At 31.6% G+C, this 57,671-nt stretch carries 63 protein-coding genes and 1 tRNA gene (2 of these 64 cut by a window edge); 17 read left to right on the top strand and 47 right to left on the bottom strand.

The window, feature by feature from the left end; genetic code table 11:
* The 5 genes from ACJBCC_RS09830 to hemA form a co-directional block, all read right to left on the bottom strand.
* Positions 1-114: the beginning of an EI24 domain-containing protein gene (locus tag ACJBCC_RS09830; RefSeq protein ID WP_299098030.1), read on the bottom strand. The gene continues 654 nt to the left of window position 1, outside the view; the window shows 114 of its 768 coding nt (coding positions 1-114); it begins with the start codon at positions 112-114; the stop codon falls past the left edge of the window.
* A 198-nt stretch (positions 115-312) separates the two neighbouring features.
* On the bottom strand, positions 313-1,338 hold the full coding sequence (gene hemE / locus ACJBCC_RS09825) for a uroporphyrinogen decarboxylase (RefSeq protein WP_299098028.1): 1,026 nt from the start codon (positions 1,336-1,338) through the stop codon (positions 313-315).
* A 50-nt stretch (positions 1,339-1,388) separates the two neighbouring features.
* Positions 1,389-1,745 (bottom strand): four helix bundle protein, encoded by a 357-nt coding sequence (locus tag ACJBCC_RS09820; RefSeq protein ID WP_299098026.1) that lies wholly within the window; start codon positions 1,743-1,745, stop codon positions 1,389-1,391.
* A 64-nt stretch (positions 1,746-1,809) separates the two neighbouring features.
* Positions 1,810-3,390, bottom strand: coding sequence for a hydroxymethylbilane synthase (gene hemC, locus ACJBCC_RS09815; protein WP_299098024.1), 1,581 nt, complete (start codon positions 3,388-3,390; stop codon positions 1,810-1,812).
* Positions 3,383-4,630 (bottom strand): glutamyl-tRNA reductase, encoded by a 1,248-nt coding sequence (gene hemA / locus ACJBCC_RS09810; RefSeq protein ID WP_299098022.1) that lies wholly within the window; start codon positions 4,628-4,630, stop codon positions 3,383-3,385. Before hemA ends, hemC begins: the two co-directional genes overlap by 8 nt.
* Before the next feature lie 209 nt (positions 4,631-4,839).
* Here hemA and ACJBCC_RS09805 point away from each other — a divergent pair, with 209 nt between their 5' ends.
* Positions 4,840-5,739 (top strand): helix-turn-helix transcriptional regulator, encoded by a 900-nt coding sequence (locus tag ACJBCC_RS09805; protein WP_299098020.1) that lies wholly within the window; start codon positions 4,840-4,842, stop codon positions 5,737-5,739.
* Here the strand turns inward: ACJBCC_RS09805 and ACJBCC_RS09800 are convergent.
* A complete protein-coding gene (locus ACJBCC_RS09800) occupies positions 5,736-9,257 on the bottom strand; it encodes a TraB/GumN family protein (RefSeq protein WP_299098018.1) in 3,522 nt (1,173 codons plus the stop codon). The genes ACJBCC_RS09805 and ACJBCC_RS09800 overlap by 4 nt on opposite strands.
* 221 nt (positions 9,258-9,478) lie before the next feature.
* Here ACJBCC_RS09800 and hemH point away from each other — a divergent pair, with 221 nt between their 5' ends.
* From hemH to ACJBCC_RS09775, 5 genes are all read left to right on the top strand, one after another.
* Positions 9,479-10,516, top strand: a complete 1,038-nt coding sequence (gene hemH / locus ACJBCC_RS09795) for a ferrochelatase (protein WP_299098016.1) — start codon at positions 9,479-9,481, stop codon at positions 10,514-10,516.
* Entirely contained in the window at positions 10,516-11,871 is a 1,356-nt protein-coding gene (locus ACJBCC_RS09790; RefSeq protein WP_299098014.1) for an MATE family efflux transporter, read from the top strand. Before hemH ends, ACJBCC_RS09790 begins: the two co-directional genes overlap by 1 nt.
* Positions 11,872-11,929: 58 nt before the next feature.
* Positions 11,930-12,478 carry a CopD family protein gene (locus ACJBCC_RS09785; RefSeq protein WP_299098012.1) on the top strand — a complete coding sequence of 183 codons (549 nt, stop codon included), beginning with the start codon at positions 11,930-11,932 and terminating at the stop codon, positions 12,476-12,478.
* 122 nt (positions 12,479-12,600) lie between these two features.
* Positions 12,601-14,055, top strand: coding sequence for an ATP-binding protein (locus tag ACJBCC_RS09780; RefSeq protein WP_299098010.1), 1,455 nt, complete (start codon positions 12,601-12,603; stop codon positions 14,053-14,055).
* Between the two features lie 14 nt (positions 14,056-14,069).
* Positions 14,070-14,852: an enoyl-CoA hydratase/isomerase family protein gene (locus ACJBCC_RS09775; RefSeq protein ID WP_299098008.1), complete on the top strand. Its 783-nt coding sequence runs from the start codon at positions 14,070-14,072 to the stop codon at positions 14,850-14,852.
* A 178-nt stretch (positions 14,853-15,030) separates the two neighbouring features.
* Here ACJBCC_RS09775 and ACJBCC_RS09770 read toward each other — a convergent pair whose 3' ends face one another.
* From ACJBCC_RS09770 to ACJBCC_RS09760, 3 genes are all read right to left on the bottom strand, one after another.
* Entirely contained in the window at positions 15,031-15,588 is a 558-nt protein-coding gene (locus tag ACJBCC_RS09770) for a hypothetical protein (RefSeq protein ID WP_299098006.1), read from the bottom strand.
* Positions 15,589-16,030: 442 nt separating this feature from the next.
* Complete coding sequence (locus ACJBCC_RS09765) at positions 16,031-16,588, bottom strand: hypothetical protein (protein WP_299098004.1); 558 nt, start codon at positions 16,586-16,588, stop codon at positions 16,031-16,033.
* 394 nt (positions 16,589-16,982) lie between these two features.
* Entirely contained in the window at positions 16,983-17,540 is a 558-nt protein-coding gene (locus tag ACJBCC_RS09760) for a hypothetical protein (protein ID WP_407557089.1), read from the bottom strand.
* Positions 17,541-17,807: 267 nt separating this feature from the next.
* On the opposite strand from ACJBCC_RS09760, the gene ACJBCC_RS09755 reads away from it, so the two are divergent.
* Positions 17,808-18,686, top strand: coding sequence for an AraC family transcriptional regulator (locus ACJBCC_RS09755; RefSeq protein WP_299098000.1), 879 nt, complete (start codon positions 17,808-17,810; stop codon positions 18,684-18,686).
* Positions 18,687-18,703: 17 nt separating this feature from the next.
* The gene (locus ACJBCC_RS09750; RefSeq protein WP_299097998.1) at positions 18,704-18,877 is read left to right on the top strand and encodes a hypothetical protein; all 174 of its coding nucleotides are present in this window, start codon (positions 18,704-18,706) and stop codon (positions 18,875-18,877) included.
* 5 nt (positions 18,878-18,882) lie between these two features.
* Here ACJBCC_RS09750 and ACJBCC_RS09745 read toward each other — a convergent pair whose 3' ends face one another.
* The 4 genes from ACJBCC_RS09745 to ACJBCC_RS09730 form a co-directional block, all read right to left on the bottom strand.
* Positions 18,883-19,545 carry an HD domain-containing protein gene (locus ACJBCC_RS09745; RefSeq protein WP_407557088.1) on the bottom strand — a complete coding sequence of 221 codons (663 nt, stop codon included), beginning with the start codon at positions 19,543-19,545 and terminating at the stop codon, positions 18,883-18,885.
* Between the two features lie 9 nt (positions 19,546-19,554).
* Positions 19,555-20,535, bottom strand: coding sequence for an acyl-ACP desaturase (locus ACJBCC_RS09740; RefSeq protein WP_407557087.1), 981 nt, complete (start codon positions 20,533-20,535; stop codon positions 19,555-19,557).
* A gap of 21 nt (positions 20,536-20,556) precedes the next feature.
* The gene (locus tag ACJBCC_RS09735; protein ID WP_299097992.1) at positions 20,557-21,294 is read right to left on the bottom strand and encodes a 1-acyl-sn-glycerol-3-phosphate acyltransferase; all 738 of its coding nucleotides are present in this window, start codon (positions 21,292-21,294) and stop codon (positions 20,557-20,559) included.
* A gap of 96 nt (positions 21,295-21,390) precedes the next feature.
* The gene (locus ACJBCC_RS09730; RefSeq protein WP_299097990.1) at positions 21,391-21,801 is read right to left on the bottom strand and encodes a BrxA/BrxB family bacilliredoxin; all 411 of its coding nucleotides are present in this window, start codon (positions 21,799-21,801) and stop codon (positions 21,391-21,393) included.
* A gap of 174 nt (positions 21,802-21,975) precedes the next feature.
* Here ACJBCC_RS09730 and ACJBCC_RS09725 point away from each other — a divergent pair, with 174 nt between their 5' ends.
* On the top strand, positions 21,976-22,767 hold the full coding sequence (locus ACJBCC_RS09725) for a TerB family tellurite resistance protein (protein WP_407557086.1): 792 nt from the start codon (positions 21,976-21,978) through the stop codon (positions 22,765-22,767).
* Between the two features lie 242 nt (positions 22,768-23,009).
* Here the strand turns inward: ACJBCC_RS09725 and ACJBCC_RS09720 are convergent, their stop codons facing one another.
* The 6 genes from ACJBCC_RS09720 to ACJBCC_RS09695 form a co-directional block, all read right to left on the bottom strand.
* Positions 23,010-24,170 (bottom strand): metal ABC transporter permease, encoded by a 1,161-nt coding sequence (locus tag ACJBCC_RS09720; RefSeq protein WP_407557085.1) that lies wholly within the window; start codon positions 24,168-24,170, stop codon positions 23,010-23,012.
* Positions 24,163-25,290 (bottom strand): metal ABC transporter permease, encoded by a 1,128-nt coding sequence (locus ACJBCC_RS09715; protein WP_299097984.1) that lies wholly within the window; start codon positions 25,288-25,290, stop codon positions 24,163-24,165. Before ACJBCC_RS09715 ends, ACJBCC_RS09720 begins: the two co-directional genes overlap by 8 nt.
* Positions 25,291-25,337: 47 nt before the next feature.
* Entirely contained in the window at positions 25,338-25,730 is a 393-nt protein-coding gene (locus tag ACJBCC_RS09710; RefSeq protein WP_299097982.1) for a VOC family protein, read from the bottom strand.
* A 141-nt stretch (positions 25,731-25,871) separates the two neighbouring features.
* On the bottom strand, positions 25,872-26,606 hold the full coding sequence (locus ACJBCC_RS09705; RefSeq protein ID WP_299097981.1) for a metal ABC transporter ATP-binding protein: 735 nt from the start codon (positions 26,604-26,606) through the stop codon (positions 25,872-25,874).
* A 76-nt stretch (positions 26,607-26,682) separates the two neighbouring features.
* Complete coding sequence (locus ACJBCC_RS09700; RefSeq protein WP_299097979.1) at positions 26,683-27,597, bottom strand: metal ABC transporter solute-binding protein, Zn/Mn family; 915 nt, start codon at positions 27,595-27,597, stop codon at positions 26,683-26,685.
* Between the two features lie 39 nt (positions 27,598-27,636).
* Complete coding sequence (locus ACJBCC_RS09695; RefSeq protein ID WP_299097977.1) at positions 27,637-29,946, bottom strand: TonB-dependent receptor; 2,310 nt, start codon at positions 29,944-29,946, stop codon at positions 27,637-27,639.
* 99 nt (positions 29,947-30,045) lie between these two features.
* Between ACJBCC_RS09695 and ACJBCC_RS09690 the strand changes: the two genes are divergently transcribed.
* A complete protein-coding gene (locus ACJBCC_RS09690) occupies positions 30,046-30,702 on the top strand; it encodes a metal-dependent transcriptional regulator (protein ID WP_299097975.1) in 657 nt (218 codons plus the stop codon).
* A 122-nt stretch (positions 30,703-30,824) separates the two neighbouring features.
* Positions 30,825-31,637: a DUF6503 family protein gene (locus ACJBCC_RS09685; RefSeq protein ID WP_407557084.1), complete on the top strand. Its 813-nt coding sequence runs from the start codon at positions 30,825-30,827 to the stop codon at positions 31,635-31,637.
* Positions 31,638-31,920: 283 nt separating this feature from the next.
* Here the strand turns inward: ACJBCC_RS09685 and ACJBCC_RS09680 are convergent, their stop codons facing one another.
* From ACJBCC_RS09680 to ACJBCC_RS09665, 4 genes are all read right to left on the bottom strand, one after another.
* Positions 31,921-32,061: a FeoB-associated Cys-rich membrane protein gene (locus ACJBCC_RS09680; protein ID WP_299097970.1), complete on the bottom strand. Its 141-nt coding sequence runs from the start codon at positions 32,059-32,061 to the stop codon at positions 31,921-31,923.
* A gap of 2 nt (positions 32,062-32,063) precedes the next feature.
* Positions 32,064-34,166: a ferrous iron transport protein B gene (gene feoB, locus ACJBCC_RS09675; RefSeq protein WP_407557083.1), complete on the bottom strand. Its 2,103-nt coding sequence runs from the start codon at positions 34,164-34,166 to the stop codon at positions 32,064-32,066.
* Positions 34,159-34,386 carry a FeoA family protein gene (locus tag ACJBCC_RS09670; RefSeq protein ID WP_299097966.1) on the bottom strand — a complete coding sequence of 76 codons (228 nt, stop codon included), beginning with the start codon at positions 34,384-34,386 and terminating at the stop codon, positions 34,159-34,161. The genes feoB and ACJBCC_RS09670 overlap by 8 nt, the downstream gene beginning before the upstream one ends.
* A 97-nt stretch (positions 34,387-34,483) precedes the next feature.
* Positions 34,484-35,164 (bottom strand): SCO family protein, encoded by a 681-nt coding sequence (locus ACJBCC_RS09665; protein ID WP_407557081.1) that lies wholly within the window; start codon positions 35,162-35,164, stop codon positions 34,484-34,486.
* A gap of 86 nt (positions 35,165-35,250) precedes the next feature.
* Here ACJBCC_RS09665 and ACJBCC_RS09660 point away from each other — a divergent pair, with 86 nt between their 5' ends.
* From ACJBCC_RS09660 to ACJBCC_RS09650, 3 genes are all read left to right on the top strand, one after another.
* Positions 35,251-37,185, top strand: a complete 1,935-nt coding sequence (locus tag ACJBCC_RS09660) for a M1 family aminopeptidase (RefSeq protein WP_407557080.1) — start codon at positions 35,251-35,253, stop codon at positions 37,183-37,185.
* A gap of 92 nt (positions 37,186-37,277) precedes the next feature.
* Positions 37,278-38,621 carry an RIP metalloprotease RseP gene (rseP, locus tag ACJBCC_RS09655; protein WP_299097960.1) on the top strand — a complete coding sequence of 448 codons (1,344 nt, stop codon included), beginning with the start codon at positions 37,278-37,280 and terminating at the stop codon, positions 38,619-38,621.
* 95 nt (positions 38,622-38,716) lie between these two features.
* Positions 38,717-38,790: transfer RNA gene (locus ACJBCC_RS09650), tRNA-Asn, on the top strand.
* Positions 38,791-39,059: 269 nt separating this feature from the next.
* On the opposite strand, the gene ACJBCC_RS09645 is transcribed toward ACJBCC_RS09650, so the two are convergent.
* A complete protein-coding gene (locus ACJBCC_RS09645; protein ID WP_407557079.1) occupies positions 39,060-40,013 on the bottom strand; it encodes an NAD-dependent epimerase/dehydratase family protein in 954 nt (317 codons plus the stop codon).
* 175 nt (positions 40,014-40,188) lie between these two features.
* Here ACJBCC_RS09645 and ACJBCC_RS09640 point away from each other — a divergent pair, with 175 nt between their 5' ends.
* The gene (locus ACJBCC_RS09640) at positions 40,189-40,716 is read left to right on the top strand and encodes a hypothetical protein (protein WP_407557077.1); all 528 of its coding nucleotides are present in this window, start codon (positions 40,189-40,191) and stop codon (positions 40,714-40,716) included.
* Positions 40,717-40,772: 56 nt separating this feature from the next.
* Here ACJBCC_RS09640 and ACJBCC_RS09635 read toward each other — a convergent pair whose 3' ends face one another.
* Together ACJBCC_RS09635 and ACJBCC_RS09630 are read right to left on the bottom strand one after the other, a co-directional pair.
* Complete coding sequence (locus ACJBCC_RS09635; RefSeq protein WP_407557076.1) at positions 40,773-41,480, bottom strand: hypothetical protein; 708 nt, start codon at positions 41,478-41,480, stop codon at positions 40,773-40,775.
* 74 nt (positions 41,481-41,554) lie between these two features.
* Positions 41,555-42,364 carry a hypothetical protein gene (locus ACJBCC_RS09630; protein WP_407557075.1) on the bottom strand — a complete coding sequence of 270 codons (810 nt, stop codon included), beginning with the start codon at positions 42,362-42,364 and terminating at the stop codon, positions 41,555-41,557.
* Between the two features lie 135 nt (positions 42,365-42,499).
* Between ACJBCC_RS09630 and ACJBCC_RS09625 the strand changes: the two genes are divergently transcribed.
* Positions 42,500-42,979 (top strand): CBS domain-containing protein, encoded by a 480-nt coding sequence (locus ACJBCC_RS09625; protein WP_299097920.1) that lies wholly within the window; start codon positions 42,500-42,502, stop codon positions 42,977-42,979.
* On the opposite strand, the gene ACJBCC_RS09620 is transcribed toward ACJBCC_RS09625, so the two are convergent.
* The 6 genes from ACJBCC_RS09620 to ACJBCC_RS09595 form a co-directional block, all read right to left on the bottom strand.
* Positions 42,976-43,674, bottom strand: coding sequence for a hypothetical protein (locus ACJBCC_RS09620; RefSeq protein WP_407557074.1), 699 nt, complete (start codon positions 43,672-43,674; stop codon positions 42,976-42,978). The two genes, ACJBCC_RS09625 and ACJBCC_RS09620, sit on opposite strands and share 4 nt — an antisense overlap.
* The gene (locus ACJBCC_RS09615; RefSeq protein WP_178991074.1) at positions 43,675-44,025 is read right to left on the bottom strand and encodes a hypothetical protein; all 351 of its coding nucleotides are present in this window, start codon (positions 44,023-44,025) and stop codon (positions 43,675-43,677) included. It lies immediately after the preceding gene.
* An 87-nt stretch (positions 44,026-44,112) separates the two neighbouring features.
* The gene (locus ACJBCC_RS09610; RefSeq protein ID WP_407557073.1) at positions 44,113-44,571 is read right to left on the bottom strand and encodes a 2-dehydro-3-deoxyphosphooctonate aldolase; all 459 of its coding nucleotides are present in this window, start codon (positions 44,569-44,571) and stop codon (positions 44,113-44,115) included.
* Positions 44,572-44,648: 77 nt separating this feature from the next.
* Positions 44,649-45,179: a hypothetical protein gene (locus ACJBCC_RS09605; RefSeq protein ID WP_407557072.1), complete on the bottom strand. Its 531-nt coding sequence runs from the start codon at positions 45,177-45,179 to the stop codon at positions 44,649-44,651.
* Complete coding sequence (locus ACJBCC_RS09600) at positions 45,176-45,697, bottom strand: hypothetical protein (RefSeq protein WP_407557071.1); 522 nt, start codon at positions 45,695-45,697, stop codon at positions 45,176-45,178. Before ACJBCC_RS09600 ends, ACJBCC_RS09605 begins: the two co-directional genes overlap by 4 nt.
* Positions 45,698-45,738: 41 nt before the next feature.
* Entirely contained in the window at positions 45,739-46,239 is a 501-nt protein-coding gene (locus ACJBCC_RS09595; protein ID WP_407557070.1) for a hypothetical protein, read from the bottom strand.
* Between the two features lie 420 nt (positions 46,240-46,659).
* On the opposite strand from ACJBCC_RS09595, the gene ACJBCC_RS09590 reads away from it, so the two are divergent.
* Positions 46,660-46,995 (top strand): single-stranded DNA-binding protein, encoded by a 336-nt coding sequence (locus tag ACJBCC_RS09590; RefSeq protein WP_299097903.1) that lies wholly within the window; start codon positions 46,660-46,662, stop codon positions 46,993-46,995.
* An 83-nt stretch (positions 46,996-47,078) separates the two neighbouring features.
* Here the strand turns inward: ACJBCC_RS09590 and ACJBCC_RS09585 are convergent, their stop codons facing one another.
* From ACJBCC_RS09585 to ACJBCC_RS09515, 15 genes are all read right to left on the bottom strand, one after another.
* Entirely contained in the window at positions 47,079-47,462 is a 384-nt protein-coding gene (locus ACJBCC_RS09585) for a cupredoxin domain-containing protein (protein ID WP_407557069.1), read from the bottom strand.
* Between the two features lie 29 nt (positions 47,463-47,491).
* Positions 47,492-48,040, bottom strand: coding sequence for a carboxymuconolactone decarboxylase family protein (locus ACJBCC_RS09580; RefSeq protein WP_407557068.1), 549 nt, complete (start codon positions 48,038-48,040; stop codon positions 47,492-47,494).
* 144 nt (positions 48,041-48,184) lie between these two features.
* Positions 48,185-48,337, bottom strand: coding sequence for a hypothetical protein (locus ACJBCC_RS09575; RefSeq protein ID WP_407557067.1), 153 nt, complete (start codon positions 48,335-48,337; stop codon positions 48,185-48,187).
* A gap of 90 nt (positions 48,338-48,427) precedes the next feature.
* The gene (locus ACJBCC_RS09570) at positions 48,428-49,270 is read right to left on the bottom strand and encodes a helix-turn-helix domain-containing protein (RefSeq protein WP_407557066.1); all 843 of its coding nucleotides are present in this window, start codon (positions 49,268-49,270) and stop codon (positions 48,428-48,430) included.
* Positions 49,271-49,763: 493 nt separating this feature from the next.
* Entirely contained in the window at positions 49,764-49,895 is a 132-nt protein-coding gene (locus ACJBCC_RS09565; RefSeq protein ID WP_407557065.1) for a hypothetical protein, read from the bottom strand.
* A gap of 101 nt (positions 49,896-49,996) precedes the next feature.
* On the bottom strand, positions 49,997-50,674 hold the full coding sequence (locus ACJBCC_RS09560; RefSeq protein WP_407557064.1) for a HupE/UreJ family protein: 678 nt from the start codon (positions 50,672-50,674) through the stop codon (positions 49,997-49,999).
* Positions 50,674-51,858, bottom strand: coding sequence for a DUF4198 domain-containing protein (locus ACJBCC_RS09555; protein ID WP_407557063.1), 1,185 nt, complete (start codon positions 51,856-51,858; stop codon positions 50,674-50,676). The genes ACJBCC_RS09560 and ACJBCC_RS09555 overlap by 1 nt, the downstream gene beginning before the upstream one ends.
* A gap of 552 nt (positions 51,859-52,410) precedes the next feature.
* The gene (locus ACJBCC_RS09550) at positions 52,411-53,307 is read right to left on the bottom strand and encodes a hypothetical protein (RefSeq protein ID WP_299097890.1); all 897 of its coding nucleotides are present in this window, start codon (positions 53,305-53,307) and stop codon (positions 52,411-52,413) included.
* Between the two features lie 32 nt (positions 53,308-53,339).
* The gene (locus tag ACJBCC_RS09545; protein ID WP_407557062.1) at positions 53,340-53,861 is read right to left on the bottom strand and encodes a hypothetical protein; all 522 of its coding nucleotides are present in this window, start codon (positions 53,859-53,861) and stop codon (positions 53,340-53,342) included.
* A gap of 12 nt (positions 53,862-53,873) precedes the next feature.
* A complete protein-coding gene (locus ACJBCC_RS09540; RefSeq protein WP_407557061.1) occupies positions 53,874-54,506 on the bottom strand; it encodes a hypothetical protein in 633 nt (210 codons plus the stop codon).
* 10 nt (positions 54,507-54,516) lie between these two features.
* Positions 54,517-54,648 carry a hypothetical protein gene (locus tag ACJBCC_RS09535; protein WP_407557060.1) on the bottom strand — a complete coding sequence of 44 codons (132 nt, stop codon included), beginning with the start codon at positions 54,646-54,648 and terminating at the stop codon, positions 54,517-54,519.
* Positions 54,649-54,803: 155 nt separating this feature from the next.
* Positions 54,804-55,691 (bottom strand): carboxypeptidase-like regulatory domain-containing protein, encoded by an 888-nt coding sequence (locus ACJBCC_RS09530; protein WP_299097879.1) that lies wholly within the window; start codon positions 55,689-55,691, stop codon positions 54,804-54,806.
* A gap of 180 nt (positions 55,692-55,871) precedes the next feature.
* Positions 55,872-56,450 (bottom strand): hypothetical protein, encoded by a 579-nt coding sequence (locus ACJBCC_RS09525; protein ID WP_173302517.1) that lies wholly within the window; start codon positions 56,448-56,450, stop codon positions 55,872-55,874.
* 164 nt (positions 56,451-56,614) lie between these two features.
* Positions 56,615-57,112, bottom strand: coding sequence for a hypothetical protein (locus tag ACJBCC_RS09520; protein ID WP_407557059.1), 498 nt, complete (start codon positions 57,110-57,112; stop codon positions 56,615-56,617).
* A 189-nt stretch (positions 57,113-57,301) separates the two neighbouring features.
* A protein-coding gene (locus tag ACJBCC_RS09515; RefSeq protein ID WP_407557058.1) for a type ISP restriction/modification enzyme crosses the window boundary here: on the bottom strand, positions 57,302-57,671 show its end. Its footprint extends 2,816 nt past the window's final position; only the last 370 of its 3,186 coding nucleotides appear in the window; its start codon lies off the right edge, out of view — the gene reads right to left on this strand; the stop codon is at positions 57,302-57,304.

Here is a 57,671-nt window from a genome sequence, read left to right as displayed (position 1 = left end):
TGTTACAACACTAATGATTATAGGAATAGCAAAATACTTCCAAAGTTTTAATTTTGAAATTAAAGCTAACGTACCTGTGTAAGCTTGGATACCTTTTAATATATTCTTTATCATATTATTGTTTTTGATGATGATTACTTAAAAGACGCAAAAAGAGGCTTCAAGTTACAATAATTGATGACTAAACTCGCTATGCTTTAAAGTTCACTTCAAAAGTTAGGAATATTTAAACACTTTTTAAAATGAGTAAGCCGTCCGAGTTTGTGTTCCTTCCCAATTGGGAATCCCGATAGCTATCGGTAAGGATGGGTTTTAGCTTTTATATTCTTTTACAGCATCAATAAATGCTTTTGCATTCTCTAAAGGAATATTTGGTAAAATACCATGACCTAAATTAACGATATATTTATCTTTTCCGAAATCATTAATCATCTGAGTAACCATCTTTTTGATTTCTGCAGGTGGCGAAAATAAACGTGTTGGGTCAAAATTACCTTGTAAGGTAATGTTTCCTCCTGTTAAGTATCTTGCGTTTTTAGCAGAACAGGTCCAATCGACTCCTAAAGCTGAAGCGCCAGATTTTGCCATTGTATCTAAGGCAAACCAACAGCCTTTTCCAAAGGCGATTACTGGTGCGTCGTCTTTTAAAGCATCAATGATTTGTTGAATATATTGCCAAGAAAATTCTTGATAATCTACAGGCGACAACATGCCTCCCCAAGAATCGAATACTTGAACGGCATTACAACCTGCTTTTACTTTTTCCTTTAAATAGGCAATGGTTGTATCTGTAATCTTCTGTAATAGCTGGTGCGCAGCAATTGGATTTGTAAAACAAAATTCTTTGGCTTTATCAAAGTTTTTAGAGCCTTGTCCTTGCACACAATAACATAAGATGGTCCATGGCGAACCAGCAAAACCAATTAACGGAATTTCATCGTTTAGTTTTTCTTTAGTCGCTTTTATAGCTTCGTAAACATAGTTTAGAGCCTCTTTGACATCAGGAACAATAACATTATTCACATCCTTTTGAGAGCGAATAGGATTTGGTAAATAAGGGCCAAAATTAGGTTTCATCTGTACCTCAATATTCATCGCTTGTGGAATCACTAAAATATCTGAAAACAAAATTGCAGCATCCATTCCGTAACGACGAATTGGTTGAACCGTTATTTCACTTGCTAATTCTGGTGTTTGGCAACGTGTAAAGAAATCATATTTCGCTTTGATTTCCATAAACTCTGGTAAATATCTACCTGCTTGGCGCATCATCCAAACTGGTGGGCGTTCTACGGTTTCGCCTTTTAATGCTCTAAGGAATAAATCGTTTTTTATCATGTTAGCCTTTGGCTTTTGGCTATTAGCTTTTGGCTTTTCGCCAGTTACTATTAGCTGTTTTTAATCTTGCTTATTAAACTATTTATCATTCTTGCCTCTTTATGAATAAGTTCAAAAATGACTTTTAAATTTTCTTCAGGAATAAACTCGAGTTCTTTAGAAATAATTAATTGTGTTTCAACTTCAAAAAGTGAACCCATTGCTATTTCAAGAAATCGTTTAAATTCTATATCACTATTTCTACTGCATCCTTCAGCAATATTGGATGGAATTGAAACGGCTGCTCTTGTAACTTGACTTCTTAAACCAAACTTTTCTTCTGACGGTAATTGCTGAGAAAGGACATAAACTTGTTTAACAATTGTAATTCCATTTTTCCAAATTTCAAGTATCCTAAAATTTCTCATATTTTCAACTTTTAACTTTTCACAACAGTGATGCTAACAGCTAACCGCTAAAAGCCAATAGCAATCACAAATAATACGCATTAACCAACTCCACAACACTCTCTACCAAAGGTACTTTAGCAACTCTTACATCTTCAAAATACTTTTTGGCTTCAGTTGCCGTCGTTTCTCCTATACAAAATGCAATACCTTTTGCTTTGTTTTGTTTTAAGAAACTTTGAACCGTAGATGGACTGTAAAACATTACACCATCTAAATCGCCTTCTACTTTTTCGGCATCAAACTTTGTCTCGTAGGCTTCTACTTCGTTGACTTTTATGTTGTTTTCTGATAAAATATCTGGAATAGTATCTAATCTTAAATTACTACAGAAATACGTTGCTTCTGCACCATCCATAAGTTCCACCATATGGTCGGCTAAAGCTTTTGCATTCTGTTCGTAATGCTTCACTTTTCCTATGCGTTTTTCAACAATACGCTTCGTTTTTCGACCTACACAATAAATATTTTTGAATTGTAATTCTGCGGCAGAAAAGTTAGTCAATAAGGCTTCAACAGCATTCTGACTGGTAATAATAACATTTTCAATTTCGTTACGAACGATGTTCTTAGATAATCGGTTAGGATTAATTTTTACAGAATCATTGCTTTGTGCAACCACGTCATCATGAAACTGAGCAACTTGGTCGTTGGTTAGTTTTTTTGTGGAATATATATTAGTGATTTTATCGCCTTGCGTTAATTCGTCAATTAAAACCTTACCACCTTTACCAATGATATAATCCGCACAAAATTCAGCAACTTCTTCATGTTTACCTAAAGGCACAACTTTAGTGACTTCAATCTTTTTGGTGCCATCTTTACTTAAAAGAATACCTTTAAAATTAACTTCTTCCTCTTTATTGATGTAACAAATTGCTCCAATTGGTGCAGTACAACCACCTTCTAAACGGTTTAGGAATTCGCGCTCAATTGAGGTACAGATTTGAGTGGTTTCGTCGTTGATTTCTGATAGGATAGTTCTTGTCTCCTCATCAGCTTCTAAAGCCGTAATCATAATAGTACCTTGTGCTGGTGCAGGAATCATCCAACCTAAATTAATAGAGTTTTCTGGTGTAATATTTAAACGACCTAAACCTGCACCTGCGAAAATAGCTCCATTCCAATCGTCGTTGGTTTCAAGTTTTTCTAATCTAGAATTGACATTACCGCGTAAACCAACTATTGTATGCGTTGGGTAACGGTTAAGCCATTGTGCGCGTCGTCTTAAACTTCCGGTTGCTATAACGGCATCTCTAGCAGATAAAAACTCTTCATTGTCTTTAAAAACCAAAGTGTCATTAATGTTTCCACGTTTTAAAACAGCAGCTTGTACAATGCCTTTAGGTAAAACTGTTGGCACATCTTTTAAGGAATGCACAGCAATATCAATATTACCATTTAGCATGGCTATATCTAGGGTTTTTGTAAAAATTCCTGTAATACCAAGTTCGTACAAGGGTTTGTCGAGAACTAAATCTCCTGTTGATTTTACGGGAACAAGTACGGTTTTATGACCTAAATGTTCAAGTTGAGATTGAACAGTTTTTGCTTGCCACATAGCGAGCTGGCTGTCGCGTGTGCCAATGCGAATTAATTTAGACATTATCGGTAGTTTCTAACTGAAATATTTTTTTGATAAGCTCAATGCTTTCATCTGAAGACGTACTATCTTCTCTTAAGTGGTGTGCAAACTGATTTGTGATTTTCTGAATTAAATTATTCGTAATTAATTCTGCCTGGTCTTCATTAAAATCAGACATTTTTTTACGTTGCGTATTGAATTCAGAATTTTTAAAATCTGTTAATTTATGTTTTATAGCCTGAATGGTTGGGACGAATTTTAGGGTGTCTAACCATGCATTAAATTCGGCTGTAATGTCTTCTATTATTGATTCAGCTGCAGGAATAAAGGCTTTGCGTTTTTCTAAGGTGTCATCCGTTATTTTCGCTAAATCATCTAAGTGTACTAAGGTAATATTAGAAAGGTCTCTAATATCTTCGTTCACATTTTTAGGAATTGATAAATCTAATACCAATAATGGCTTTTCAGTTGAGATTAAAGACTTATAAATCGTAGGGTTTTGTGCGCCTGTTGCAACAATAACAATATCTGAAGCATTAAGTTCTTGGCTTAAATCTTCGTAATCTTTTACCACAAGATTAAATTTGCCAGCAACTTCTTCAGCTTTTGTTTTTGTTCTGTTGATTAAGGTAATATGAGAATTCTTAGTATGTTTTACTAAATTTTCGCAGGTGTTTCTTCCAATTTTTCCAGTTCCGAAAAGTAGAATATTCTTTTCAGAGATGGTTTCTACGTTATTCATAATATATTGAACAGAGGCAAAAGAGACAGACGTTGCACCAGAAGATAATTCTGTTTCGTTTTTAATGCGCTTACTAGCTTGAATTACAGAATTCACTAAACGTTCTGTAAATGAATTTAACAATCCTACTTTTCTAGATGCTTTTGCACCGAATTTAAGTTGACTTATAATTTCAAAATCACCAAGAATCTGACTGTCTAAACCAGAACCCACACGAAACATGTGGTTAATGGCTTCTTTGTTTTTATGAACATATGCAACCTCTCTAAATTCTTCAACGGTTCCTTTTGTGTTATCACACAATAACTGAATCAGTTGAAAAGGGTGTTCTGCAAAACCATAAAGTTCAGTTCTGTTACATGTAGAAATAACTAATAGGCTATCTACACCATTTTGTTTTGCTTGAGACAAAACGTTTTGTTTTGCATCATCGCTTAAACTAAAATGACCACGTACGCGCGCATCAGCTTTTTTATAGCTGAGGCCTATAGCGTAAAAATATTTGCTTCTGTTTGGCATGTGTTGCTTTACTCGTTTACCTGACTTAGGAAAGTAACAGCGCAAATGTAATTTTGATATTTATAAAAAAACAACGCTAGAAGAACTTAAAGTATCGTTTCTGGTTTTTTAAGATAGTTTTTCACTAAAACATGATAATTATCATATTTTTGTAGTGTAATCAAGGGTTTTTAAAGCTTTTGTTTAGAACGAATCTAAATAAGATTGAAATGAATTTAGAAAAAATGGACTCGAAAAGTATCGCTAAAGGTACTTTTGATGAAACTCATATTGAAGATGGCTTTTTTATTATAACAAGTAAAAACGATAACGATACCGCTAAAGTTCTTGAACGTGAGATTGATAGCAGTTATATTCAATTTCATTTTTGCAATAAGGGATCCGCGGCATTTATGTTTAATCAAGGTAATTATACCCTGAATATAGATGAGGAAACCTCGTTATTGCTTTACAATCCACAAAGAGATTTACCTATACATTTAGAATTACGTCCACATTCCTGGTTGGTTTCTTTAGTAATATCTATTGAAAAGTTTCATGGCTTATTTTCTGACGATGCTAATTATGTAACCTTTTTAACTGAAGATAATAAGGATAAAAAATATTATAAGGACGGTAAAATATCGCCTTCAATGGCTGTAGTATTGAATCAGTTAATTAGTTTTAATCTTAACAATTCCATTAAGTCCTTATATTTTAAAGGTAAAGCTTATGAGTTATTAAGTTTGTTTTTTAACCGAAGTGAAGATGCTGATATTGAGCAATGTCCTTATTTAGTAGATGAGGTTAATGTAGCGAAATTAAAGAAGGCAAAAGATATCATTATTGCCAATATGGCTGAGCCACCAACTTTACAAGAATTAGCAGATGAAATAGAATTAAGCCTTAAAAAATTAAAAGAAGGTTTTAAACAGATTTATGGCGATTCGGTTTTTAGTTTTCTATTCGATTATAAAATGGAAGTGGCACGTAAACTTTTAGAATCTGGTGATTATAACGTTAACGAGGTTGGTCTAAAAGTTGGGTACAGTACAGGTAGCCACTTTATCGCTGCTTTTAAAAAGAAATTTGGTACTACGCCTAAGAAGTATATTACGGCTTCTAGTTAATAATTGTAATAACCATCCCGTCCACTTGGTGTAACTCGCTCTCTATCCTTGTAGATAGCTAAATTGATAATTTCTGTGTACTGCTCTTCTAGTTCTTTAGTTTTATCAACTATAGTTCCGTAGCTTTCTGATTTAGAATAATATTCTACAACCAATTGGGTTGGATCTTTAGGTTTAATAAAAGAGATGTAATGTAAGGCCTCAACCTTACCAGAATAGTCATCGTCCTTGTCTACTTTAAAGAAATACATCACAGCATTTTTATTGCCTTTATCGGTTACAAAACCGCGTTTAAAAAGGAACTGAATTGAATCTTGTTCTTTTTCATAATTAGCATTAGCTAATAACTTTGATTTAGCAAACTGCTGTTGGTCAATTTTAAATGATTTTAGCTTCTTTAATAGTTTAGCATCATCTAGTTCTTCTAACAGTAAATATTGGTTTTCTTCATCGTCTACTAATTTTTCCGTCAATTTTGCTGGTATGTCTTCTTTCGCCTTCGTTAATAATACATAATACTTTACTAGCGCATTTTTATCGTCGACGTTTAATAGTTTTTCAAAGAAATCTTGAGCTGAACGTTCCTTTCTATAAGGGAAAATAAGCCTTACATACGTTGATAATGTGTACGAGTAAGAGTTGTAACCATAGCCAGTATTTCCGAGATTACGTTTCACTTCAATTTTTCCATCATTGATGAGTTGACTTTTATACTTTTTATAAGATTTTCTCTTAATTAAACCACTATCTGCAGCTCTTACCAATAAATTATAGAGTGGCTGTTTGTATTCTGAAATGGTTGTATATTCTAATATTTTTGGAAATAAAGTCGCTTTTAAAGCTAAAGAATCTTTGCCGTAGTAATTATAAAACATGCTGCTTACATTGCCTAAAGGTAAATCGCGTTCCATCAATTCTAATGCTATTTCATAATTCTCCTCTTCATTAGAATTAAACAATCCATTTAAAATCGCCGTTTGTGTTTGTGTATCAGAATAACTATCATGATACAGCTGCTTAATAAAAGGCAAATTGTTTTTTAAATCTATTTCTATTAGTTTTCCTACTAAATGAGATTTAATGTCTAATCGTTCTTTTTCGAATTCAAAATCTTTTAAAACAGAAACAATCTCTTTGCTGTTATGCTTTTTAAATTTAATTAAACCATAGGATTCTAAGATTATACTATCCTTGGCTCTAAGCGCTTCAAAAAACTGTTGAGTCTTATCTTCTAGAACGCTTTTACCCATAAGTGTATCAATAGGTGTAAAGGAATCGTAAAATTCTGTAACAAATTTTGAAGGTCCACTTATAGAATCTACCAACGTTTTTAATTCAAAAAGTACGCCTTTTTTCAATATGTTTTTAACTAAAACTTGTTTCGCACTTGCAGAATCTGTGTAGCTAAAGCGATTGGTGTAGATAGAGTCTTTTTTAGATGATGAACGGTTAGAAATTTTGAATTTTTTACTGTCATTATAGTAATATGAGCTGTAATTCACTTGCTTTTCTAAGCTAGACCAAAGACTATCTATGTTATGATACATTTGCAAATCGTGAAACTTAGTTCTAGAAATTGAAATTTGCTCATTAGCATTTGTAGAATATGTTGTTTCATTTACTTTCTGCTCGTAATCTTTATCTTTTTTTCCACTGTTATAGCCATATCCATAACCATAAGGATTTGGTCCTGGTGCTTTTGAGTTTGTATTAACTGAAAAGTGTAACGTAGTATCTATAACTTTTTTAAATTCTGGATATTCGGTTTTATTGAATTTAAATGATTTAAAAAACGCAGATTTATCAGCTTCATCTGTACCAACATAACCAAGTAAATAATAGCTTCCGTCTTTTACAATTGTTTTTAAATGTAGTCTTTTATTAGACGTAGAATCTAAAAGGGCTTTAGACTCATATGTTTTATAATCACCAGCTTTAAAACCACCTTTTTCTTCTTTTAGTTTGTAGTTTTTATATAATGCATGATGAAAATATTTCGCCTCAAAACTATCCTCTTCAATGTAAGACATATCGTTAAGTGCTGCTTCTTCAACAAAATAATAAGCATCGTTTTTATGACCCTCAATAAGTTTTTTACCAAAATTATTTATGTTGCTAGAAACATAGTATTCAGGAAAATTGACTTGAAACTTTTTATTTGGTGAAACAAATAATTGAGTGTCGTTTGAAGGTGTTTTTAGTGATATTGAATCAAATATTTTGCTTTGGTGTTTTAGAACAAAATCACTTCTACCAGCAAATTTTATAATAATAATTTCTAATGGCGTTTGATAAATATGGTATTTCTGAAACTCGCCTTTCTTTGTTTTGTTAACAATACTAATTCCTGGATATGGACTTGTTAGTTCTTCCTTTTTTATAATATCTCCTGGAATATCTTCATAGAGCAAATGATCTATTTCTTTAAGTGTAATATTTTCTTTTTCGTTTGGTAAATATGTAAAGCGACTAATTCTATTCATGGTGAGATAAGCTCCATTAGTCATATCTGGATCTAAGTAATATTTTTGCCCACCATACGAGAATTCACGCAATTCATCATAAGTATTTATACTAAGAAAATTATCTGGTGTACTATGGTTTTTAAGAACAGGTGCAATAAATAAACTATCTAATTTCGTTTTTTCGGTTTTACTATAATCCGTTTGGTCTGATGTTAAGGATGTTACTGTGTAACCTCTTTCTCTTAACATATTAATCATGCCTTGTTTACCTGGTAAATGTGCTGCACCAACACCTGCAAACACAGATTTAGTTGGCATTAGGTCTATTAGAGATACAACCATATTCTTATTACGAATATATAGCATGTTTTCTCTATAGAATTCTGTATTTACACCAGCACCAATAGAATCTAATAGATCTAAGTTTCTATCGCGATACAAATTTTCTTGAATTAAATATGGGTTTTCCTTAGCATACAGTTTTTGAACCCAGGGATCTAACTCTTTTTTATTGGCATTATAAGCTGCTTTAGTAGTTAAATAGCGAGACTCTGCTAAATCTTCTAAAGCATAAATATCTTTATTATTTTTCTTACCAGCTTGAAAGATAAACATGTCTAAATATGTTTCTTCTTCAAAATTATCTGAAGCATAGCTTTTTCTATATAAATAGGCATTAACTGCATTATTGTCCATTCTTACAGATCCTCTAATAGCCATTTCTTCAGGATGTGTAAGCTTAAATAAGTTGGTGTAAAACTCATTACTATTATTGTTATATGCAGACATTTGATCTAACATCATATCATAGTTAAAACCTGGCCAAGTTGTTGGGTCAGATTCTAAAGCAATACATTCACTTTCATTAAGCGCTTTATAAAAAACGTCATCTAAACGGAATGCTACTTTTTTACTCACGTGCATAGTACCATATAAATAAGATGGTTTTTCTAATCCGTTACCAGTGATTTTCCAGAGTAAGCTTTGATATTGTTGTTGAGAGAAAGCGATTGTTGTAAAAAATGTAAGAAATATAAATAGGATTTTTTTCATAATATGTTTTGGTCGAGTCTTGTAAAGATATTTAAATCCTTTAAATAGCCATATATAATTAATAAAACTCGTTAAAAAGAAATAAATATAGATGTGAATTATGAATAGTTTAACTACAAAAGCCATAAAATATTTTGTGATATCACTATTAATAAAAGCAATACTATTCTTCTTATACTATTGTAATTAGTGTTGTATTTTTGTGTTAGAAAAAAAAACGCATGTCAAAAGGAATTTTATTAGTCAATTTGGGCTCTCCAGACAGTCCAAATCCAAAGGATGTAAAAAAGTATCTCGGAGAATTTTTAATGGACGAACGTGTTATTGATTTACCATTATTAGCGCGCACGTTATTGGTTAAGGGTATAATTTTAAATACTAGGCCTAAGGCTTCAGCTGCTGCTTATAAGAAAATTTGGTGGGAAGAAGGTTCGCCTTTAATTGTTCTATCAGAACGACTTCAAGAGAAACTTCAAAAGAAAGTGGATTATCCTGTTGCGCTAGCTATGCGTTATGGAAGTATGACCATAAAAAAAGGATTACAAGAGTTGGTAGATAAGGGCTGTACAGAAATAAAAACCGTTCCTTTGTATCCTCAATTTGCCATGGCAACGACAGAAACTATTGATGTTAAAGTAGATGAGTTGGTTTCTGAATTTTTTCCTGAGGTAAAAATCACAAGAACACCTGCATTTTATCATCGTCAAGACTATATAAACGTACTCTCTAAAAGTATAGGAGAAGTTTTAAATGATTTAGATTATGAGCATATTCTTTTTAGCTATCATGGCGTGCCAGAACGACATATTAGAAAAAGTGATATTACCAATGGCAATTGCAAAATGAATGGAAAATGTTGCTTTAAAAAAGGCAGTAAGCAGCATGAGTTTTGTTACCGTCATCAATGTGAAATTACAACCGTAAATGTCGCTAAAAAATTAGGCTTAAAAAATGGAACGTATTCTACAACCTTTCAATCAAGACTTGGGTTTGACCCTTGGTTAAAACCATATACAGATCGAACCATTGAAAGAATGGGTAAGGAAGGTATTAAAAAAATGGCTATTGTAACACCTGCTTTTGTGAGCGATTGTTTAGAAACTTTAGAAGAAATTGCTATGGAAGGAGAAGAAATTTTTCACGAAATGGGAGGTGAAGAATTCACTGTTATTCCGTGTCTTAATGAGCGCGACGATTTTACCGAAGTACTTGCAAATATTGCTAACGAATGGGTAAATGCTGAAAATATAGCCATATAATGGCAAAAGTATCGTCACAAGATTTAGGGACTGAACGTATTGGTAAATTGCTAATAAAGCAAGCTGTGCCTGCAGCTATTGGTATATTGGTAATGTCGCTAAATATCTTAGTAGACACTATTTTTGTTGGCAATTGGATTGGTTCTACTGCTATTGCAGCGATTAATGTTGTACTACCTGTTTCTTTTTTTATTGCGGCATTGGGCATGGCCATTGGTGTTGGAGGTTCTTCAATAATCTCGCGAGCTTTAGGTGGAGATAACAAACCAAAAGCCTTAAAGACTTTTGGTAATCAGTTGTCTCTTACCTTTTTGTTTACAATTACATTTGCTGTATTTGGTTTGTATTTTGTAGATACGCTAATACCTGCTTTTGGAGGAAAAGGAAATATTTTTGAGCCTGCAAAAATATATTACGAAATTATACTTTACGGTGTTCCTATTTTGGGCTTTGTAATGTTGGGTAATAATGTAATAAGAGCAGAAGGTAAACCAAAATTTGCCATGTATGCTATGCTAATTCCATCCGTTGGTAACTTAGTTTTAGATTATGTTTTTATTAATGTTTTAGATTACGGAATGGCTGGAGCAGCATGGGCAACTACTGGTTCTTATATTGTTGCGTTCTTATTTATATTCTGGTATTTTTTATCTAAAAATTCTGAATTAAAAATTAACCTTTCGCATTTTGGTTTTAATAAAGCTATAGTGTCAGAAATAAGCTCTTTAGGATTTGTTACTTTAGCCAGACAAGCCGTTGTAAGTGTAACGTTTTTATTAGTCAATAATGCGCTTTACGATTTTGGTGGAGAAACTTCGGTAACTACATATGCTATTATTGGTAGGTTAAGCATGTTTGCGTTATTTCCTGTTTTTGGCATAACACAGGGCTTCATACCAATTGCAGGTTATAATTTTGGAGCGGAAAAATACGATAGGGTAAAAGAAGTCATTTTTACAGCTATAAAATATGCTACAATTTTAGGCACTATTGTTTTTATAGCACTTATGTTTTTTCCGGAAGTAATAACCAAATGGTTTACAACAGATGCAGATGTTATAAGAGAAACACCAAGTAATATGAGATGGACGTTTGCTGCTGTGCCAATTTTAGCACTACAGCTTATTGGAGCAGCGTATTTTCAGGCTGTAGGTAAAGCATTACCAGCCTTGTTATTGACCTTAACAAGACAAGCCATTTTCTTTATTCCGTTAATGTATATTTTGCCGTTATATTTGGGAGAATTTGGTATATGGTTATCATTTCCTATTGCAGATTTCCTTTCTACTTTAGTAACGGCTTATTTTTTATATCGTGAAGTGAATTTAAATCTCAATCCAAAAACAACAGCGTAACATTTTTAATCTGTAATTTTACATAATTGTATAATTTTTCAACTTACCGTTTTATCTCATGGAATATTACAACTACATAAAATCGTTGCATCTCATCTTTGTAATAACATGGTTTGCTGGCTTGTTTTATATTCCTAGATTGTTTGTATATCAAATTGAAGCTTTTCATAAGCCATCACCAGAAAAGGAAATCTTAGGTAAGCAACTAAAATTAATGTCAAAACGGTTATGGTTTATAATTACATGGCCCTCTTCAATTTTAGCAACGCTATTTGCGGTTTGGTTAATGATATTAATGCCAAGTTGGTTTCAGCAAAGTTGGATGCATGTTAAATTACTATTTGTGTTTTTGTTATTTATTTATCATTTTAAAACTCATCAGTATTATAAGCAACTTCAAAATGATGAGGTTTTAGTAACCTCAAGTTATATGCGTATTTGGAATGAAGGTGCAACATTTATCTTATTTGCCGTTGTGTTCCTTGTAATCCTAAAAAGCTCAATCAATTGGATTTTTGGAATTATTGGTTTAGTAGTTTTAGGTGTTTTAATTATGTTAGGCTTTAAGCTTTATAAAAACATAAGGGCTAAAAACCCTGAAGCATAAAAGTTTGTTTTAAAAATTAAAGTATTCATAAATTGAGGTTATCGCTTCAATAGTTTGGATTGATTATTGTTATATTTAAAACTTATAATTCAGTATAAAATTTAGCGTTCAAGATAATTTAAATGAATAAAAAACGTCTGTCCTTAAGAGCTCGTATCATTATAAATATGGTGCTTTTAGTATTGGTAGCTTCGGTTTTAATAGCCGCAGTAACCATTTATCAATATCGTGAAGAGGCAAAGGATTATCATAAAGAACGTTTAGAGCGCAAAGAAAAGGCGATTAGGCAAAGTATTGACTTTGTAATAAGAGAGACGACTTACCCAAAGACTACAGATAAAATTCCACTTATATTTAAAGATGAAATATTTGATATAGATGCTATTCATAATCTACAGATCAATCTTTACGATTTAAATGGTAGACTACTAAAGAGCTCAAAACGAACCATATTACGAGATTCTACTGAGGCATTTTTAGATCCTATAATTTTAAAAACTTTAGCGAACACTGTAGACCATCGTTATGTTGTAAAAAACAAGGAAGCTGGTCAAACATTTCAATCATCTTATACATATATAACAGACGAAAAATTTAAAACATTAGCCATTTTAAATTTACCTTATTTAGAAAATGATGATTTTTTAAATAAGGAACTAAAGGAGTTTTTAATGCGATTGGCTTATGCCTATTTGGTTTTAATATTTGTAGCTATAGTATTTGCTTATTTTATATCTAAGTTCATTACAAAATCACTGAGAACAATTAGTGATAAAATGAATGAAACACGATTAGAAAAGCGAAATAAAAAAATTCAAATAGAATCTACAAGTGAAGAGATTGAAGCGCTAGTAAATGCATACAATAGTATGATAGATGAACTCGAAGCAAGTGCAGTGGTTTTAGCAACAAATGAAAGAGAACAAGCTTGGCGAGAAATGGCAAAACAAGTAGCCCATGAGATTAAAAACCCGTTAACTCCTATGCGGTTAACGGTACAGAGTTTTCAGAGAAAATTTGATCCACAAGATGAAAACATACATCAAAAAGTCAATGAATATAGTAATACTTTAATTGAGCAAATAGACACCATGAGCTCTATTGCATCTGCATTCTCTAATTTTGCTAAAATGCCAGCACAGAAGAGCGAAAACTTAAACGTTGTAAATATTGTAAAGTTAGCACTCGATATTTTTAATGAGCATTACATTGAGTTTTATCCAGAAACCGAAGAAATAATTGCAAAATTTGATAGAACGCAACTTATAAGAGTGGTCACAAATTTGGTTAAAAACGGTATTCAGGCTATTCCTGAAGATTTTGAGAACCCTAAAATAAAGGTAAGTGTTGTTAATGAAGGCGATAATGTTAGTATTATTATAGAAGACAATGGTTCTGGTATCGCAGAAGATACTAAAGCTAAAATTTTTGAACCTAAATTTACAACCAAATCTAGCGGAATGGGCTTAGGCTTAGCTATGGTAAAAAACATTGTAGAAACTTATAACGGAAGTATTACCTTTACATCTCAATTAGAAAAAGGGACAACATTTAAGGTTACTTTTCCTAAAGAATAATAAACTTAATATATATGGCTTACAACAACATTATATCTAACTACTCAAATGGTATTACTACCATAACAATTAATAGACCTAAAAAGTTAAATGCCTTAAATAAAGATACTATACAAGAATTACATGATGCATTTGACGATGCAGAAAACCATAAGGAAACAAAGGTTGTAGTTATCACAGGTAGTGGAGAAAAAGCTTTTGTTGCAGGTGCAGATATTAGTGAATTTGCAGATTTTAGTATAAAAGAAGGAGGTAAGTTGGCAGCTCAAGGCCAAGCACTACTTTTTGATTTTGTAGAAAACTTAAGTAAACCAGTAATAGCAGCAGTAAACGGTTTTGCGTTAGGTGGAGGATTAGAATTGGCAATGGCTTGTCACTTTAGAATCGCAAGTACAAATGCAAAAATGGGGTTACCTGAAACTTCATTAGGCGTAATTCCTGGTTATGGAGGAACACAACGTTTGCCGCAACTAGTTGGTAAAGGTAGAGCAATGGAGATGATAATGACCGCAGGTATGATTGATGCAAATCAAGCATTAAACTATGGTTTAATAAATCACGTCGTAGCACAAGAAGAATTATTACCGTTTGCAGAGAAAATTGGAAGCAAGATTATACGAAACTCATCTGTAGCCATAAGTAAAGCTATAAAAGCTATTAATGCAAATTATAAGGACGGAAAGGATGGATACGAGACCGAAATTAAGCAATTTGGAAAATGCTTTGGCACTAATGATTTTGTAGAAGGTACAACCGCATTTTTAGAAAAACGAAAGGCCAATTTTCCTGGTAACTAAGTGTGTCTAGTTCTTTAACTTTTATTTAAAATGTTGAAGTTCAACAAAGTTAGCAATGTATAGAAGTAACGAAATTTTCTAATTAGAATAAATAAAATGTTTTAAACAAAAAAAAGTGGGTTCTCTACTACCCACTTTTTTAACTAAATAAATAAACTAATAATATATAAACAACAATTTATATTCTAAAATTTTTGACGAACACTCTGTCGTTAGACTTGATGATGGTTGTGTAATCTCCATCAAGAGTTTCATCTAATTTGTACACACGGTTTAAAATCTTTTCTCCTTCAACTATTTCTGAATGGATTAATTCTCCTTCAAAATAAAGCTCAATTTCCATGTTTTCTGCATCTAAAGCTAATTTAGAAATTAATATTCTAGAGTCTTCTGTTCTTACTACTGGAGTATGAATCATTTTTTTGTCAGAATCTATAACAGAAACCACATTGTTTTTTACTTCAATAGTGTTAAGTTCAATTTTAAAATCTTTGGTAACTTCTACATTATACGTTCCGTTTTTTAACTGTGTAAAATCAAAAAGTGTAATTAGGTTACCGCTATAATTAATTTCTCCACTGTAGATAACTTCACCAGAAGTATCTGATACAGAAATGTAATTTCCTTTTTCAACGTGGTTGTAAGAAGACTTAACTTCCGCAACTTCGTTTGCGTAGCTTGTATATGTTCCTAACACTACAGCTGCTACTAATAATTTTTTAAATACGTTTTTCATAATAAAATTGTATTACGTTATTACTGATACAAATATATATTGAATTGTAAGTATAGAAAACATCATAATTGCCTGATTTGTGTGTTATTTTAACCGAATAGCCTATTGTCTTAATAGTGTTTGTTAAAATAGTATAGATTTATGATAATTTGCCATAGATTCAATTTTTACCTCAATTTTAGAGCAATTAAGAAGTACCCAATAATTAAGCTAAAAATTACCATCTACATATAATTATATGGTGTAGTTGATATTGACTTAATGGATGGAAGGACTTTAATTATTAATAGGTATCGGTATAATAAGATGAAATCTGTTTTTTTGCTGTAATTATCGTGGGTTTTATATCTGAACAGGATTTAATGTTTAAGCTGCAAGGCAAAAAAAAAAGGTAAGCTGTACAGCTTACCTTTTTTCTAGTTTAAATTAATAGGACATCAATTTAGATTTTGAAATTTTTTACAAACACTCTATCATTAGTTTTAATAATAGTTGTGTAGTTGCCTTTAAGAGTTTCATCTAATTTAAAAACGCGATTAAGGATTGTAGATCCAGCTAGAGTTTCAGTATGGATAAGATTACCTTTATAGTAAATCTCTATTTCCATGTCTTCACCATTTAGTGCTAATTTAGAAATAATTAGTTTAGAGCTTTCGTTTCTAACAACTGGTTTGTAAATAACCATTTTGTTTGTTTCTAAAATAGATACTATAGTATCGTTAACTTCTATTGTACTTATTTCTATTTTATATCCATTAGTGACTTCTACATCATATTTACCATTTTTTAATTGAGTAAAATCGTAAAGTGTAATGAGGTTTCCGCTATAGTTAATTTCTCCACTATAGATGATTTCTCCAAAAGCATCTGAAACAGAAATATGGTTTCCTTTCTTTACGTAGTTAATAGTAGTGTTAACTTCTACAACTTCGTTTGCGTAGCTTGTACATGTTCCTAACACTACAGCTAATACTAATAATTTTTTAAATACTTTTCTCATAATAAATTGTATTAAGTGATTACTGATACAAATGTATAGCGCATTTACTATCTAGAAAACATCAATTTTGGCATGTTTATATGTAAAATTAACCGGTTTACTCAAAAGGTGTTTTTGGTGGGTTAAAATAGAATAGTTTTGAGTTAATTTTAGTGATGTGAGATATTCGGTTGTAATTATAGATTTTGATCTAAGACTTAGATATAAATTTTGTTTTGTACTTACTAGAAGAAAAGTTCTTTGGTTTAATTTATAGCTAAGTATCTTACACCAAATTAGGAGATATAATCATAAAGTTAAGTTGCTTTGAAGATGATTCAGGAAAGTATAGCAAATAAAAAAGTGGGCTCTTGGCCCACTTTTCAACTAATAAAACTAATGTATAAACAATAATCTATAATTTGAAATCTTCAACATACACGCGCCCATTTGCTTTAATGATTGCAGTGTATTCTCCTTTTCTTGTATTATCTAATTGGTAAACTCGGTTTATTATATCTTCTCCTTTTACGGTTTCAGTATAGATTAAGTCATTTCCAAAATATAACTCTATTTCCATATGATCTGTGTCAATTGCCAATTTAGATACAATAACTTTAGAATCTTCTGATCTAAAAACTGGTTTGTAAATTGTAGAATTTGAGCTTTCTAAAAAAGTAACAACGTTGTTAAGAACTTGTATTTTGTTTATTTTAATTTCAAAATCCTTATTTACTTCTATTGTATAAACGCCATCTTTTAATTGAGAAAAATCATATAGATTTTGAATGTTTCCTGAATAGTTAATGCGACCGTTGTATACAACTTCTCCCGAAGCATCAGTAACAGAAATTAAATCGCCTTCATTTACACTGTTAAATGTACGTGAAACTTCTACTGTCGCATTTGCGTAGCTTGTGCATGTTCCTAACATCACTGCTAATACTAAAATGTTTTTAAATAATGTTTTCATAATATCTTGTTTTTAAGTTAAAACTGAATTTAAAACTTGTCTATTTTTTTTAGTGACAATTTTATTATCTATCAGATCAATTAAATCAACACTGCAAATTTATGGCAGCATTTCATTCTGGAAAACATCAATTTTGGCAAATTTATATACAAAATTAACCTTTTGAGGGTGTTAAATAAATATTAAGGTTAATTTTGTGTATGTTTTTGGTAATTCTACATAGAAAGTAATAATAATATACCTTAAATTTGTATTAATTGAGATGTTATGAAAGCAAGAAAACCTACTTTAGAAAAAATTAGCCCTGAATTTGGTAGCTCCTTAAAAGTAAGGAGGCATAAAATGGATGTTTATAAAGGTGAAAATAAGCCGTTTTGGCATTTTCATCCAGAGATTGAACTGGTATACGTTAACAAAGGTCAAGGGAAACGCCATATTGGCAACCATTTATCTTACTTTAATAATAGCCAGTTATTATTAATTGGACCTAATTTACCGCATAATGGTTTTACAGATCGTTTAACTATAAATGGTTCTGAAACCTTAGTACAGTTTAAACCAGAATTTTTAGGAGATCATTTTTTTGATATTCCAGAGATGGAAAAAATCAACCTTTTGTTTGAGCGTTCTAAAAAAGGAATTCTGTTTGGTGTAAAAACAAAGCAGAAGCTTGGTTCTAAAATAGAAAAGCTTAATGAGAAGGAAGGATTTAAAAAAATATTAATTTTATTAGAAGTATTACACGGTTTAGCAAAGTCTGAAGATTATACCCTATTAAATGTAGATGGTTTTGCATTTGAAACAGAACCACAAGATAGTGCTAAGATTGATATTGTTTTTAAGCATGTTAACCAAAACTTTAAAGAACATATTAGTTTAGATGAAATAGCAGAAAAGGTAAGTATGACGGTTCCTGCATTTTGTCGCTACTTTAAAAAAGTAACAGGAAAAACATTTACTAAGCTCGTAAACGAATATAGAGTAGTACATGCTACTAAGTTACTTTCTGAGAGCCAAATGAGTATTGCTGATGTAAGTTATGAGTGTGGCTTTAATAATTTTTCACACTTTAATAAACTATTTAAGGAGTTTACTGGTAAAAGTGCCTCTAAATATCGAGGGGAATTAAAAATGATGATGGTTTAATACAATACGTTATACTTATGGAAGATAAAATAGATATCACAATTGCGTATTATACAAAGAAAGGGCAAGATATTTTAGATGCTGTAAATACTAATAAAACTTTAACTGCAGACCAGATTATTCATTATGGTGAAGAAATGGCAGCAATAGAGTATAAGTTAACAGCTTTAGAAGTTGCCAAAGAGAACTAAGTCATTTACTTCTCACCTTCCCATTCTGCGTAAAACTGTTTTAAAAACCCTTCCATATACTTATGGCGTTCTAAGGCAATACGTTTCCCAGTTTTAGTATTCATTTTATCTTTTAATAACAATAATTTTTCATAAAAATGATTAATTGTTGGCGCATTAGAAGATTTGTATTCAGCCTTAGTCATGTTAAGATTAGGTGTTACTTCTGGATCATAAAGCGCTCTATCTTTAAAACCTCCATAATTAAAACAACGTGCTATACCTATAGCTCCTATAGCATCTAAGCGATCTGCATCTTGCACAACTTCCATTTCTTTAGATGTAAAGGCTGTCGTTAGATCAAAAGTATTTTTAAAAGACATGTTATCAATGATCTGAGTAACATGTTCAATAATTTCACTGTCTACATTATGTTTTAAAAGAAAAGTACTTGCAATCTTTGATCCCAAAGTTTCATCACCTTTATGAAATTTAGAATCTGCAATATCATGAAGTAAAGCTGCTAATGAAACAATGGTAATATCTACCTTTTCTTGTTTAGCAATTAATAAACTGTTTTTATATACACGCTCAATATGAAACCAATCATGGCCACCTTCAGCATTTTTTAATTCATTTTTTACAAAGTTAATTGTAGCGTCAATTAATTGAGCATCAGAAATTGTCATTATAATAATTTATGCAGGATCTACCCATTTAAACTGAAATGAATTTTCCGGTATTTTGATACGTTCAGATAAGCGATACATTCTAGGAGGTAATTTCATTAAATAATCTCTAGCTTTTTCTGCCTCTTCATTTAAGCCAATCATGTTACCAATATCCCAACGATCTATAAGCTTTTGTAAAATATCTACATAATCATTAGAGGTATAAACACCAATACGCTGTGCAGTATTAGAAAATTCTTCAAAAGCAGCTCCTATACTTTCGCCAGATTCTCTTAAAAAGTGAGCAGGCATTGCTATTTTGCGCTTCATCATATCATGAAAAGCCATCATCATTTGATTAGGGTCTACAGCAAAAATACGTTCTACAAACTCAGAATAAGCATGGTGGTGACGCATCTCATCGCCAGAAATAATCTTACACATTTTGGCCAGTTGTTTGTTGCCTTTTTGTTTTGCAATCTTAGCTACACGATTATGAGATATGTACGTTGCTAATTCTTGAAAACTAGTGTAAACAAAGTTTTTATAAGGATCTCTACCTGTACCAATATCAAAACCATCGTTAATCAAATACTGAGTTGTTTTTTCTATCTCGCGCATGTTTACACGCCCAGATAAGTATAGGTATTTATTTAAAACATCGCCATGTCTGTTTTCTTCACCTGTCCAGTGTCTTAGCCATGTAGACCAACCGTTGCGTTCTACTTGGTCCACACCTTCTACATCCATTAACCAAGACTCGTAGCTAGGTAGTGCTTCTTCAGTAATCATATCACCAACTAAAACTACCCAAAAATCATAGTCTAATTCTTTAGAAAGTTCTCTAATTTCCCTTACCTCTTCAAAAAAGGTTTCTTTTTTAGAATCTGGTAAAAAATCTGTTGGTTGCCAGATCTTTTCAACAGGTATTAAGTATTTTTCAATAAGAAACTGAACATCTTTTTCAAGATGCTGCATTACTTCTAATCGTATATTTTTTAAAGACATTTATGCGGTTATTTATGATGGTTAACGCTCTATTGCTTCTACAATTGTTTGTTCAAGTTGCTGAATTAATTCAGCCTTATCAGTAAAGTTAACGATTTCTAAGGGCTTATGCACTGTAAATTTAATATGATTTCCTATTCCCATGGGAAATTGACCATATCTCAGCATTTTCCAAGAATTATTCACTGTGATTGGCACAATTAGAGCTGATGGAACTTTTTTCATTAGTAGTTCTAGGCCTTTTGTTTTAAAAGGTCTTGGTGTTCCATCTTTACTTCTAGTGCCTTCTGGGAAAATGACAGCGGCACGTTTTGTATTTTCAATATATTCGCCAAACTTCATCATTGCTGGCAGAGCTTGTCGTGGATTTTTTCTATCTATTAATACAGATCCACCATGCTGTAAATTGTAAGATATGCTTGGTATCCCTTTTCCTAATTCTTTCTTTGATACAAACTTGACATGGTGTTTACGCAAATACCACATTATTGGCGAAATATCATACATGCTTTGATGGTTGGCCACAATAATTATTGGTCTATCTGTGCTAATATCGTATGGATTTTTGAACGTAATTCTTGTACCTAATAGATTAAGGCATCGCATTATAGCAAATTGTAAGGCATCAACAGTGAGTTTTAGACCTTTGTAGCCAAAGACTCTGTGAGAAAACCATTGTATACCATGAAATATAACCAAGGTTAAACCAAAGCATAAATAAAATAAAACGGAAAGCGGATAGGCTAATAGTTTTCTCATATCACAAATGTAAATCAATGTCTTTTAAGCACAAAAAAACCACGAAATAATTCGTGGTTTTTTTATAACTGTCTAACGTATTAGAGCTAAAGTTTTTTAGCAATGCTCGTTATAAGCATCTTTAAGGTTTTCTGCGATTAAATCTGCAGGACGACCTTCAATATGGTGACGCTCTAACATATGCACTAATTCGCCATTTTTAAACAAAGCCATACTCGGTGAGCTTGGAGGAAAAGGAACCATGTGAGCTCTAGCTGTATCTACAGCTTCTTTGTCAACACCTGCAAATACAGTAACAATATGGTCTGGGCGTTTGTCGTTTTCAATACTATTCTTTGCTCCTGGTCTTGCATTTGCTGCTGCACATCCACAAACCGAATTTACAACTACTAAAGTTGTACCTTCTTTTGCTAATGCTGCTTCAACAGCTTCTGATGTATGTAATTCTTCAAAACCTACGCTAGTTAAATCTGCGCGCATTGGTTTTACTAATTCTGCTGGATACATATTTTTTAATTTTAATTAATCTTAATTTGAAGTGCAAAGATAATGAAAATTTATGCGCATTACACGGTCTTCAGTATGTAGTCTCAATAGAACTATTTTCGTTTTGAATAGTAACAAAAACCATAAAAGATAGACTAACAAATAGTATATTTGAATTTCATAAAAATAGATGATATGAGTTTTGCAAAATGGATTGGTGGTGCTTTGGGTTGGTCTTTTGGTGGACCAATAGGTGCAATTATAGGATTGGCTATTGGTAGCTTTGTTGATAATTTAAAAATTGGAGAAACCCCTTTATTGGGTGATCGCCAAACTGGTCAACAAAGAGGAACCTACAGAAAAACACCAAATTATGGCAAGCGTACCTCTTCTCGACCACAAACGCAATCTGGAGATTTTGAAGTAAGCCTATTAATTTTAGCATCAATTGTTATAAAAGCTGATGGTAAACAAGATCAACGCGAATTAGATTTTGTGCGTCAACAATTTACTAATATGTATGGTAAGGACAGGGCAAATAAAGCTTTTGTGTTATTTAAACGTATAACAAAGCAAAATATTTCTACACGTCAAGTGTGTACTCAGATTCGTCAGATGATGGATCATCCATCACGTTTGCAATTATTGCATTTTTTATTCGGCATTGCAAAAGCAGATGGATTGGTAACTGAAGATGAATTAAGACAAATTTATACTATAACTGGTTATTTAGGTATTAGCAGCAGAGATTACGAAAGTATTAAAGCGATGTTTTATAACACGAGTGATAATGCGTACAAAATTCTAGAAATTGATAAATCTGTTTCTGATGATCAGGTTAAGAAAGCTTATAGAACTATGGCTAAAAAATACCATCCAGATCGCGTAGGTCACTTAGGTAAAGAACATCAAGATGGTGCGGAAGCTAAGTTTAGGCAAGTGCAAGAAGCTTATGAGCACATTCAGAAAGAACGTGGGTTTAAGTAAATTAAGACTGTTGTGAGTCTTTACCTTTCCTTTGTTTTTCTATATATTTAAAGTATCGTTGTGTTTTGTATTTGTTAAATATAAAAACACAAAGCACAATAAAAGCTAATAAGATTAAGCCTGCTTTGCCTGTAAAATATTCAAATAATTCCATTGATTATTTATAATTTAGGGTTTAATAGTCGTAATAAGAATGAAAGCTTTCGGGATTAATTATTTTTTTCTTTTTGTTTAAAATAAAGTTACCCTCTAAATAAAAAGAAATCATCCTTCATATCTTCAATTTGAGCGTCTTCATTAGTAATTATATAATCTATCGCTTTTGAAGTAAACTCATCGCCTTTCTTAGTAAGGGAAACAATATTTTTTTCTATATGAATCATATTATTTTTTTGAGCTAAATCTAAAACAGTCTTAGCGCGTACTTTTTGCCAATTTATGTGTTCGTTGAGATGGTTAACGTGTCGCTCTTCTAACTCGTCATGGTTTTTTAGGTGTAATAAAAATGTAAGTAAAGAGACTTCGGTTTGTTGTTGTTTTTCCCGGTACATTACAGCGATAATGCCTTTAGAAGGTGCAAATAAATACACTAGTAAAAATACCAATCCTAGAACGGTTGTAATTGAACCAGCAATCGAAGCATCTAGCCAATGTGCTACCCAATACCCAAAAATGGCACTAAAAATTCCAAAGCATATAGCCAAAGCAAGCATTTTCTTTAAATCTGTAGTCAATAAATAAGCGGTTGCAGCAGGTGCAATCATCAGAGCAACGACTAAAATAGCGCCAACAGCATCAAAAGCTCCCACTGTAGTTACTGAAGAAACGGACATTAAACCGTAATGGATAATAGCTGGGGAAAAGCCTAATGAAGCGGCTAAACCTTTATCAAACGTACTCACTTTTAATTCTTTAAAAAACAGGATTAAAAGCGTTATAGTAATTAACAGAATTACACCAACAATCCAAAGCGATTTTGGGCCAACATCTGTGCCAGCAATTAATAATCTATCAAAAGGAGCAAAAGCTAATTCGCCTAATAATACAGCATCGACATCTAAGTGTACATCATTTGCATTCTTAGCAATCATTATGACACCAATACTAAATAGAGCAGGAAAAACTAAACCGATGGCTGTATCTTCTTTTACTAAGCCTGTTTTTTGAATGTATTCTACCAGTACAACGGTTATGATTCCCGTTAAGGCTGCTAATAGAATTAACAAAGGCGAATTTAAATCTTGGGTAATAAAAAAACCAATCACGATTCCTGGTAAAATGGAATGACTAATGGCATCACTAATCATAGCCATTTTTCTAAGAACAAGAAAAGTCCCTGGAATAGCACATGCAACAGCAACGATACTGGCAATAAGTTGAATTTCAATTTGCGCGCTACTCATCTTCTGTTATTTGTTTGGTATATAAGTTCGCTGCTGTTTCAAAACCAACTTTGGTTAAACTCCACATATTTCCCTGGAGCTGTACGTAATCTTTTTCTACTAACTTTCGAAGCGTGTTCTTTGTATAACCTTGAAAATTATTGAGTAATTTAATGGCATGTGGATGTGATATATCTTCATGCGTTTCAGCAATATGATGCATAAATGCTAAAGTTTTATGCAATTCTAAATCGCGTCTGTTTTTTATAAAACGTATTTGTTTAAAAAGTAGACCTCGACTCGGTGAAAAAATAAACGAAAAAACCACAAAAACGGCAGCAACCAAAACAATTACTGGTCCTGTAGATAAATTATTTTGACTTGCACTAATTGCCGTACCAAAGACTCCCGAAAAGGCTCCAAAAATGGCAGCTAAAAATACCATAACAGATAAGCTGTTTGTCCATTGCCTAGCTGCAGCTGCAGGTGCCAATAGCATAGCACTCATTAAAACGACACCTACGGTTTGTAAGCCTAGAACAATAGCCAAAACAATAAAAGTTGTAATGAGAATATCTATAATCTTGGTATTAAAACCAAGTGTTTTGGTGTAATCAGCATCAAATAATAATATTTTGAATTCTTTCCAGAATGTGAGCATTACAATTAAACAAAGCCCTGTAACAATGGCCATCATCCAAACATCACTTTCTACTAATGTAGCCGCTTGTCCAAAAAGATATTTGTCTAAACCAGCTTGATTAGCATTGGGTTGTTTTTGAATAAAGGTTAATAACAACATGCCAAACCCAAAAAACAATGACAAAATTAAGCCTAAAGCTGTGTCTGATTTTAAGTGGGTTTTGGTTATGATGCCTCTAATCCAGAAGGTTCCCACTAAGCCACTTACTAAAGCCCCAAGTAATAAAGTATTGCTGTCTTTTGCGCCAGTAATTAAAAAGGCAATGGCAATACCTGGTAAGGCGGCATGTGAAATGGCATCACCTAACAAGCTTTGTTTTCTTAGTACAGCAAAGCTTCCCAACATGCCAGTCACAGCGCCCAAAATTGCTGTGCCAAGCGTAATGGTTCTTAAGGTGTAGTCCGTGAAGACTAGTTCTATGTATTCTGTAATGTCCATTTCGATATTCTGAATTTATTTCAGAATTTTAAATTTCATTCGTTAATTTAATTTTTAATAGGTGTGCAAATTTCTATTAGAAATCCATTAATATCTCTTAAATAACCAACCTTTTGTCCCCAAGGTTTTTCAATGATAGGTTCGTATTGTATGGCTCCAGCTTTTATAGCTTTTGCGAAATCATCTTCAATGTTTTCTGTTGTAAATGCCATCTCAATGCCATTAGGTTTTGTGTTTAAATCTAATTTTTCAAAGCCTTTTTTAAAATTAGATTGTCCCAATTCATTAGAAGCAAATGCAATAGTTGTTTCGCCAGAAACTAGTTCACCGTAATCATGTTTTGGTGTCATAAACTTCTTTTGAAATCCGAATGCAGAATTGTAGAATTCTATGGTCTTTTCAATATCTTCTACGTATAAAATAGTGTAAGCGTATTTCATCTTTAAAATTTAATTTTATTTAAATGGGTTTTCGACTGCAATCAGACTATTACTATTTAAAACAGTAATTAAAGAAGACTGAGATTGAGAACTTATTTTTAGGAACGCTATGTAACATATAATGAACACTGTTTACTTTTTTCACTCCTGGATACTTACTTTATAATTAATACCATAGGTCTTCGTTAAATTATCATCATTAAAAATATCCTTAACAGGTCCTGTGGCAATCTTCTTTACATTTAAAAACGTTACCCAATCAAAATATTCTGGTACGGTTTGTAAATCATGATGAACAACGATTACTGTTTTGCCGGCTTTTCTTAGTTCTTTTAAAATATTGATAATTGCAATTTCAGTCGTAGCGTCTACACCTTGAAACGGTTCGTCCATAAAATAGATGGATGCATTTTGCACTAAAGCTCTTGCCAAAAATATGCGTTGTTGCTGTCCTCCAGAAAGTTGACTTATTTGACGGCTTTTAAATGCCAACATGCCTACTTTCTCTAAAGCTTCAAGTGAAGCTTTTTTTTCTTTTTGGCCTGGTCGTTTTATCCAGCCCAAACTTCCGTATGTACCCATCATAACAACATCTAAGGCTGTCGTTGGGAAATCCCAATCTACGCTCCCTTTTTGTGGAACGTAAGCAACAAGCTGCCTTTGTTTTTCATAAGGTTTGCCATAAATAGAAACACTTCCTGCGATGGGTTTTAAAATGCCTAATATAGATTTGATTAGTGTAGATTTCCCAGCACCATTTGGACCAACAATAGCCATAAGAACACCTTCAGGGATTTCTAAATCGATATCCCAAAGTACAGGTTTGTAGTTGTAAGCTACGGTTAAATCATCAACTTTTACGGCTATGTTGTTCATGTGTTTTATCTATTCTAAGCTTGTTTAGAGTTATATCATATTAATTTTAGAGTGGTTTACAATCAGCAATAAATTACTATTGCAATGCACTAACAATCGTTTTTATATTGTAACGATACATACCTAAATAAGTGCCTTCGGGTGTGCCAGCAGTCCCTAACGCATCAGAAAATAATGTACCGCCTATTTCAACTTTGTGCCCTTTTGCGTTTACGGCTGCTTTTAACGCTTCAATGGTTCGTTTAGGAACAGAACTTTCAACAAAAATGGCCTTTATATTCTTGTCAATAATAAAAGCAGCCAACTTTTGTACATCTTGTACACCAGCTTCTGTTGCAGTAGATAATCCTTGTAAGCCAACAACTTCAAAACCGTATGCTTTACCAAAATAATTAAAGGCATCATGCGCAGTGACTAAGATTCTTTTTTCTGGTGAAAGAGCGGCTACAACACCTTTTACATCTTCTTGTAAATTGTCTAAATCGGCTAAATATCGTTTTTCATTAGCTCTAAAAGTTTCTGCATTTTTTGGATCTTTTTCGCATAAAATTATAGTTACTTTTTCAGTAAACTTTTTAAAGAATTCAATATTAAACCAGACATGAGGATCATAATTAGATGCAAAATACTCTGAACCTATCAGTAGCTTTTTATTTAATTCATCAGCTAAAGCAACAGGTGTTTTTTCTCCTCCAGACATTTTTTCAAAGACTTCTACAAGTTTTCCTTCTAAATGCAAACCGTTATAAAATATAATGTCTGCATCTACTAGCTTAGAAACATCACCTTCACTAGCTTTATATAAGTGAGGATCTACACCAGAGCCCATTAATCCTTGTACGTTGATTGAATCTCCACCAATATTTCTTACTAGATCTGTAATCATACTGGTTGTAGTGACCACATTTAGCTTTTTGTTAATTTTTGATTCGTTATCGTTTTTACAATTAAAAGCGAGTGTTATAGTAAGTAATAGTATTAATTTTTTCATTTGTTTATATTTAATGTGAAAGTAATAAATTTCAATGAGTTACTTTAAATTATATCTTAAACCAAAAAATAACCGGATCCCTTGGTTTGGACCATATACGTAAGAAGGATCAAAAGTAAGTGCATATGGATTGTTTGATGTTGGTATTACGGCTCCGTTTTCAACCTCAATAGTTCTAGTAGAATTGGGTACGGGATAGGTTTGTGTAGAGCCCGTTTCGTTGTACTCTACATTTTGGTCAAAAGGATCGTCAGCTCTTGCAATTATAAAAGGGTTTCCTTTGTTAGGCGTCCAGTTTAATAGGTTTTTTACACCTCCATAAATTTCTAAATTATTCAATCCGTCATAGGTAATTTGTATGTTTTGTATGCTCCAAGTAGGAGAATATTCGCTTCTCGGATCTAATTCTCCTAATAAAGGTAATCGCATTGGTCCATAGAGATTTCCTGTGTAATCAAAGGTAAGGTTTGTGCCGTAATGTTTATAGCTAAACGACCACACGCCAGAGAAGTTTTCTGTTAAAATTTGTTCTGTTCGTATTCCGTTTTCGGTTTGTGAGACATCTTGGTACGTTGCTCCAATAGATGCTTTAATTCCACTACCTAAAACGGCATCAATATTAAAACTAAGTCCTTTTGATGTGGAATAACCCTCTAAATTATCATATATAATTTGATTTGGATTGGTATCATAATCTGGTAATATGGCATTGGTAAAGTAAGTGTACCAAGCTGAGGTATCTAATGTGAAATACATGCCGTTTTTGAGATACAATTTTTTAAGATAATTAAGAGTTACATTGTAAGATTCTTCAGGCTCTAAGGTTTCTTCAATTATTACATCTCTAGAACCTGTTAAAGCAGCATGATCTTCAGTAAATAGATTAACAACTCTAAAACCAGTACCTGCATTTAATCTTATAATATCATTATCAGTAGGTTTATATCTATAGGCTAGTCTTGGTGTAAAAATATTGCCATGTCTGCTATCGTAATCATAGCGCATGCCTAATAACAAACTTTGTTTTTTGTTGAATTTAATTTCATCTTGTACAAATAGCGAAGGCATAGTAACTTCGTCAGCTTTAATCGTTGCTGTTGTATTATCGTTATAATAATTATAGCGGAGTGCTGAGCCAAATAGTAAATCGTGATTATTGATCTTTTTATCCCAAACTAATTGTCCAAATCCAATGCGCTGTTGTGCTAAATATGGTGTATTACCATAAACTGAATTTTGGTCGTGGTCTGAGTAGGAGAATTGAAAGTTTACTATCTCTTTTATTGGTAACTGATAATTACCAAGAAGCTCAAAACGTGAGGTATAAATACTTTCTCCATAAACTTGATCTCCACCTCTAAATCCTTTGTTCCATTGTAATTCTCCACCCCAACGATCTTCATAAAAGTAACGGCCAGCTAAAGAGAACTTTCTATTTTTAGTGCGTTTAAAATCCCATTTTTGAAAAATAGAAATACGATCTTGTAGCGTTAGATCTGTAAAATTATCATTGTTATTATCAATAGGGTTGTCGTATTTAAAATAATTTGTTCCGACCAATACATTTGCTTTTTCCCCTACTTTAGCTTTAAAACCAAGGTCTAAATTTAATTCTCCCCAATCTGAAACAAAGCCATCGGCAAAGAAACGTGAAGCATTTTCAGGTAATTTAGTTATAACGTTAATTAGGCCACCAACAGCTTCACTTCCGTATAAAGAAGATGCAGGACCTTTAACCACTTCAATTTGTTCAATAAGTGAATTTGGTATTCCAGATAAACCGTATACTGTAGATAAGCCGCTTACAATTGGCATTCCATCTATTAAAACCAAGGTATAAGGCCCTTCTAAACCATTGATATGAATATCTCCAGTGTTGCACACATTACAATTAAGTTGCGGACGTACACCATTGACGTTCTGTAGGGCTTCAAAAATATTAGGAGTTGGGTTTTTCTTTAGGAATGTAGTAGAATACACTTCTACAGGTACAGGACTTTCTAATCTAGAGACTGCCTTTAAAGTCCCTGTAATAATTACTTCGTCTAGAGAATCGTCTTCATTAAGAGTAAAATTAATAGTAACGTCTTTATCTGTTATTTCAATTGTTTTTTTTTGAATAGCGTAACCTGTAAAAGATGCGGCTACAGAATAAGTGCCAGGTTCTAGATTAGAAATTGTAAACGCACCATCCTCATTACTTGTAGCACCTTTACTTGTGTTTTCAATATAAATGTTTGCATAAGCTAAAGGATAGCCATTAGCTCTTACTGTTCCATTAAGGTTAAAGGTGTCTTGAGCAGATAGTATTGAGCAAAATAGAAAAATGTATACGTTAATTAGTTTCACTGTATAATATTTTTACGCAAATTTAAAATAATTTTTAGACTAGTCTAAAAATATATTGAGAAATATATCTTTTCTATATTTGCATAACACTAGAAATTTATGATAACACTAACGGAAGAGAATTATATTAAAGAGATTTACCATTTAGGAAGTAATGGTAGTACATCTGTAAATACAAACGCAATTGCAGTAGCTATGAATACTAAAGCGTCTTCTGTTACTGACATGGTAAAAAAACTATCCGAAAAAAAATATGCAGATTATAAGAAATACCAAGGTGTTACATTAACTGATTTAGGAAGACACGTTGCTGTTAATATTATTAGAAAACATCGGCTTTGGGAAGTATTTCTAGTAGAAAAGCTGAATTTTTCTTGGGATGAAGTCCATGAAGTAGCAGAACATCTAGAACATATTAAATCTGAAAAATTGATTAATCAATTAGATGCTTTTTTAGAATTCCCTAAGCATGATCCGCATGGAGATCCTATTCCAGATAAAGAAGGGAAGTTTCAACATATAGAAAAGATAATTTTAGCACAAGCAGAAGTGGGTTCTAAATATAAATGTGTTGGTGTAGATGATAGTTCTTCTAGTTTTCTAAAATATTTAGACAGTAACAAAATTGCATTGGGTACCAATATTACCATATTGCATAAAGAACCCTATGACAATTCTTTAAAAATAGAGATAGAAGATTGTGAAATTGTGGTTTCTCAAAATGTTGCTAAGAATCTTTACCTAAAGAAAATTTAGTCTAAAACTACTTTTGATATTATTGTAAAAGCTAAAATTCTCTTAAAATAGGGAAGGTTAAACGTTAATCTACCAATTACGCTCTAGTTTTGGAGTGAATTCAATTTATAAATTTTTTTTTTATGTCAACCATCCTTAAGTCTAGTCTAGTCTGTTTTTTGTTATTAGTAATTTCTACGAGCTGTAAAGAAGAAAATAAAGCTACACCAGAATTAGAAACACCTGTTATTGAATCTGTAGCGGAAAAGAAGTTATCGGCTACAGAAACTATAGAGGAAGCTTACAAAAAAGACAACTTTTTGTCTCATGATGCCATTGAAGTAGATATGGTTATCAGTTTTGGAGGCAATGTGCGTTTAGATGCTAAAATGACCTATCTAACGAATTCTACCAAAGGTAAAATAGAATTAAAAGACGGTTCTTCTATATATTATGATGGTGCAAAAGTATTTCATTCAGCAGATCTTAAAAATGCAAAAGCAGCACGTTTTGATGCCTATACATGGATGTACTTTTTATTATTTCCTAATAAATTAAATGACCAAGGTACTATTTGGTCTGACGTAGAATCTGCAGAGCTTAATAATAAAACTTATAATTCTCAACGCTTAACCTTTGAAGCCAATATAGGTGATGCACCAGATGATTGGTACATTGTTTATAGTGATCCAAAAACTAACTTAATTGATTATGTGGCCTACATAGTGACAGTTAATAAGTCTACAGAAGCAGCAGAGGCAGATCCGCATGCTATTGGTTATTCTAATTTTAAAATGATCGATGACATACCAGTTGCTCATAATTGGGAATTTTACGAATGGTCTAGCACAAATGGTTTAGGCAAAGTTATTGGTGATGCAACGATTAGAAGTGCAAAATTTGTAAAAACGGCACCTAATGCTTTTGATATACCAAAGGGTTTTATTGAGAAATAATCTTTACTTTCTGTAAGTTCAATTACTCTTACTATTAATCCACGCTTTAAGAACAAAAACGAGTATAATTTCTACGCCTAAATAGAAGATGCCATGTACAATTGTAAGATTAAATAAACTTACAAATGCAAGTGCTGAAATGCCAAGTAAGACACAAACAATTATTCCGCTCGAAAGATCTTTTAAGAATGTTGGTCGATTTGATTTGAAATCAAAATAGTAAGCAATAAGTATCAGTAGAATTGACAAACTTTAAGTGTTAGATTTCATCTGTTGAACTATTTTAATGGCAACCACAACCATCATCTCCACCACAAGATTTAGAAGGTTTCGCCTTAGGAGTCCAGACAAACTTGCGTATTAAAAACATTAGAGCAATTGCTAATGCGGTAAAGACTAATATGTTTTGAATAATTATGTTCATATTTATTTTAATACTTGAAAAGCAATCAATGCTACAAGATAAGCAAAACCACTCATAATTACTAACTGATAAACTGGCCATTTCCAGGAGTTTGTCTCTCGTTTTACAATAGCCAACGTACTCATGCATTGCATAGCAAATGCGTAAAATAATAATAGCGAAATACCAGAAGCAAAATTAAATAAAGGTCCTCCTAGAATAGGATTTACTTCACCAGCCATTCTATTCTTTATTGTTTCTTCCTCATCACTACCAACACTATAAATGGTTGCTAGAGTACCAACAAACACTTCGCGTGCGGCAAAAGAACTCACAATGGCAATACCGATTTTCCAATCATAACCTAAAGGTCTAATAACAGGTTCTATAGCATGGCCTGCTATACCAATAAACGAGTGTTCTAGTTTATGAGATGCGATTTTTTGTTCTAATTCTTCTTCGTTTAAATTTTCTGAAGCATAATGTTCAGTTACGATAGCTTCTGCATTATTAAAATTGTCTCCAGGACCATAAGATGCTAAAAACCATAAAACAATAGAGATGGCTAATATAATTTTACCAGCACCAAAGACGAAAGCTTTTGTTTTTTCTAAAACCGTAAGCGCAACATTTTTTAAAAGTGGCAACTTGTAATTAGGCATTTCTACAACGAAAAACGTTTTGTTTTTCATTTTTAAAACTTTATTTAAAATCCAAGCAGAGCCTACAGCAGTTCCAAAACCAATAAGGTATAACAGCATTAAAGTTAATGCTTGGTAGCTTATCACACCTAAAAATCGGCCTTCAGGAATAACTAAAGCAATAATTATTAAATACACAGGTAATCTTGCAGCACAAGTAGTAAATGGCGTTACTAAAATGGTAATTAAGCGTTCTTTCCAGCTTTCAATGTTTCGTGTTGCCATAATTGCAGGAATTGCACATGCAGTACCAGAAATTAAGGGCACAACACTTTTACCACTCAGTCCAAAACGACGCATTATTCTATCCATTAAGAATACAACACGGCTCATATAACCACTTTCTTCCAATATTGAAATGAAAAGAAATAGGAAGGCAATCTGTGGAATAAAAATAACCACACCACCAAGTCCAGAAATTATACCTTCTGCCAACAAATTGGTAAATGCTCCTTCTGGCAATGTGTTTTTCGTCCACTCACTTAATGAGGCAAAAGCTCCATCAATAAAATCCATTGGAATACTAGACCAGTCGTAAATCGCTTGAAAAATTAGTAATAGGATAGCAGCAAAAATTACATATCCCCAAACTTTATGCGTTAAGATTCTGTCTAATTTTATACGTAAATCCTTTGCAGATTTAAGGTCAATAGTTTGTCCTTTCTTTAAAGTTTCGTTTATAAACTGATAACGCTTTATAGTTTCTTTTTGCTGAAGTCGTTTTAAATCTGTTTTAGATTTAGTTTTAAAATCTTCAACTTTATCAAAAGTAGCTCTATCCGTTTTTCCAAAATTGACATCTTGTGTAATAACTAACCATAATTTGTATAATAGTTGGTTAGGGAATGCTTTTCTTAAGTTGTTAAAATATGTTTCGTCTATAACAGAAGCGTCTAAACAAGGTTCAGTTGTTAGCTCTTTGTAATTTGTTACCAGTTCTTTTAAGTACTCTATTCCCTTATTTTTTCTTGTACTTATAAGAGCAATTTTAGTTTTTAATTGGTCTTGTAAATAAGGAATGTCTACAGATATACCTTTGTACTCCATTCTGTCCGCCATATTAATGACTAAGATTGTCGGAATCTCTAAATCTTTAATTTGCGTAAATAAAAGTAAGTTTCGTTTTAAATTTTCAACATCACTGACCACAACAGCTACGTCTGGATAATCCTTATCATTCTTATTAAGAAGTAATTCTATAACCACATTTTCATCAAGTGAAGATGCGTTAAGACTATAAGTTCCTGGCAAATCAATGATATGAGCTTTTAAACCTCTAGGTAATTTGCAGATACCTTCTTTCTTTTCAACGGTAATACCAGGATAATTTCCAACCTTCTGATTCAAACCGGTTAAGGCATTAAAAACAGAGGTTTTGCCGGTGTTTGGGTTTCCTATTAATGCAACGTTAATCTGCTTACTCATCTATCGTTTCAATTGTGATGTGAATAGCAGTTTCTTTTCTGATTGCTAAATGCGTGCCATTGATGTTGAGATACATTGGGTCCGCAAATGGTGCAACTTGTACTAGTTTAACTGAATTACCAGGTAAGCAACCCATTTCGAGAAGTTTTAATGGAATATGAATTGAAGACACATCTGTAATGATGCCTTGTTGTCCTCGTTTTAATTCTGCTAATGTCAACCTTTGCTTATTTAGAATAGTTTTAAAGAAGCAAAAGTAAGCGAAATTTATTAGTGTATAAAACGAGATTATAAATATTTAACAGCTTTATAGTATTTTATGATTTGTCAAAGTCCTTTAGGGTTTCAATATCGTCTAAAAGGCGTTCTATATCTTCAGGATTTGTGCCATCGTAAATACCTCTAATTTGGCGCTTTTTATCAATGAGCATAAAGTTTTCAGTATGAATCATATCGTACTTATCGCCATTACCATCTGTTTTTACAGCTAAATAACTTTTTCTTGCTAATTCATAAATATGTTTTTTGTCGCCTGTTACTAAATTCCATTTACGGTCAATAACACCTTTTGATTTGGCATATTTTTTTAATTGGGCAACACTATCTATTTGAGGCGTTACAGTATGCGACAGTAACATCACATCATCATCGTTTATAATTTCTTTTTGTATTAAATACATGTGATCTGTCATAATTGGGCAAATAGTTTGGCAGGTTGTAAAAAAGAAATCTGCAACATATATTTTACCTTTATAATCATTTTGTGTGACCGTTTTACCGTTTTGATTGGTTAAACTAAAATCAGCAATTTTATGATATTTTAGTTGGTGTTGAATAGTGCTATCTACTAATTCTGCATTAACCTTACCTGGTTGATAAATTGGCAGTGGTTGCTTTACATTTAAAACATTGTATATAATAGCAATGATAATTATACAAAGTATAGAAAAGAAGATTCCGAAGTTTTTGTAGCCTTTAAAAAAAGAAAGAAACGACATTTTGCAAGGATTATAGAAAGTTGAGCTGCAAAAATACGACCCAATCTCAATAAAAGCTTTATTTTTAACATTAAAAAGTGTGTATTATGAAACGATTTTTAGGGTGCTTATTCCTAATGTTTGCATTGCAAATTAATGCTCAAGATTATCATGAGACGTTAAATGCAATTCGATCTTCTGAAGCTAATTTGGCATTAAGTCAAATGCTGAATAGCCAAAATGCAAATACTGGGAATTACGACGTAAAATATCATAGATTAGAGCTTAATGTAGATCCTTCAGTTTCTCAGATTGATGGAGAAGTCACTACTTATTTTGAAGCCAAAGAAGCCATTACAACAATAACATTTGATTTGGCTGATAACATGATAGTGTCTCAAGTTGTGCAACGTGGTAATAGTTTAAACTTTGAGCAAAATGCCAATGATGAATTAATAATTACATTGCCTGCTACGCAAGCTTTGGGTGTTTTAGACTCTTTATCGGTAAGTTATTCAGGTAATCCTATAAGTTCAGGTTTTGGGTCTTTTGAGCAAACTACACATAATGGAGATCCTATAATGTGGACCCTTTCAGAACCTTATGGAGCAAAAGGTTGGTGGCCTTGTAAACAAGATTTAATAGATAAAATAGATTCTGTAGATATATATGTAACAACGCCAGAATTTAATGCTAGCAATGAAAGTTATGTCGTGGCTTCAAACGGATTAGAAATTAGCCAAGAAACGCAGAATTCCGAAAAAACCACTCGTTTTAAGCATAAGCATCTCATTCCCGCTTATTTAATTGCATTTGCTGTTACCAACTATGAAGTGTATTTACACCAAGTTCCTAACAACGGAAATCCTTTTGAAATTATAAATTACGTCTACCCAGAAAGTTTGGTGAGTGCACAGGCAAGTACCGAAATTACTGTAGATATAATGGATATTTTCACAAATTTGTTTGAAGAATACCCTTTTGCGGACGAAAAATATGGTCATGCACAATTTGGCTGGGGAGGAGGTATGGAACATACCACTATTTCCTTTATGGGCTCATTTAGTAGAGGTTTAATTGCACATGAATTAGCACATCAATGGTTTGGAAATAAAATTACCTGTGGTAGTTGGAAGGATATTTGGTTAAATGAAGGTTTTGCTACGTATTTGGCTGCGTTGGTGATTGAAGATTTAGATGGCGAAGCTAGTTTTACTAACTGGAGGCAACAAACCGTTAATAGTATTACATCGCAACCAGGAGGCGCAGTTTATCTCACAGATCAAGATACCACTTTAGTAGGTAGGATTTTTAATAGTCGTTTAAGTTATAGTAAAGGTGCTATGGTTTTGCATATGCTAAGGCGTCAGTTAGGAGATGCCAATTTTTATCAAGGCTTACAAGATTATTTAGCCGAACCAGATTTGGCTTTCGATTATGCTAAAACACAAGATTTTATTGATGTTATGGAATTATCTACTGGTGAAACATTAGATGAGTTTTTTGATGATTGGCTATACAACCAAGGTTATCCAAGTTATAGTGTCGATTGGGATCAAGACGGAAATCAACTCAATCTTATTGTGTCACAAACGCAAAGCCATGCATCAGTTTCGTTTTTTGAAGCAGGTTTACCTATAAGGGTTTTGGGTACATTGGGTGAAACTTTAGATATTGTATTAGATCATACGGTTAACAATCAACAGTTTTTAGAAACAGTAAATTTTACCATTCAAGATGTGTTGGTAGATCCAGATGCACATCTTATTTCAAAAAACAATACGTCTACTTTAAGTACGTTAGACTATGCTATTAATAATGATATTTCGGTTTATCCAAGTCCAACATCATCAGTAGTAAATTTTTTAAAACCAGAGTCTGTTGATGTAAAACGTATTAAAATATATAATAGTTTAGGGCAATTAATACTTGAAGATAGTTGGAAGTCACAATTAGATTTAAATGCTTTAGCCTCTGGTTTATTGTTTATTCAGTTTCAAACGGAAGATCAGATAATTAACAAACGTATTATTAAAAATTAGAGTTGAAACTCTAAAAATTTATGTCAATTAAATAGGCTTTTCTTTTGATATAAATACCTTACTTTTGCGAATCGCATTTTGAAAAAAATTACATGGAATTTATAATAAAAATATCTCAATTCTTACTTAGTTTGTCTTTGCTTATTGTTTTGCACGAGCTTGGGCACTTTATACCTGCTAAACTTTTTAAAACTAAAGTTGAAAAATTTTACCTCTTTTTTGATGTTAAATTTTCACTTTTCAAAAAGAAAATAGGAGATACCGTTTATGGCATTGGTTGGTTACCACTTGGTGGTTATGTGAAAATCGCCGGAATGATAGACGAAAGTATGGATAAGGAGCAAATGGCATTGCCTCCACAACCATGGGAATTTCGTTCTAAACCAGCTTGGCAGCGACTCATTATAATGTTAGGTGGTGTTACCGTTAATTTTATTTTGGCATATGTTATTTATGTAGCAATGTCTTTTGTTTATGGCGATGCAGATGTAAAAGTAGATAGCTTAAAAGATGGTTATTGGATAGATAATCCTGCGTTATTAGATATAGGTTTTAAAACAGGCGATAAAGTTTTAGTTATAAATGATACACCAATTATAAACGACTCTGATATTGGTTATAATTTAATAAGTGCAGAAACAATTACAATTAATAGAGCAGGCGAGGAGAAAGTAATTACATTGCCAGAAGACTTTTTAGGTCAATACTCATCTAGTAAAAGCAAACTTAATTTTGAGTTTAGAATGCCTTTTATGGTAGATAAGGTAGCAGATACCTCATTAAATGTAAATAAAGGATTAGTACAAGGTGATATTATAAAAAGTATTAACGGAAAAGAGTTAACCTACTTTGATCAAGTTGAAGAATTCACTAAAAATTTAAGTAACCAAACCGTAATGGTTGAAGTTCTAAAGAAAGATAATTCTGTAGTTAATAAAGAATTAATGTTAGATGCAGAAGGTAAATTTGGAATTAGACCAGGTTATAACGCTTCAAGATTTGACGAATTAGGCTATTTTGAAGTATTTAGAAAGGAATACACTTTTGGAGAAAGTTTTGGTGCTGGTGGACGTAAGTTTACTAAAACTATAACAAACTACTTTGATCAATTAAAAGCGATATTTAATCCTAAAACTGGTGCTTATAAAGGCTTGGGAGGATTTAAAGCCATATACGATCAGTTTTCTCCGGTATGGAGTTGGTCTTATTTTTGGGGATTAACAGCTTTTTTATCAGTAATGTTAGCGATACTTAATTTACTGCCTATACCAGCATTAGATGGTGGACATGTGATGTTTTTACTATACGAAATGATTTCAGGTAAAAAACCAAGTGAGAAGTTTTTAGAGCGTGCACAAATGGTTGGATTCTTTATTTTAATCGCTTTAGTATTGTTTGCGAACGGAAATGATATCTTCAAAGCGATAACAGATTAAATTTTTTTCATTTTAACATGAAAAAAATATTATTTCATTTGGTAGGAATCAAAAAAATGATTTATATTTGCGCTCGCTAACGCGAAAAATAACCTTCCTCTTTAGCTCAGTTGGTTAGAGCATCTGACTGTTAATCAGAGGGTCCTTAGTTCGAGCCTAAGAAGAGGAGCATACAAAGCCATTACGAAAGTAATGGCTTTTTTGTTTATTTACACTTTGCTAATTATTTTCTAATCATATATTATTCACTTAAAAATTTTTAAAATTTCACATGATTTATAACTTTTATTTAGACTCGTTTGAATCGCTCTATTAGATTTCAGAATAAATTATTGCGTCAAAAGAAGAGATTAGAAAAAGCTTATTAAAAAGTAAAGAGCAAAAAAATCCCATCAAGAAAAGATGGGAATTTTATAATTATATTTAAGGCAGATTAAATTACGCCTTATATTTTTTCTTTAATTGCTTTAGCATTTCTGAAGTCATGGTTTTAAGATCAAAATCGTGCGACCAATTCCAGTCTTTACGAGCGACACTATCATCTATTGACGATGGCCAACTATCTGCAATAGCTTGTCTAAAATCTGGTTTGTAACTCATTTTAAATTCAGGCATTTCTGCTTTAATACTATCTGCAATTTCTTTTGGCGTAAAACTTATTGCAGACAGGTTGTATGACGATCTTATAGTTAAATTTTCTGAAGGAGCAGCCATAATTTCTGTTGTTGCTTTAATGGCATCATCCATAAACATCATCGGCAAATTTGTGTCTGCAGCTAAAAAGCTTTCGTATTTACCTTCTTTTATTGCTTCGTGATAAATTTCAACGGCATAGTCGGTAGTTCCACCTCCAGGCATGGCCTTATGGCTAATGATGCCAGGATAGCGAATGCTTCTAACATCTACGCCATATTTATTATAGTAATATTCGCACCAACGCTCACCGACTTGCTTTGTAATTCCATAAACCGTTGTAGGTTCGCTGATGGTATGTTGTGGTGTGTTTTCGGTTGGTGTAGTTGGCCCAAAAACAGCAATGCTACTAGGCCAGAACACTTTTTTAATATGTCCACCTTTAGCTAAATTAAGAACATGAAAAAGTGAATTCATGTTTAAATCCCATGCTTCCATAGGATATTTTTCACCTGTTGCACTTAATAGTGCAGCCATTAGATAAACTGTATCTACATTATTATTGATGCAGCAATCTTTAATGGCATTGAAGTTTTTAGCATCTAAGATTACAAATGGTCCTGCATTTACTAAATCTAATTTTCTAGTGTTGATATCACTTGCTATAACATTATCCACACCATGGATTTGTCTTAATTTAATGGTAAGTTCTGTACCAATTTGCCCACAGGCACCAATGATTAATATTTTTGAAGACATTTGCTCTTAATTATTTTATTCGCAAAAATAATAAGAAAATATACGATGCAATATTAAATTTTTCAGAAAATAGCGTGTTTCATTGTGAAGTTTTCAATCTTAAAACAGGAGTGTTAATACTAAATAATAGAATATTTAGTTTAAGTATCTTTACAATCTTAAATTACATGCATTTATGAAGATTTCATTTGTCGTTTTTATTCTCTTTGGTGTTATGATGCTTAGTTGTGGTAATGACAAAACAGCAACTACGGAAGAAGAGGTTATTGAGAACAGTAACCAAGAAAAAAAAATTACAGCTAAAACTATTGAAAGTATATCCTATAAAGATTATGCCCTAAGTCCTGAAGCTGAAGAAGAGCTTGTTCCTTGGGCAGATTATCATGAATTGGCGAAGCAGATAGAATTTTTAAAGAAAGGCGATTTTTCTTTTTTTAATAATGATGTTGCAGCTTTACAGGAGTTTATTAAAGGTTTTAAGGCAAGTATGCCAAATACGTTTAGAACCAACCCAATACAATCTAGAAATGTAATTATTGAAACTGCACTCTTAAAACTAAATGAATATTTAACATTAGATAATATTTCTAGAAGGGATAAATTACAAGGTATTAAGGACGTTTTTGTAGCATTTTCTAACCTTAACTATCAAGTTAATAAAAAGTTAGAACGCGATATGTATAATGATATACAACCAGAATGATTAAATAAAAAAAGCAGCTCATTGAGCTGCTTTTTTTATTTAAAAAACCGATGTTTTTAATTTTTTTGCTCTGCAGCTGCACGTTGCGCTTTTTGAGCTTCTAAAGCTTCTCTACTAATTCTTGCCATATTAAAATTAGGGTCTATGGCTAATGCTTCATTAAATAACTGTAATGCGATATCTACATTTGCAGTTTTATTTTCATTAAACTTTAATAAGCCTTTTAAGTACAAAAGAGCAGCTTTCATTGATGTTTCGTAAGGTTGTTTTGTCTCGTAGAAAGCGCGTTTGTCCTCGTCCTTTACGTTTGCTAATGCATAATCAATATTTAATTTTGCACCAACCAAATCATTTACTTGCATTTTCATATCTGCCATTTCATAAGCCAAATAAACGTTTGGGTTACGGACAAATAATATTTCAAAATGTTCTAATGCCATTTTTGGCTGATTAAGATTTTTTAATGCTAAGGCTTTTACTTCAACATTGATATCAGAATCTGTTTCGTTTTTTTCAACACCAATAGTATTTAAAGCTTGCAGATATTGCCCTTCAGAAAGGTAGATGTACGCAATAGTATCTCTACGAGCTACCGAAGGCTCTAAAACTTCGAGATGTGTCATGGCATTTATTATGCCTTGTACATCACCTTGTTTTTTCATTTGTTTATAATATGCTTCGTAGTGATCTTTTAATTCTGTATTAGTCTGTGCAAATAAGCTTACAGAAAATAGCATAAGAAATGCAATAGTAATCGTCTTCATTTGTATTTAATTAGTTTATTAATGGCTAAATCTATAAAAATTTCTAAGAAATGGTCTTAAAAATCTATTAATTTCTAAGGTTCTACCTTAAAAGTATAATCCAAAAGTTGTACCAATTTTGAGCTGTCTATAATTTTTCCTTTACTTTTTGCTGAAGTGTTATAATTTGGTAACGGTAAATTATGCTGTTTACAATAAGTTTTATAATACTGCTCTTTATTAGTATGTTTAGGATATGCAGCGTTTATTATATTGTTCCAAGATTTGATTTCAATAATTTTATGAATTATTGCAATGCAGTCCGTTTTATGAATTAAATTAATTGGAGCTTCTGGGTTAGAAACATTTTCTCTACCAGATAACATTTTTGAAGGATGTCTTTGCGCATCAAACAAGCCACCAAATCTTAATATTGTAGTATTAAAATTAGGGTTGTTGATAAACATATTTTCTATTTCTATAAGTTGTTGTCCACTATTTGACTTGGCGTTTGGCTTAGTGTTTTCGGTTATAGTTTTAAAATTTTCTTCATTTTGAAAAACAGAGGTAGAACTAATATAGAGTACGTTTTTAAGAGTGCTTTCTTCAATGGCATGTATTAAATGTTTTAATTCTGCGACGTGATTCTTGTCTGGATCTCGTCTTAATCCTGGTGGAATGTTAACAATTATGGTTTCGCTTCCGGATAAAAACTGCGCATAATCTCCTGATATCCCGTTTTCATTTAAGGTTAATAAAAAGGGCTCTATTTCAAATTGATTAAGCGTTTTTAATTTTTCAACTGAGGTTGTAGAACCATGAATTTTAAACCCGTCAGTAATTAAGGCTTTCGCTAAAGGTAAGCCTAGCCAACCACAGCCAATAACGCTAATTTGTGCTTTCAATATATATTTAAATTGATGGAGTTAATAGTATAGAATTATATTTTCAAAGGTACGAAATAATAGTACTGTTATAGTTGAATTTGGTTAACCAATTAATTTTCAGTAACTTTAGTATTCACTCTAAAAACAATTGTTATGCCAGTAAAAAGTTTTCAAGGTTCTCGTAAGCAACAAAATGCTTCGCAAACAATAGCCCTAAAAGTAAGAGATTACATGACAACAAACCTCATAACATTTAGACCAGAACAGTCTGTGCAAGAAGTTGTAGAGGCACTTATAAAAAACAAAATTTCTGGTGGACCAGTCGTTAATAGTAACCAACAGTTGGTAGGTATTATCTCTGAGGGTGATTGCCTAAAACAATTAAGTGAAAGTAGATACTATAACATGCCATTAGAGCATGATAATGTAGAAAAACGTATGGCTACTAATGTAGAAACTATAGACGCAAATCTTGATGTTTTTGATGCAGCTAATAAGTTTTTACAATCGAAAAGACGACGTTTTCCTATTGTGGAGAATGGAAAATTAATTGGTCAAATTAGCCAAAAAGATATTTTAAAGGCAGCGCTACAATTAAAAGGAGAAAACTGGAATAGCGCTACTAAAGGTTAAAGTCTTCTGTCTTTTTTTAGAGCTTCTGGCATATCTGTTAGAAGAAACTTTTGTTTTTCATTCCCAAATATTTGAAGGATTTTAGAATAAGAATAACCTTCAATTGGTTGATTTAAGCTTTTCCATTTTGCAATGCCTTTTATTGCAATTACTTCGTCTAATTCTATGACTCCTTCTTTATACCTTAATGTTTTATTGAGGCCTAAAAGATTGGTGCTTTTTTTGTTTAAGCTTTTAAGGTAATTTGTTTGAAGCGGTGAAGCATCATTTAAAAATCCACTTTTTAAAATATGATCTTTTACGAGGTATACGCGAGAATATTTATTGGCTTGCGTTGCATTTATAAGAGCGAGTTCATTACCAGATTCTATAAAGAAATCTTGCATTTTTTTGTCCTCAGCATATTTGCTCCAGCCATTTTTTACTTTTTGCTCTATGATAACATGATAGTATACGCACTTCTTACCACTTAAAGGAGCAACTAATGGCTCATGCACATATTTTGCTTTACCAATTATTTTTGCATACTCATTTTCTCTAATCCTATTGATAGGTTTTACAGGTGTTTTTAATAAGGCTCTTAGAATGTTCTTTTTTGTGCTGAAAAAATAACTTACAATTAAGACTGTTATTATCCCAACCGCAAACAATACAGGTATTAGAAACTCAAAATTTTGAGAAATTATTTTAATCATTTAATCATCGCGTTTTACTAATGCATAATATTCACCTTCGAGAGGTAAGTAACCTTGGTCATATACAAAATAATAAACAGTACCAGCCTTTGTAGTATAAATACTAGTGAAGTAATTAAAATCAAAACCTTTTTCAATCAATTTAGCTCTTGAGCATTTCATTTTTTTGTTTGGGTTAAGAGCTTCAAGTATTCTGTAGTTTTTTCGTAATCTGTTATTGGTATTTCTTACGAGGTTTTTAGAATCTTTATTAAGACGGTTATTTTGCGCATTTCTACAGCCATCACTACAGTATTTTTTATCGATTCTGCCAATAATAACATCACCACATTCTGGACACTTTTTGCGCATAATTTTAAATTTGTATCAACAATATACTAATTATAATTTTTGAATGGTAATGATTTTTAGTTCATTAGATGGTACTAAGCGAAAGTTTTATTTCGCTATCGTAAACCCAACAGGTGCTTTAAGTTTACCAGAATCGTACATGTTAATATAAATAGAAACGGTGTCTTTTGCGTTTTCCCATGTTACTCTGTAATTATCTAACATGGCATAACCCATCAATCCATTTTTACTTTCTACTGGGCAACAGCTACCTGCTCTAAAGTATGAAATTGCTTCACCATTAGGACCAGTTAGAGCATTGAGATAACGTCGTTCATTTCTAGGACCTTCCTTTTCTTTAGAGCCACCAACTTCGACTGCATTTTCTGGTGTTAGACCATATGTTTTATCTGTAGAAATTTCTGTTATTAAAAACGTATTACTATCCTTTAAAATTTGGGCAACATTTTTATTTTCAGCATTCACTTTATTTGATGGAACTTCTTTTTTAGAACCACATGATATTAGTAATACGGTTAGGGCAAATAAGATAGCATATTTCTTCATTCTATTAGGTTTGGTTTAGTGCTTCTAATTTAATGAATTAAATTGATAAAATATATAAAGTAACTATGTTGCTTAAATTAATAGCTGCCATAATTTCTGTCTAAATAATCGATCATGTTTTTATAAAATGTAATAATAGGAACCAATGTCTTTTCTTTGTTATTAAAGCCTAAATAGAACTGCGTATTGAGTATATAATTCTCATTTTTTTGGTAGCCTTTTATAATAGGCTCAAAAGCTTCTTTCTCTGCTAGCTCTGTTAACTGGGTTGCTTTTAAATTTTCTAAAATTGTTCTTTCTAGCAGTCTGTTAGAAGATTTAATAGACCATCTTTTAGCTTTAAAGCTAAGTAATCTCGAAAAATGACTTCTTGTAGTTAATTCAATATTAGGAATGATTGTTTTGGGTATTAATGTGGTTTCTATTACAGCCATATTATGATTACCAAATTCATATTTAATTTGAATGGTATGCTGATGGTAAGGAATCTTTATTTTATAAATATCTATTTCTAATGTAGAATTTTCTATACCAGTAACTCTTCTCGTTTTAAGATGATAATTAGTTTGGTACTCATCTGCTAGTTTTTGAAACGCTTCTTTAATCATCCTTGCACTGAATTAATGGCCTTTTCTAATTTATCGAGTTCGGTTTTAATAAGTGGTTGTAATTTAAATTCTTTTGTATGTTTAATATAGTTTACGGCAGATGCATAATTTTTTCGTTCAAACTCTACGTTGGCCAAGTTGAGTAATACAATAGAGGTGTCATTTTTAGTTCTTAGTCCAATACGGTTGGCTTCTATAAGATTTGTATATGCATTGTCCCAGTCTTCTTTTTCAGAATCTATAATACCTTTACTAAAATAATAATAGCTCTTTTGCCCTTTGCTTAATCGATCAGGATTTTTAATCATTGAAATCAAAGCTTCAGCTTTTTTAAAGTTTTGTTTTTTTAACTGTTGAAAGGCAGCGTAAACGGTTCCTGATTTATAATAACCATAAACAAATAAAGCACTAGCAATTAACATCATTACCATATTAGAATACATGGCTTCAGTGTAAAAAAAAATGGCTGTTATTATTCCTATAATAACAAATATGAGTCTTAACGTTGGTGTAAACATTGAAACTTTGTGATATTAATAATTTAATATTTATATCAATTTTATCTAGGAGAAGCTTCTATTAAACTTTTTAGTTTTGATGGTAAACCTTCAAATACAACTGCTTTCTTAGGATCGTTTAATTGATATATAATAAAATCTGAATTTACAGTTTTACGTTTGCTTTTCAATGTTATTTCAAAAGTTTTATTATCAACTACATATTCAAATAAATGTATATAGAATGCAGATGTCTTGTTCGGTTTTATACGTTCAGTAAATTTTAGATACCCTTTAGTAATAATTCCATTGTGCAGGATATCAACGATTTTCTTTTTTTTAAAATGCCACTGAATAATAGAGGTTAAAAATGCTAATTGAAACACAATAGCTATTCCTTTCCAAAAGAAACCTTCTGTAATGAGATATTTAGGTTCTGAGCTAAACAGGTCGTAATTTATAACTGCAAAAACTATAATCACAATTATAATGATATAGTAATTTCGGTTTAAAATTTTGGCAACGTTAGTTGTGTTAGGCAATTGTAGTTTCCCTGTTTTCAATTTACTTTGATATTTCTAAGTGAATGTATATTGGTTAAATATAACATAATTAGAAATGAGGTTTTAAACAACGTAAACTAAAATCATAATAAATTATCAGTTAATATAAATCCTCTTAGTACTCTCTATTTTTGAAGTGTAAACTTTTGGCAGAAACATCTTCACATGGTGTTGGTACTAAGCTTTATCTTTACGAAATATCAAAAATTTGGCATCTTTTCCTTGGATGCTCATTAACTTAAAACTCATTGATTTCTCAGCAATCACAAGCTTTTAAGTGTTTTTAAACAACTACAATCGTTTACAAACGAATGTAAGTGATTAATTACCGAATATAGTTTGCAAGCCATTACATCTTTGCAGTGTCGAAACATAAGAACTCGATAGTATTAACTGTTTAACCATTAAAATTTAGAAATTATGAACACGCTTAAAAACAAAGTACAGTTGATTGGTAACTTAGGTAATGATCCAGAAATTACTAATTTTGAATCAGGAAAAATCCTCGCTAAATTTTCTATCGCTACAAATGATAGTTATAAAAATGCGCAAGGCGAAAAAGTAAATGACACGCAATGGCACAATGTTGTCGCTTGGGGAAAAACCGCTCAAATTATTGAAAAATATATTACGAAAGGAAAAGAGATTGCAATAGAAGGTAAGTTGACGTCTAGAACTTGGGAAGATAAGGATGGCATAAAGCGATACACAACAGAAGTAGTTTGTAACGAGCTTTTGATGTTAGGTAAGAACTAAATTGTTTCATTTTTATATAAAAAGAGCAACCCATGGGTTGCTCTTTTTGTATAATTAACATATTTGGCAGAGTAATGATTAATTTATTCTACGGTTAAAGTATATTGAGGTGTTTTATTTAATGGACAGAAATAAATGTATTTTCCTTTTTCTAAGTTGGTTACATTACTAGTTTCACTAGTATTGTTTTCTACGGCTTTAGTAACGTAAGCCGTTTTAATGTGATTTTCTGGTTTCGATGCATCCTTTCCTTTAGGGACCAAAACAAATCCTACTTGGTTACCAACATTATTGTTGGCAATTTCAAAAATGTAACTTCCTTCTGTTAATGTTAATGATTTCTGAGTGAATTCACCTTTAGTTTGTTCTAAGGTTACGGTTTTTGCTTTAGCTGTTAATTGATCTTGTGCATTTACGTTTAGTGTAAAAGTTAATGCTATAGCTATAATTGCGATTATGTTTTTCATTTTTTTTTTATTTTAAAGTTTATAATTAATTATTTAGTTTCTAATTCTAAAGGTTGTGCTAAGGGAAAATCTACAGGAACTAATGTTGTACTGTGTACATAATTAGAAATTGTTTTATCTCCAACTAAAGAAATAGTATCAATTAAGTTTCCTTTTGTATAACCTGCATTAAAATAATTTTCTAATACAGTTTGGTCTGTTTTCCCTCTATTTTCGGTAATGTTTTTAGCCAATTTTGCTAAAGCATCAAGTTTGTTGTTAATTGATGAATAGCCAGCTCTAAACTCTAATATTTGCTCGTCTGTAAAGCCATTCATCTTGCCTATTGCTGTATGTGCAGATAAACAATAAATACAATCGTTTACTTGGCTTACTGCAAGGTTTACAACTTCTTTTTCTTTAGCTGATAAAGATGTTTTTGCATTGGCAAAATTTAAGTAGTTTTCTAATGCTGTGTCACTATTAGCGTAAGTGGCATACAAGTTAGGCACAAAACCAAGTGCTTTATTAAGGTTGTCAAATATGGCTTGGTTATTAGCGCTTACGTCTTCTCTTTTTAAAATATTAAATGTGCTCATGTTTTTAAATAATTTTACTCTAATCTTAAATTAGAAAGTTTGTGAATTGTTTTATGTTTTGATGGTACAAAGTTGCTTCAAATCTCAATGTCAAAAAATGGTTGTTATTCCCAATGACATGTCAATTTTTCCCAGTGATAGAAATTAGCCTATATAAGGCTTTTCTGCATCACAATAAAAGTCGTGAATGTGCTTTTGAGCACAATGTGTTTCGGTATTAATAGTGCTTGCTATTTTTTTTGGACTATTGGTAAAGATCTCTATGAGATTGAATATAGATTTGTTTTTAAATTTCATCTTACTGTTGTTTTAATGTTACAGTGCAAAGATGCTCTAGATATCAATGACATAAAATGAAGAATTTGCCCTTAAGCATGTCAATTTTTCCTAACTATGAGTTTTAAGGCGTTTTTTATAGTCTGAAGGTGATATGGAAGTGATTTTTTTAAACAAGCGACTTAAGTGTGATGCGTCTTCAAAACCAATATCATAAGCAATTTCTTTTGCTGTTTTATCAGTATAAACTAATTGACGTTGGGTTTCTAGCACAATACGATCATGTATAATTTGTAATGGACTTCTATTTAACTTGGCAAAGTTATTAGAAAGCGTTTTTGGCGATCTGAATAATTTTTCGGCATAGAAAGATACGCTGTGTTCTGTTTTAAAATGTTGCTCAACTAAGTAATTAAATTCACGCAGCAAATCTACTTTAGAGCTTTTAGGCGATTCTGTAATGCCTTCCTTAGCTTTTAATAAACGAGTGGTTTTAATGATAAATCTTGCCATTAACATTCTGAGCATTTCAGCTTGAATGTTATCTTCAGTTTCTAATTCGTCAATAAAAACTTCATGTAGCGTATCAAATTTTAGTTGCTCAACAGTATCTAAATGAATAATAGGAATATTGGTATTTCCAAAAAATAAAATACCAACACAACTTACTTCCTGATCATGATCTTTAATACAATAAAATTCACGATTAAATTGATATACAATGGCATGCTTACCATTAATATATTGAAGGTATTGAATTGGTGTAAGTGCTAATATACTATTGGCAGGTACTGTAATAGGTACATTGTCTATAATTAACTCTACAGCTTCTAACTTCGCCCAAATAAATGTAAATAACTCACATTGTTTTGCTGTTTTAAAGGCGCGCAAATCATCCGCATTGCCAATACTAAAAATGGCATTTGTAGAAAATTCTTTAAATGTGTAAATCATAGCTCTTAAGTCTATAAAATCAACTAAAAATTACAAAAGAGCTAGATTATTTATTTAAAAAATGATAAATAAAGCGATTTGTGTTTCAGGTTTTAGAATAGAACGTTCTATTGATTTACGTTTTTACAATTCTGTTATTCTAACGCTTCAACTTGGATAGTATTTTCGTCTATTTTACTATTCCCTATAAAGTGAAAACTGATCATAATTAACGTAGATATAATGGCTATGACAAGGTTTGACTTTCTTTTATTAAGACTTTTTATTATAATGCTGACATTAAGTAGGTAAAAGATAATGAGAACACAATAGTGAAATAAATACACAAATAAACCGTCTGTAAGATGATCTCCTCCTTTAGAAACATAATCTGTTTTATTGGAAAAATTTAAAATAGATGGTAAGTGAATCGCTATGAAGGTGTATAGTGCAATTAATAATAAAATACTATTAGTGATTATTAAGGTTTTATTTTTCATTTTTATTTGGCCATTTATTCTCCTATAGGTCTTGAAGGCTCGAGATCAAAGTCTTCAGCTCTTTCTACACTTTCGAGATTATTATTAACTATCATTTCGTTAGGACAATCGTCGTCATCTAAACAGCTTATTACAGCAAACATCATTGTTAGTAGTATTGCAAAGTTGAATGTTTTATAAGCGTACGCTTTTGTTTATTTGCATTTAAGTTAGTTAATCAATAAGGTTTCAATATCAATACATTATGCTAATGACTAGAAAAGTAGCCATACATTTGATAGATAAATAACGCAACACCTGCTAAAATTAAATACCAATTAACCGCTTTATAAAAAGCAGAAAACTGATTGCTTTTTCTGGCAAGTGTAATTAAGAATACAATAGGGATTAATGCTAATATTTGCCCTATTTCTACACCTAAATTGAAACACAAAATCTTTGCTAATAATTGATCAGTACCTAAATCAAATGACTGCAGTTTAGTAGACAATCCAAACCCATGGATTAACCCAAAAATACCAACCATTAATAATAAATTAGGAACATTAATATTTAGTTTTTTAAAGCCATTTAAGTTTTCAAAACCTTTATATAAAACACTTAATGCAATCACAGCATCAATTAAATGATCATTGGCGGTAATACCAGCATATGTTGCGCCAATTAATGTGATACAATGGCCTATTGTAAAAACACTAATAAATTTAAGAATGTCTTTAAAATTCTTTAAGTAAAATACAACACCAGCTAAAAACAGAAGGTGGTCATAACCTGTTAGCATATGAGTTGCACCAACTCTAATGTAAGCCCATAATCCGCCTTGTAGCAAAAGCTCTTGGTCAGCATCAGTGACACCATGAGCGATGCCTAAAACCGGAATCATTAATAATGTAACAGTTAATGACCGTTTGAAATTAATTGCCATTATGACTCTTTTTTTCTAAAGATTAAAAATAAAATGGCGACAATAAAAACACTAGCTAAAATGAAAACCCATATTGGTAATCCATTCTCATCTTCATGATCGTGACTGTGACTATCTGTTTTAGAATTAGGATCGTGAGAGTGGCTAACACCAAAAGTAAGTGTTGCCCATTTAGATTTATGAGTTAGTGTATCGCTATCAATAACATTTTTCATACTAATAGTGCGTACATAGTAAGTACCATCTTCTGGCAAGTCTACTGTAACAATACCCTTATCATTAGTTTGTAATTGTTGACCATTAGTGTGCGAATGCTCTTTTTCAGAATCGTCATGTGCGTGGCTATGACTATCAGAGGTAGTTGCATCTTCATGGCTGTGATGTTCTCCATCGCTCTCATGGTTGTGGCTGTCGTTGTGCGAATGCTCATTGGTATTATTAGCATGCTCATGCTCATGGCTTCCTCCTTCATGCTTATGTGCTTTACCTTCATCGCTATGTTTGTGTGTATGATTATCTTTAACATAATTTGCAAAAACGAGTTGGTTAGTCAGTGGCTCACCATCGAGTAGTAACAGTAAATCTAATTTTTCGCCACTATGCTTTTCATAAGGATTTGCTTGTGGTACAAACTCAATTGGGTAACCCAAAATGGTTTTCCAGTCATTACTTTTAATATCACCAACTTGATATATGGCTTTTACATGTTTTTGATAATTTTCAACAGCGTCTTGATCTAATAAACTATCATTAGTTCGTTTTTTCAACATATCAAATACGCCATCACTTTTTAAGTAGGCATTGAATTTTTCTGCAGTTAATTCTATATTTCTATCCTTAGTAGAAACACCTGCAACGTATGTACCAGGTTTACCGACATTAAATGTTAATTGCGTTAGGGTTGTGTCTTGATCTTTCCATGACGCTGAATCTATTGCAGTACGTTTACCGTGAGCTACAATAGAGGCATCTAAAATGCGATCGCGTGTTATGGTATTTTCACTACTCTCAAAAGTTCCGTTGTATAAACTTAGTGTGGTTTCTTGATTGGGTTGTAAAAAATAGGATTCCATTTTTATAAACAGATCATGACTACAAAACAGTATAAAAGCCAATAGTAGATAAAATGGTGTGCGAAATTTAGTTATTAATTTTTTAGAAAATTTTCCGTTATTTAATATCATAATTTGTTGTTTAATGATTTCAATATACAAAAAGAATTAGTCTAATGAAGACATTAGGGAACAAGTAATGACTAAAATAAATTTGCTTTTTAGTTTTTATTTGGTCTAGTTTTTTGATGTAGAATCCATGATGGTGAATTTCAGTTTTTTTTTTAAAATATGTTGTTTTAATTTCTAACCAATAGCACTGTTTGTGGTTTTGGTTTTTTGCAACTACAACTCTGTGTTTTATTTCTGTCCAAGTTGCTGGTGAACCATTGACCTGAAACATAAAAAATCGTACTTCAACATTAGCAGGTTTTTTAAATGCACTATTTTTCTAGTCGTCATTATTCGGTCTTCTTTTTTCAATAAATTCTTGATTGTTTGATTTCAGGAAGGCTTCAATTTCATCATCAAAAGATTTTATCTTTCTGTAGTATAGAATTTTTATATGGCTAAACACCATATATAAAAGGCAACAAAATAAAATTATGACAAAAAAGTTTTCCATTTGTTTGGTTTTATATCATGAACTTAAATCGATTTTTTAGTTTCAAGAGTTTATTTATTCTAAAATCCATAATGTCGTCTTTTTAAACTATCAATACTCTTCATTAATTTCATAGGTGGAAGTCCAATTGAAATTCTTCTATCATCGAGTTTATCAAATTCTATAATATCTTCTTCTCCTGAATTATCATAAATTCCATAGATGAATTTTTTTTCTTCTGGCACACGTCTTTGATAACTATCCACAAAGTTTCCGAGGCTATTTGGTGGTGCTTGACCTGTTTTAATTAATTCTTTAAGCGTCTTTGTCCAATAATCGAAATCATCAAAATGAAACAGTAAAATCATTGGATTTACACTTTTCTGGTCTATTTTATATCCTCCAATAACTTTGTCATCAGGATAACCATAGGTTGCGATAATTTGTTTTAATTCTATTTCATTTATAGTATCAATACTGTCACACTTTTGTTGATTATATTGACCTCTTTGTCTATATAGTTGGTCAATTCTTGTCATTTCACTTACTTTTTTTCTCAATTCTAGGTTGATAGAATTAAGGTATTGTGTGTGTAACAAATCAAATTCTTTTTCTACATCATGCCATTGGGTTGTGTTAATGATATTTTGAAAAGCCGCATTGGTTTTAAAATCATCTAATTCATAACCTTTTAAAATTAATTTTCTGATGAGTTCAAAAGTTTTTTCGTTTTTTCCGATATGAGCAGTGGATTCAGCATATTTTTCAATTTCGTAAATCATACTTTGGTTAATAAGTTCGCACTTATTTTCTACAGTGGACATTATTTCTACAACCTTTTTATAATCTTTTTTGTAGTAAGCTTCTTCTGCTAAATAAACATCTTGATAGTAATTTTTGATATAGTTATATGCTTCCTTTTTTTGACAAGACAGCATTAAAAAAACCAATAATGTTCCTATAATTATTTTGTTCATTAATGTGCGTTTAAAATGGTTGTAAAGTGTTTTTACATTTTCTTTAAAATCCAATTCGATATTTTTTCAATCCGGAATATTATAATTAATGTCAGTATAGTTTTTAGAATATACTTAGGAAATGCAAAATCTGGTAATTCTAAATCTTCGTTACCGTTCATTACAGATATAAATTTAAAACAGTAATCAATGAATTCTGGGATGAGGTAGATTAATTGTGCCAACCAAGTAACACCAACAGTTAATAGAATCACTTTGGTTAAAGATTTAGGGGTGAGTTCCGTTTTTATTTCTTCTTCTGATTTAATTAGTTTTTCAGCAATCCATTCTGCTTTTATAAAAAGAAATAGTGAAACAGTAATGTTGGCTATTGTCATAAACGCTCCTGTAAAATATAACTTATCAATTGGTTCAGTTAATAATTTATCGAATTGTGCCATTATCAAAGCGCCATAAATTGAGAGGAAATAAGACCCAAAATGATCAAAAATCTTAGTGAATAAATATAGTCCTGCTATTCTAATTGTAAGTGCTGATAAAACTCGGTTGGTCATTATTTTTTGGTTTTAGTCTTCTGTGGTCTCACGTGTTTTTACTTTCTGTTTTGATTCACACTTTTCATTATAATAGTCCACAACAGATCCAATTCCATAACGGTTAAAAAAATCTCGAGTATTAATTTTGTCTATTAAATCCGTACAATCATTAAAAAATTTTGGTGCAATTTTTTTTCTAAATCTATTTGAGTACGTATTACCTTGTCTTAGGTCTATAATTGTATCATTATCTTTTTTTGAAATGTAATAACTAGTAGTTGTATAAGTCATTCCAAAACCTCCTGTTGCTATTGCATTTGTATTTGTAGTTGTGTTTTTTATATAGAGATTAACCTTGCCAGCTTTATAAATTTCTAATAGTTTATGATGTTTCATGCCATCGAAATAAGTGAATTTATACTCATAACTTTTATCATAATCGTCATAATGAATTGTCACTTTTTTGACCTTTTTTTCAGTCTTATAGCTATAGATCTCTTTTTCTGATTTTTTTTCCTTTCTGTAAAGAATATTACCATTCAACTTAATTCTGCCATAACCTTTTATTTCGGTACTATCGGTAAATTGAATAGTGATTTTATCTTGTGAATATGAAACAGTGATAGTAAAGACGATAAATAATACTATAAAAATGTTTTTCATTGTTTTAAATTTAATCAGCAAATGCGCAGTCAACTTCTATTTCTTGAGGACCATCAAAGGTATCTATGGTTTTTGTGCAAGGCTCTTCATCACATGATAAAATAATTGATCTCATAAATATCATAAATAATAGTTTTTTCATTTCTTAATTAAATTTGGTTGTGTCAATAATAGGTTTGATTAATAGCTTGTTTTAGCCACTAATTTAGTAAATACAATTGAAATAGAAGGTTGATATGGATTTTTGTAAGTAGGCTAGTAGAAGTAATTAATTTTATATGGTGTTAGGCAACGTTATTATTCTTTAGGATATAATACTTCTATTCCAACCATAGGATTTGAAATTCCAGTTTTAGTTCGTTTGAATTTTTTATGTTCTATTGAGCTACCTTTCCAACCTGAATTATGATAATTAGACCAAGTTCTGGCGTTTTTATCTTTGTTAATTGTGTATCTAAACATTGGACCGAAACGAGCATATTTTTTTACTTTACCAAAAGTGTTAACCATTTCTATTCCTATAAAAACTCCGTTTATCGGAAAATTTATATCAAAATCCTTTACATCTATCCATAAACGATATTTCTTATTTTTTGGTTTGACATAAAGGTTCTTGTTGTGTAACAATTTTCGTGGTTTGTTATTAATTGAGTCTAACTCGTAGATTTTTATATTTAAAGTGGCTATATATTCAGCGTTTTTTCTTTTCTTTAAATCAATGTAGATTCGCTTTAGCTTTCCTTTTATATTTTTTGGATTATCTATAAAAATTGCAGTTTCGTAGCCAATTAAAGAAGTAACTCCAATATTTCCCTCTTTTTTGTCTCCTAATAATTTTTTATCAGTATATTTTATTTTTTTGCTTGATATTAAGACTTCATCTAAATTTTCAACTCTCGGTTTTAATAATATCTCAAATTTTATTGCTTTTTTTAGATTAATTAGAGGCAAAATTTTTGATTCATAACCAAGGTTAGAAATTTTTAAAGTATCCGTAGTAAAATTTTTTATTTCTAATTCAAACCCTCCAAATTCATTTGAATATGTTCCTTTTCCATTTTTCAGAACTATATTGGCAAAAGCTACATTTTCTCCAGTAACTGAATCTTTTACGGTTCCATTTATAGTTTGTGAATTAATTAAGTTAATGCTAATTAAAAAAAGTAAAAATGAGATTTTTTTCAAATTATGTGTTTTCTTTTGCGGTTGAGTTTTAATGTTGCCTAACGGTTACGTATATGAAATGTTGCGTGTTTGTGTGCGAGGATTTTCCGAAGGAAAATCGGATGCAAGCAAACAAAGCAACTCACATTGGTTAAGCACAAAATAGCAATTTTTTATATACAATGTTAGCCATCTGGCTTTTCATCTTAATATTTCAGTCAGATAAACAATTCCGAATATCCAACCTAAATACAATATAGTATAAGTCAACGAATATATTGCAGAAATTCCGATATCTCCTTTCGTTTCTGTTGATTTTGAAAACACAAATTTTAAAGCTCGAAAAAACACCCAATAAAGCATTGCTAAAATTATAAAAATCGAAATCCAAAAAAATGCCTCCAGCAAAATCAGAAGAAGGAAGATTATAATAGTCATTCCAATCCAGAGTAGAATCGACATTATTAATCCACCAATTCCGTCTCCAACTTCTATACTAGGCAAATCAGGTGCAGTTCCAGATTGTGCAATAAAATCTCCAGTCTTAAATTCTCTAAATTTAGGAAAATTGTCTTTTAATCCAATTCCTTTGTAAAGGCCATAAGTCATAAACAAGAAAAGTACTGTTCCAATTATGGACAACGATAAATATAAATTCGACGTTACATTTCGGTTATAATTTTCGCCAGTCAGATAAACAGTAAGAATTGTAATTCCGATGACAAGTAACGAAACTATAAAGACGGATTTTCCTTTTAAATATTCCTTTTTATTTTTCAATATGGATTTTTTTCAGCTTGTGGCTAACGTGTTTGTGTATGGCTTAGTTGCGTGGTTTAGCGACTAAGTTAGCAAAAACCCACGAACCCGAGAAAATTCCAGCGGAATTTTCGTACGTAAGCTCAAAAAAGCAATTAAATATACACGGTGTTAGCCACAGTAATTTACCGTTTGTAATTATATTCGTTTCGTAATATCCAGTTTTCAGTATTTTCGAATTTCACTTCTTTCCGAATAATTAGTTCCGCTTTACCAATAATATAGATTACTCTAATTTCAGCTTTTTTATTATTATCATTTCCTGAATATTCGGTAATTATTTCAAATTTTTCCTCTGAAATTTCCCTGTTCGAAATTACATCAGCTTTATTAACTTTAGTTCCGTCTTTTGATATTTTAATTTTGTCGGTACTATTTGCGTTCTGTTCTTTTGGGTATTCCAAAAATAATTTGAATTGGTATTCATTCTTGCCGTTTTCAATTCTCAGATTAACTGGCATTGTGAATGGTTCGTTTGTTTGGTAATCTAAATATGTTAAAGTTCCTTTCCATTCTCCAATTGTATTCTCCAAAATTTCTGGTTGGACAGTATTTTGTCCAAAACTTATTGATGTAAACAGAAATATTGATAATGATAAAATTATTGTGATTATATCTTTCATTTTTTTCTTATTGTGGCTAACGTTCCATGTATGGTGTCGTAGCATCCCGCAGGGTGCTATGCACTATACATATTGTTGTGTTTTCCTTCTTTATTTTTCATTTCGTTTCTCAGCGTTGGGGCAAACATACTCTTTGGCAAGTTTTGGCTCGTGCGGTTGATTTTTGAGCGACTTGGCAATGTGTATGTTTTAGTTGGGGCTAAATAGTTCATTACATAATATTTGTTCAACTTCTAAATCTAATTCCACAATTTTTTCGATATACAAGGAGATTTTAGATATTAGGGTTTCCAGTTCTAATAATTTTTCGACTTGAAGAGATCTTCTATAATATTGGAATGAATGCATCTTTAACCATTCTTTTAAAACACTATAGCCAGAAATCTCAAAGTCAATAACATCAGAAGCAACATTTGTATATTGTTTTATTATTCCTCCAGATTCGTTTTTCAAGCATATACTATTTTCCTCAAAACTATATTTGTGATACAATATTTCGTTGTCCTCAATTGGGATATCAGGAATTGTGTAATCAGATTTTTCGATGCTTGCAAGAGTA

The organism is Winogradskyella sp. 4-2091, assembly GCF_045765065.1.
Classification (GTDB): domain Bacteria; phylum Bacteroidota; class Bacteroidia; order Flavobacteriales; family Flavobacteriaceae; genus Winogradskyella.
Note: the sequence above shows the minus strand (reverse complement) of the source record. Positions and strands in the feature narration are given on the sequence as shown.

Bases quoted from the DNA above. Each gene is read 5' to 3' on its own strand.
- ACJBCC_RS09735 (WP_299097992.1), bottom strand. From the start codon at position 21,294: ATGAGAAAACTATTAGCCTATCCGCTTTCCGTTTTATTTTATTTATGC.
- ACJBCC_RS09665 (WP_407557081.1), bottom strand. From the start codon at position 35,164: ATGTCGTTTCTTTCTTTTTTTAAAGGCTACAAAAACTTCGGAATCTTC.
- ACJBCC_RS09660 (WP_407557080.1), top strand. From the start codon at position 35,251: ATGAAACGATTTTTAGGGTGCTTATTCCTAATGTTTGCATTGCAAATT.
- ACJBCC_RS09645 (WP_407557079.1), bottom strand. From the start codon at position 40,013: ATGTCTTCAAAAATATTAATCATTGGTGCCTGTGGGCAAATTGGTACA.
- ACJBCC_RS09570 (WP_407557066.1), bottom strand. From the start codon at position 49,270: ATGATTTACACATTTAAAGAATTTTCTACAAATGCCATTTTTAGTATT.
- ACJBCC_RS09745 (WP_407557088.1), bottom strand. From the start codon at position 19,545: ATGACAATTTCTGATGCTCAATTAATTGACGCTACAATTAACTTTGTA.
- ACJBCC_RS09685 (WP_407557084.1), top strand. From the start codon at position 30,825: ATGTCAACCATCCTTAAGTCTAGTCTAGTCTGTTTTTTGTTATTAGTA.
- ACJBCC_RS09770 (WP_299098006.1), bottom strand. From the start codon at position 15,588: ATGAAAAACGTATTTAAAAAATTATTAGTAGCAGCTGTAGTGTTAGGA.
- ACJBCC_RS09790 (WP_299098014.1), top strand. From the start codon at position 10,516: ATGGCAAAAGTATCGTCACAAGATTTAGGGACTGAACGTATTGGTAAA.
- hemC (WP_299098024.1), bottom strand. From the start codon at position 3,390: ATGTCTAAATTAATTCGCATTGGCACACGCGACAGCCAGCTCGCTATG.
- ACJBCC_RS09640 (WP_407557077.1), top strand. From the start codon at position 40,189: ATGAAGATTTCATTTGTCGTTTTTATTCTCTTTGGTGTTATGATGCTT.
- feoB (WP_407557083.1), bottom strand. From the start codon at position 34,166: ATGAGTAAGCAGATTAACGTTGCATTAATAGGAAACCCAAACACCGGC.
- ACJBCC_RS09600 (WP_407557071.1), bottom strand. From the start codon at position 45,697: ATGTTTACACCAACGTTAAGACTCATATTTGTTATTATAGGAATAATA.
- ACJBCC_RS09705 (WP_299097981.1), bottom strand. From the start codon at position 26,606: ATGAACAACATAGCCGTAAAAGTTGATGATTTAACCGTAGCTTACAAC.
- ACJBCC_RS09540 (WP_407557061.1), bottom strand. From the start codon at position 54,506: ATGAAAAACATTTTTATAGTATTATTTATCGTCTTTACTATCACTGTT.
- ACJBCC_RS09780 (WP_299098010.1), top strand. From the start codon at position 12,601: ATGAATAAAAAACGTCTGTCCTTAAGAGCTCGTATCATTATAAATATG.
- ACJBCC_RS09580 (WP_407557068.1), bottom strand. From the start codon at position 48,040: ATGAGCACATTTAATATTTTAAAAAGAGAAGACGTAAGCGCTAATAAC.
- ACJBCC_RS09820 (WP_299098026.1), bottom strand. From the start codon at position 1,745: ATGAGAAATTTTAGGATACTTGAAATTTGGAAAAATGGAATTACAATT.
- ACJBCC_RS09565 (WP_407557065.1), bottom strand. From the start codon at position 49,895: ATGATGTTTGCTGTAATAAGCTGTTTAGATGACGACGATTGTCCTAAC.
- ACJBCC_RS09625 (WP_299097920.1), top strand. From the start codon at position 42,500: ATGCCAGTAAAAAGTTTTCAAGGTTCTCGTAAGCAACAAAATGCTTCG.
- ACJBCC_RS09560 (WP_407557064.1), bottom strand. From the start codon at position 50,674: ATGGCAATTAATTTCAAACGGTCATTAACTGTTACATTATTAATGATT.
- ACJBCC_RS09590 (WP_299097903.1), top strand. From the start codon at position 46,660: ATGAACACGCTTAAAAACAAAGTACAGTTGATTGGTAACTTAGGTAAT.
- rseP (WP_299097960.1), top strand. From the start codon at position 37,278: ATGGAATTTATAATAAAAATATCTCAATTCTTACTTAGTTTGTCTTTG.
- ACJBCC_RS09680 (WP_299097970.1), bottom strand. From the start codon at position 32,061: ATGAACATAATTATTCAAAACATATTAGTCTTTACCGCATTAGCAATT.
- hemH (WP_299098016.1), top strand. From the start codon at position 9,479: ATGTCAAAAGGAATTTTATTAGTCAATTTGGGCTCTCCAGACAGTCCA.
- ACJBCC_RS09805 (WP_299098020.1), top strand. From the start codon at position 4,840: ATGAATTTAGAAAAAATGGACTCGAAAAGTATCGCTAAAGGTACTTTT.
- ACJBCC_RS09605 (WP_407557072.1), bottom strand. From the start codon at position 45,179: ATGATTAAAGAAGCGTTTCAAAAACTAGCAGATGAGTACCAAACTAAT.
- ACJBCC_RS09710 (WP_299097982.1), bottom strand. From the start codon at position 25,730: ATGAAATACGCTTACACTATTTTATACGTAGAAGATATTGAAAAGACC.
- ACJBCC_RS09550 (WP_299097890.1), bottom strand. From the start codon at position 53,307: ATGAACAAAATAATTATAGGAACATTATTGGTTTTTTTAATGCTGTCT.
- ACJBCC_RS09545 (WP_407557062.1), bottom strand. From the start codon at position 53,861: ATGACCAACCGAGTTTTATCAGCACTTACAATTAGAATAGCAGGACTA.
- ACJBCC_RS09730 (WP_299097990.1), bottom strand. From the start codon at position 21,801: ATGTATCCAGCAGAATTAGTAAAACCAATGCGCGCAGATTTAACTAGC.
- ACJBCC_RS09520 (WP_407557059.1), bottom strand. From the start codon at position 57,112: ATGAAAGATATAATCACAATAATTTTATCATTATCAATATTTCTGTTT.
- ACJBCC_RS09535 (WP_407557060.1), bottom strand. From the start codon at position 54,648: ATGAAAAAACTATTATTTATGATATTTATGAGATCAATTATTTTATCA.
- ACJBCC_RS09765 (WP_299098004.1), bottom strand. From the start codon at position 16,588: ATGAGAAAAGTATTTAAAAAATTATTAGTATTAGCTGTAGTGTTAGGA.
- ACJBCC_RS09800 (WP_299098018.1), bottom strand. From the start codon at position 9,257: ATGAAAAAAATCCTATTTATATTTCTTACATTTTTTACAACAATCGCT.
- ACJBCC_RS09715 (WP_299097984.1), bottom strand. From the start codon at position 25,290: ATGGACATTACAGAATACATAGAACTAGTCTTCACGGACTACACCTTA.
- ACJBCC_RS09720 (WP_407557085.1), bottom strand. From the start codon at position 24,170: ATGAGTAGCGCGCAAATTGAAATTCAACTTATTGCCAGTATCGTTGCT.
- ACJBCC_RS09775 (WP_299098008.1), top strand. From the start codon at position 14,070: ATGGCTTACAACAACATTATATCTAACTACTCAAATGGTATTACTACC.
- ACJBCC_RS09610 (WP_407557073.1), bottom strand. From the start codon at position 44,571: ATGAAGAAATATGCTATCTTATTTGCCCTAACCGTATTACTAATATCA.
- ACJBCC_RS09615 (WP_178991074.1), bottom strand. From the start codon at position 44,025: ATGCGCAAAAAGTGTCCAGAATGTGGTGATGTTATTATTGGCAGAATC.
- ACJBCC_RS09785 (WP_299098012.1), top strand. From the start codon at position 11,930: ATGGAATATTACAACTACATAAAATCGTTGCATCTCATCTTTGTAATA.
- ACJBCC_RS09740 (WP_407557087.1), bottom strand. From the start codon at position 20,535: ATGTCTTTAAAAAATATACGATTAGAAGTAATGCAGCATCTTGAAAAA.
- ACJBCC_RS09690 (WP_299097975.1), top strand. From the start codon at position 30,046: ATGATAACACTAACGGAAGAGAATTATATTAAAGAGATTTACCATTTA.
- ACJBCC_RS09555 (WP_407557063.1), bottom strand. From the start codon at position 51,858: ATGATATTAAATAACGGAAAATTTTCTAAAAAATTAATAACTAAATTT.
- ACJBCC_RS09725 (WP_407557086.1), top strand. From the start codon at position 21,976: ATGAGTTTTGCAAAATGGATTGGTGGTGCTTTGGGTTGGTCTTTTGGT.
- ACJBCC_RS09575 (WP_407557067.1), bottom strand. From the start codon at position 48,337: ATGAAATTTAAAAACAAATCTATATTCAATCTCATAGAGATCTTTACC.
- ACJBCC_RS09700 (WP_299097979.1), bottom strand. From the start codon at position 27,597: ATGAAAAAATTAATACTATTACTTACTATAACACTCGCTTTTAATTGT.
- ACJBCC_RS09635 (WP_407557076.1), bottom strand. From the start codon at position 41,480: ATGAAGACGATTACTATTGCATTTCTTATGCTATTTTCTGTAAGCTTA.
- ACJBCC_RS09585 (WP_407557069.1), bottom strand. From the start codon at position 47,462: ATGAAAAACATAATCGCAATTATAGCTATAGCATTAACTTTTACACTA.
- ACJBCC_RS09620 (WP_407557074.1), bottom strand. From the start codon at position 43,674: ATGATTAAAATAATTTCTCAAAATTTTGAGTTTCTAATACCTGTATTG.
- ACJBCC_RS09755 (WP_299098000.1), top strand. From the start codon at position 17,808: ATGAAAGCAAGAAAACCTACTTTAGAAAAAATTAGCCCTGAATTTGGT.
- hemE (WP_299098028.1), bottom strand. From the start codon at position 1,338: ATGATAAAAAACGATTTATTCCTTAGAGCATTAAAAGGCGAAACCGTA.
- ACJBCC_RS09760 (WP_407557089.1), bottom strand. From the start codon at position 17,540: ATGAAAACATTATTTAAAAACATTTTAGTATTAGCAGTGATGTTAGGA.
- ACJBCC_RS09750 (WP_299097998.1), top strand. From the start codon at position 18,704: ATGGAAGATAAAATAGATATCACAATTGCGTATTATACAAAGAAAGGG.
- hemA (WP_299098022.1), bottom strand. From the start codon at position 4,630: ATGCCAAACAGAAGCAAATATTTTTACGCTATAGGCCTCAGCTATAAA.